37 protein-coding genes and 2 tRNA genes (1 of these 39 running past the window's edge) are annotated in these 45,976 nt (G+C 62.0%); 20 read left to right on the forward strand and 19 right to left on the reverse strand.

The genetic code is table 11. The features are described 5' to 3' along the window. A protein-coding gene (locus BJP08_RS02155) for a YhgE/Pip domain-containing protein (protein WP_071568040.1) crosses the window boundary here: on the forward strand, positions 1-357 show its end. It extends 1,737 nt beyond the left edge of the window; 357 of the gene's 2,094 nt are visible here — the last part of the coding sequence; the start codon falls outside the window, past its left edge; its stop codon occupies positions 355-357. Positions 358-680: 323 nt separating this feature from the next. Continuing rightward, the gene (locus BJP08_RS02160) at positions 681-1,100 is read left to right on the forward strand and encodes a hypothetical protein (RefSeq protein WP_071568041.1); all 420 of its coding nucleotides are present in this window, start codon (positions 681-683) and stop codon (positions 1,098-1,100) included. Between the two features lie 100 nt (positions 1,101-1,200). Here the strand turns inward: BJP08_RS02160 and BJP08_RS02165 are convergent, their stop codons facing one another. The 6 genes from BJP08_RS02165 to gyrA form a co-directional block, all read right to left on the reverse strand. After that, on the reverse strand, positions 1,201-5,691 hold the full coding sequence (locus tag BJP08_RS02165; RefSeq protein ID WP_071568042.1) for a hypothetical protein: 4,491 nt from the start codon (positions 5,689-5,691) through the stop codon (positions 1,201-1,203). A 384-nt stretch (positions 5,692-6,075) separates the two neighbouring features. After that, entirely contained in the window at positions 6,076-10,455 is a 4,380-nt protein-coding gene (locus BJP08_RS02170) for a hypothetical protein (protein WP_071568043.1), read from the reverse strand. 364 nt (positions 10,456-10,819) lie between these two features. Beyond that, positions 10,820-10,892, reverse strand: a tRNA-Ala gene (locus tag BJP08_RS02175). A gap of 11 nt (positions 10,893-10,903) precedes the next feature. Next, positions 10,904-10,977, reverse strand: a tRNA-Ile gene (locus BJP08_RS02180). Between the two features lie 75 nt (positions 10,978-11,052). After that, positions 11,053-11,397, reverse strand: a complete 345-nt coding sequence (locus BJP08_RS02185) for a DUF3566 domain-containing protein (RefSeq protein WP_071568044.1) — start codon at positions 11,395-11,397, stop codon at positions 11,053-11,055. Positions 11,398-11,400: 3 nt separating this feature from the next. Next, positions 11,401-13,965, reverse strand: coding sequence for a DNA gyrase subunit A (gene gyrA / locus BJP08_RS02190; protein WP_071568045.1), 2,565 nt, complete (start codon positions 13,963-13,965; stop codon positions 11,401-11,403). A gap of 96 nt (positions 13,966-14,061) precedes the next feature. Here gyrA and BJP08_RS02195 point away from each other — a divergent pair, with 96 nt between their 5' ends. The 5 genes from BJP08_RS02195 (at position 14,062) to BJP08_RS02215 (ending at position 18,307) form a co-directional block, all read left to right on the forward strand. Continuing rightward, positions 14,062-14,277 carry a CopG family transcriptional regulator gene (locus BJP08_RS02195; protein ID WP_071568046.1) on the forward strand — a complete coding sequence of 72 codons (216 nt, stop codon included), beginning with the start codon at positions 14,062-14,064 and terminating at the stop codon, positions 14,275-14,277. Beyond that, complete coding sequence (locus BJP08_RS02200) at positions 14,270-14,539, forward strand: TetR family transcriptional regulator (protein ID WP_071568047.1); 270 nt, start codon at positions 14,270-14,272, stop codon at positions 14,537-14,539. Before BJP08_RS02195 ends, BJP08_RS02200 begins: the two co-directional genes overlap by 8 nt. 67 nt (positions 14,540-14,606) lie before the next feature. Further along, complete coding sequence (locus BJP08_RS02205) at positions 14,607-17,288, forward strand: YPDG domain-containing protein (protein WP_071568048.1); 2,682 nt, start codon at positions 14,607-14,609, stop codon at positions 17,286-17,288. Between the two features lie 33 nt (positions 17,289-17,321). Then, positions 17,322-17,699: a hypothetical protein gene (locus BJP08_RS02210; protein WP_071568049.1), complete on the forward strand. Its 378-nt coding sequence runs from the start codon at positions 17,322-17,324 to the stop codon at positions 17,697-17,699. Between the two features lie 158 nt (positions 17,700-17,857). Further along, the gene (locus BJP08_RS02215) at positions 17,858-18,307 is read left to right on the forward strand and encodes a hypothetical protein (RefSeq protein ID WP_070478304.1); all 450 of its coding nucleotides are present in this window, start codon (positions 17,858-17,860) and stop codon (positions 18,305-18,307) included. Here BJP08_RS02215 and gyrB read toward each other — a convergent pair. The 5 genes from gyrB to dnaA all read right to left on the reverse strand — a co-directional run bounded on the left by gyrB (position 18,304) and on the right by dnaA (position 25,674). Beyond that, on the reverse strand, positions 18,304-20,349 hold the full coding sequence (gene gyrB, locus BJP08_RS02220; protein WP_071568050.1) for a DNA topoisomerase (ATP-hydrolyzing) subunit B: 2,046 nt from the start codon (positions 20,347-20,349) through the stop codon (positions 18,304-18,306). The genes BJP08_RS02215 and gyrB overlap by 4 nt on opposite strands. 77 nt (positions 20,350-20,426) lie before the next feature. Then, on the reverse strand, positions 20,427-21,026 hold the full coding sequence (locus tag BJP08_RS02225) for a DciA family protein (protein ID WP_071568051.1): 600 nt from the start codon (positions 21,024-21,026) through the stop codon (positions 20,427-20,429). Continuing rightward, a complete protein-coding gene (gene recF, locus BJP08_RS02230) occupies positions 21,013-22,191 on the reverse strand; it encodes a DNA replication/repair protein RecF (protein ID WP_071568052.1) in 1,179 nt (392 codons plus the stop codon). Before recF ends, BJP08_RS02225 begins: the two co-directional genes overlap by 14 nt. A gap of 9 nt (positions 22,192-22,200) precedes the next feature. Further along, positions 22,201-23,406, reverse strand: a complete 1,206-nt coding sequence (gene dnaN, locus BJP08_RS02235; protein WP_177221701.1) for a DNA polymerase III subunit beta — start codon at positions 23,404-23,406, stop codon at positions 22,201-22,203. Between the two features lie 729 nt (positions 23,407-24,135). Next, positions 24,136-25,674: a chromosomal replication initiator protein DnaA gene (gene dnaA, locus BJP08_RS02240; protein ID WP_071568053.1), complete on the reverse strand. Its 1,539-nt coding sequence runs from the start codon at positions 25,672-25,674 to the stop codon at positions 24,136-24,138. Between the two features lie 882 nt (positions 25,675-26,556). Between dnaA and rpmH the strand changes: the two genes are divergently transcribed. The 7 genes from rpmH (at position 26,557) to BJP08_RS02275 (ending at position 31,082) form a co-directional block, all read left to right on the forward strand. Then, positions 26,557-26,694: a 50S ribosomal protein L34 gene (rpmH, locus tag BJP08_RS02245; RefSeq protein WP_070478313.1), complete on the forward strand. Its 138-nt coding sequence runs from the start codon at positions 26,557-26,559 to the stop codon at positions 26,692-26,694. A gap of 22 nt (positions 26,695-26,716) precedes the next feature. Next, a complete protein-coding gene (rnpA, locus tag BJP08_RS02250; RefSeq protein WP_071568054.1) occupies positions 26,717-27,088 on the forward strand; it encodes a ribonuclease P protein component in 372 nt (123 codons plus the stop codon). Next, entirely contained in the window at positions 27,067-27,369 is a 303-nt protein-coding gene (yidD, locus tag BJP08_RS02255) for a membrane protein insertion efficiency factor YidD (RefSeq protein WP_071568055.1), read from the forward strand. Before rnpA ends, yidD begins: the two co-directional genes overlap by 22 nt. A 23-nt stretch (positions 27,370-27,392) precedes the next feature. Next, positions 27,393-28,373 carry a membrane protein insertase YidC gene (gene yidC, locus BJP08_RS02260; protein WP_071568056.1) on the forward strand — a complete coding sequence of 327 codons (981 nt, stop codon included), beginning with the start codon at positions 27,393-27,395 and terminating at the stop codon, positions 28,371-28,373. 101 nt (positions 28,374-28,474) lie between these two features. After that, a complete protein-coding gene (rsmG, locus tag BJP08_RS02265) occupies positions 28,475-29,092 on the forward strand; it encodes a 16S rRNA (guanine(527)-N(7))-methyltransferase RsmG (protein ID WP_071568057.1) in 618 nt (205 codons plus the stop codon). Positions 29,093-29,112: 20 nt separating this feature from the next. Continuing rightward, positions 29,113-29,994 carry a ParA family protein gene (locus BJP08_RS02270; RefSeq protein ID WP_071568058.1) on the forward strand — a complete coding sequence of 294 codons (882 nt, stop codon included), beginning with the start codon at positions 29,113-29,115 and terminating at the stop codon, positions 29,992-29,994. A 2-nt stretch (positions 29,995-29,996) separates the two neighbouring features. Further along, positions 29,997-31,082, forward strand: a complete 1,086-nt coding sequence (locus BJP08_RS02275) for a ParB/RepB/Spo0J family partition protein (RefSeq protein WP_071568059.1) — start codon at positions 29,997-29,999, stop codon at positions 31,080-31,082. Here the strand turns inward: BJP08_RS02275 and BJP08_RS02280 are convergent, their stop codons facing one another. The 7 genes from BJP08_RS02280 to BJP08_RS02310 form a co-directional block, all read right to left on the reverse strand. Continuing rightward, complete coding sequence (locus BJP08_RS02280) at positions 31,083-32,264, reverse strand: N-acetylmuramoyl-L-alanine amidase (RefSeq protein ID WP_304441026.1); 1,182 nt, start codon at positions 32,262-32,264, stop codon at positions 31,083-31,085. A 51-nt stretch (positions 32,265-32,315) separates the two neighbouring features. Further along, complete coding sequence (trxA, locus tag BJP08_RS02285; protein ID WP_071568061.1) at positions 32,316-32,639, reverse strand: thioredoxin; 324 nt, start codon at positions 32,637-32,639, stop codon at positions 32,316-32,318. A 30-nt stretch (positions 32,640-32,669) separates the two neighbouring features. Further along, positions 32,670-33,608, reverse strand: a complete 939-nt coding sequence (gene trxB / locus BJP08_RS02290; protein WP_071568062.1) for a thioredoxin-disulfide reductase — start codon at positions 33,606-33,608, stop codon at positions 32,670-32,672. 190 nt (positions 33,609-33,798) lie between these two features. Then, entirely contained in the window at positions 33,799-34,350 is a 552-nt protein-coding gene (locus BJP08_RS02295) for a sigma-70 family RNA polymerase sigma factor (RefSeq protein ID WP_071568063.1), read from the reverse strand. Positions 34,351-34,433: 83 nt separating this feature from the next. Beyond that, positions 34,434-37,742 carry a murein biosynthesis integral membrane protein MurJ gene (locus BJP08_RS02300; RefSeq protein ID WP_071568064.1) on the reverse strand — a complete coding sequence of 1,103 codons (3,309 nt, stop codon included), beginning with the start codon at positions 37,740-37,742 and terminating at the stop codon, positions 34,434-34,436. A gap of 1 nt (position 37,743) precedes the next feature. Further along, the gene (locus BJP08_RS02305; protein WP_143109985.1) at positions 37,744-40,209 is read right to left on the reverse strand and encodes a DUF6049 family protein; all 2,466 of its coding nucleotides are present in this window, start codon (positions 40,207-40,209) and stop codon (positions 37,744-37,746) included. Further along, positions 40,206-40,958, reverse strand: a complete 753-nt coding sequence (locus BJP08_RS02310; protein WP_083428358.1) for an NUDIX hydrolase — start codon at positions 40,956-40,958, stop codon at positions 40,206-40,208. The genes BJP08_RS02305 and BJP08_RS02310 overlap by 4 nt, the downstream gene beginning before the upstream one ends. Positions 40,959-41,101: 143 nt before the next feature. Here BJP08_RS02310 and BJP08_RS02315 point away from each other — a divergent pair, with 143 nt between their 5' ends. Genes BJP08_RS02315 through BJP08_RS02335 form a run of 5 tightly spaced genes read left to right on the forward strand, consistent with a single transcriptional unit; the run spans position 41,102 to position 44,597 of the window. Further along, positions 41,102-42,529: a CCA tRNA nucleotidyltransferase gene (locus BJP08_RS02315; RefSeq protein WP_071568080.1), complete on the forward strand. Its 1,428-nt coding sequence runs from the start codon at positions 41,102-41,104 to the stop codon at positions 42,527-42,529. Further along, positions 42,522-43,130, forward strand: coding sequence for a YqgE/AlgH family protein (locus BJP08_RS02320; protein ID WP_071568065.1), 609 nt, complete (start codon positions 42,522-42,524; stop codon positions 43,128-43,130). The genes BJP08_RS02315 and BJP08_RS02320 overlap by 8 nt, the downstream gene beginning before the upstream one ends. After that, a complete protein-coding gene (locus BJP08_RS02325; protein ID WP_071568066.1) occupies positions 43,131-43,844 on the forward strand; it encodes an AzlC family ABC transporter permease in 714 nt (237 codons plus the stop codon). Next, complete coding sequence (locus tag BJP08_RS02330) at positions 43,841-44,173, forward strand: branched-chain amino acid transporter permease (protein WP_071568067.1); 333 nt, start codon at positions 43,841-43,843, stop codon at positions 44,171-44,173. Before BJP08_RS02325 ends, BJP08_RS02330 begins: the two co-directional genes overlap by 4 nt. A 46-nt stretch (positions 44,174-44,219) precedes the next feature. After that, positions 44,220-44,597 (forward strand): hypothetical protein, encoded by a 378-nt coding sequence (locus BJP08_RS02335; RefSeq protein WP_071568068.1) that lies wholly within the window; start codon positions 44,220-44,222, stop codon positions 44,595-44,597. Between the two features lie 329 nt (positions 44,598-44,926). Here the strand turns inward: BJP08_RS02335 and BJP08_RS02340 are convergent, their stop codons facing one another. Next, on the reverse strand, positions 44,927-45,148 hold the full coding sequence (locus BJP08_RS02340; protein ID WP_071568069.1) for a hypothetical protein: 222 nt from the start codon (positions 45,146-45,148) through the stop codon (positions 44,927-44,929). A gap of 160 nt (positions 45,149-45,308) precedes the next feature. On the opposite strand from BJP08_RS02340, the gene BJP08_RS11370 reads away from it, so the two are divergent. After that, positions 45,309-45,494 (forward strand): hypothetical protein, encoded by a 186-nt coding sequence (locus BJP08_RS11370; RefSeq protein ID WP_143109986.1) that lies wholly within the window; start codon positions 45,309-45,311, stop codon positions 45,492-45,494. Positions 45,495-45,976: the final 482 nt, after the last annotated feature.

The raw sequence follows: 45,976 nt of genomic DNA on the forward strand, positions 1-45,976 counted from the left end.
GGCTCCTGGGTGTTCATGTCCCTCATCCTTGCCATCAACATGGTCTTCGGCCCCGCCACCGGCAGGCTGGTCACCATGGCCCTCATGTCCCTGCAACTCGTAGCGTCAAACGGCCTCTACCCACCCGAAGTGCAGCCAGGGTTCATCCAATGGGTCCACGCCTGGGACCCGATGCGGTTTACCGTGGACATGATCCGCGTCGCCTTCTTCGGCACCCACGCCGAAGACCCGCGCTTGCTGCGCGCCATCATTGTGCTGTCCCTCCTGACTGTGGCCGCATGGTTCATCAGCGCGTGGGGCATGTGGAAGCGCCGCATCCTCAACGACAAGGACATCCACCCAGAGCTCGCGCTGTAAGGGTTTGTGGTTGCTGGGTGTTGGCGTGGCACCAGATTCCTGCTTTTCGGCGGGCGGTTTTTGCGTTTCCCCAGGTCGCGGGTTTGTGCGGAGGAATTTGGTGTCTGGGAAAAGGGGTGAGTGACAAAGGACGCAACCCACTTTTCACGACCTGGGCTTTTGCGGGGGTTTGCCGACAGGATTGCGTCCTTTGTCACTGCGCCCCCAACCCGACTGGAAGTCCTGCGCTCCCCCTCTGCACGTGATTTCTTCGACTGGTAGACTCGCCACATTGTTGATGCGTCAACACGCATTGCGATCTACCAATAACGAAGGAGCACACTATGTCTACATCCGCGAAGCTTGCATCCGTAGCCCTGCGTCTACCGACGGGGCTTTTCATTTTGAACTCCGCTCTGGGCAAGTTCGGCCTCAACCGCGAGGCCGCCGAGGGCCTCCAGAGCATGGCAGCGACAGGCATCCCTGCACTGAGCAAGTTGGATCCGGAGCAGTTCGGCAAAGGGCTCGCTGTCTCTGAGGCTGCGGTGGCTGGCACGCTGCTCGCCCCCTTGGTCAGCAATCGCCTCGCCGGCGCAGCCCTCAGCACATTTGGTGCCGGCCTGCTGACGATGTACTTCAACAACGACGCCATGACTGAGGACGACGGCATCCGCCCCTCCCACGATGGCCTTTCCTTGGCGAAGGACTCCTGGCTGGTTTCGATGGGTGCTGCGTTGATGGCGTTGCCGAAGAAGCGCAAGTAGCCGATACGCTTTACTGCAAGAGAAAACCCGGCCCGCGCACCGTGTGGTGTGCGGGCCGGGTTTTGTTATGCCCTGGCCTCAGCCTGAGGCGGAGTCAACGTTAGTTGTTCCCCGCTGGCTTGTCCTCGGAAGGCTTTGCTTCCTCGGAGGTCTGGTTGTCCTTCTTGGAGGAACCGTCAATCAGGGTCTTGTTGCCGGTTGCCTTGCCCAGCTGGTAGGAGGACGTTGCTTCGTCCACACCACAGCTACGCAGGACGACGTCCATGATGATCAGGCCGGCGGTGATGGCACCGAGGGCGCCACCTGCAAGACCCAGCATCTGCGGGTTCGCTACCTGGAGTGCACCCTGCAGACCAGCGGCGGTCTCTGCGCGGTCGCGGTCGTAGATACCCAGGCCACGCTGGATATCGTCATTCGCGCGCTTAATCGCGGCGTTGAGCTGAGCGTTCAGGTTCTCGAGGCCCGGAACGCGGACCTGCGACAGGATGCCCAGCGGGACCAGCAGCAGCAGTGGCGATGCCATGCCGACCAGGCCAGCGATGCACTTCGGGTCCTTGAAGTTCGCGTTGGAGGAACCAGACTGCTCAACCTGGACGTTCACCTCGATCTTGGATAAGGCCTTTTCGTACGGGTCGCCCGGCAGCAGTGGAACGACCGTGATGTTTCCGATCTTGGCAGGAGTGATGATCCACTTGCCGTTCTCAAACTTCACGTCGGCCTGACCGCCCTTGATGTCGAACTTCAGCTTGCTGAGGTCGATATCGTTGTTGGCGTTCGGGTCCTTCTCGATGATGATCTGACCGTTCTTGCCTCGCGTGATCTTGAACAGCTTGTTCGGATCAGCGATGTTCGCGCCCTGAGAGGTGCTCCAGCCCTGCGGCAGGACGGAAACGACGTATTTCGTCACCAGGTCGCCGTCGCCGTTGTACTCCTCGATAACGAGCTGCTTGTTGCCAGCTTCCGGCTTCGGCGTGAACTTGAACTTACCGTTCTCCTCCTTGGTGGTGACCAAGTCGGCGCCCTGTGCTACCACGAACTTGTTGCCCGCCTGAGCCGGAGTGATCTCAGACTCCTGGCCCACAAGTGCACCAGTGTTGATCTGCTTGTACTTGCGTTCCTTACCCGGAGTGATGTTCAGGGTGTAGCGAGCGACAATGTTGCCCTCAGAGTCGATTTCCTGAACAATGCCGGACTTGCCAGCGGTTCCGGCCTTCGGCTTCGCTACCCATTCGGAAAGCTTGTTGCCGTTAGCGTCAACCGAGCCGCTGTCGACGGTCTTGGTTTCGAAGTTCTCTGCACCACTTGCCCACACCATGGTGTTCGGCTTGATGCCGAGCACGCGGAACTCAGAGGTCTCTGGGAGTTCCATCGTACGTGCGCCTTCGCCGTTACCAGCGCCGACGGTGAAGACGTAGTTCGCGTAGACGCCACGATCGTCTGCAACCTGGAAGGTGAACACCTTACCAACTGCGTCCTTGCGTGGCTTCACGATGAAGGCGTTGTCCTGCTCCGATACCTCGAAGAACTGATGCATCTGCTCGGTGATATCGGTGACGTTGCCCTTGCCCTCAGCAGTCTTGCCGGTCGAATCAACCGGTGCGACCTTGCCTTCGAACACCTTGAAGATCTTGTCGCCGTCGTGGCGGGCAAGCTTCGCGACTCCATCGGTAGTGATCGGACGCTCAATGGTCCGGTTCGTGTCACGCCCAGGGGTCAAGGTGAAGGTGTAGCGCTCGAAGAGGTAGCCGTCCTTGGTGCGGTTCTCCACAACGACCTTGCCGTTCGCGTTACGCAGCGGCTTCAGCGCCATGGTGGAGCCGTCTTCAGGCTTGGATTCCAGCAGTTCCCCACCTTCGACAAGCTTCAGGTTGGTGCCCTGAATCATCATGTCATTGTCAGTGGTGATGTCGTGGTTAAGTTCCTTGACTTCACCTGGCTTGACGTTGACAACCCACTCCGTGATGACGAGCTCAACGTACGGCTTGTTCTCGTTATTCGGGTCGTGCTTGATCTTGTCCCCAACGAGTTCAGGGTTCAAGAGTTCCGCGTCGCCGTGGTCCTTCGGCTGGTTGTTTTCGTCGATGCCGTACCAGCGGATCGTTTCCTGTACGCGAACCGTGCCTTCGGCTCCAGGCTTAAAGCGGAAACGCATGTCGGTGACGTCGCCGTTTTCGTTCTTCTTCGGCTCACCGTCATGGATGATCAGGTCTTCGCCTTTGACGATGTGAAGGTTGTTGTTCCGCTCGTCGCCGGTGCGGATCGTCATCAGAGAGCGATCGATGGTGTCGCGGTTACGGATTTCCTTGTCGAGGGAGTTGCGATCACGTGCAGGGTTGATCTGGATGTTCCAGACACCGCGCAGCTCGCCCTTCTCATCGTGTACCTGCACGACAACCTTGCTGACGTCGCCTGCCTTTGCGGCAGCATCGGTCGGCTTGATAACCCACTTGCCGTTCTCTTCGACGATCGTGGCGTAGTCGGTGCCGTTGCCGAGAATCTTCGCGGTGAGCTTGTCCTGCTTCTCGATCTCAACCTGGCCGTCGTGGTTGATAATGACGTCGCGGATGTCCGGGCCAGCGTTCGGATCCTTCTTCACGACGAAGGTGAACTCGTACTTACGGCCATCCTTGTCGAAGAAGACGTAGGTCGCCTCGCCTTCGACACCCTCGTTCGGAACGATGCGCCAGTTGTCGCCGTCCTCGACGATCTCCTTGATCACATTGTTCTTGTCTTCGACCTTCTCGTACTTCGTGCCACCACGACGCTCAACATAGCCGACGGAGGTGTCAGCGATCTCGCGGGTGACCTTGTACGTGGACTTGAAATTCTCGATGGTGATGATGTTTTCCTTCTCAACACCATCCTTCGACGTGATCTTCACATGGACTTGGCCGTGGGAGTTCTTATCCTTCGGCGTGACAACAATGTTTCCGGCGTTGTCGTCCTGAACAAGAGCGATGTCGCCGCCCTTGGTGACCTCGACCTTGTCGCCTTCCTGGATCTTGATCTTGACGCGATCGGATCCACCCTGGTTGATGTTGTAGAAGTAGTTGTTGACGATCTTGTTCAGGTGCTCAATCTCACCAGTGCGATCATTGATCTGCAGCTGGTAGATGAACTCGTTGCCGTTCTCATCGGTCACGACGATCTCAACAACACCGGATCCCTTGAAGCCTTCCTTCGGCGTGATGATCAGGTTGTTGTTCTTGTCGCGGTCAACAATGACAAGATCCTCGCCGCGCGTAATGCGCCAGGAGTAGCCCTGCTTCTTCAGGTCGCCCATGTCGAGGATCTTCTTCTCGTCCTTGTGGCGAATGTCGATCGTGTTGTGGATCTCGTGAACTTCCTTGGTGATCTGGGTCTCGTATTCCCGGATGATCTCCTTGACGTTCACATTCGTGGAAGTCGTCGTGGTGGTCGACTGGGCAGTCGTCGTCTCCGTGACGTCGGTCGGGGTGACCTCAACCGTTGTTGAAACCGTAGTGTATGCAGTCGAAGTCGTCGGAGTGGTGTGCTCCTTGATCGTGGTCACGACTGGCGTCTCAGTCACGGTCGACGTAGACGTCACCTTGTTGCCGGGGACCGTCTCTGTCGTGACGTACGGTTCTGGCTTGGTCGTGCGCGTCGTGGTAACCGGGGTGCCGTTCCTACGAACCGTGGTTTGGTACGTTGAAGCCTCAGGCGTCACGGTCTTGGTGGTGAGGCTCGGCGGAAGCGTCGTTGTCGTTTCGACGGTACGTGGCGGGATCTTCTTCCAGGACGTCACCGTGGTACCTGGAATCGTCGTGACGGTGGTGATGGTGCTCTTCGGCACGGTCACCGTGGTCTCGACAGTCTTCGGCGGCTGAGGCTTTGGTGTCTTCGGCTTCTCCAGGCCCGGCTGGGACGGGATAATCAGTCGCTGCGTGGTGTACTGCTGGGTGTAGCTCAGGTTGAAGCCGTAGTTGTTCGGCACCAAGACAACCAGGTACTGTTCGTCGCTCACCGACTGACGGATCCTAGCCATCGCGGCATCATCGACTACGAGGTAGAAGGTCGCGTGGTTCTTGCTGTCCATGTAGCGACCGATCTTGAAACCGGTCAGCTGAGTAAACTGACGCTGACGCTCCGGCTTCATAAAGATGCCTTCACGGACCAGCTTCAAAGAATCAGGATTGTTGGAAAGAAGCGCCTGCATCAGCGTCATCTTGTCCCTAGCGCCGCTCAGGTTGCCGCTGCGCTGATCCTTCATGATGGCTTGCATCAGGTTGATGGCGCCCTTTTCAACGTCCTTGTTGATGGATCCACCGTGGCCATATTGACCCGACTCACCCGTCAGCTTGCGGTAGCTGTAGCCGGACGGGTTATCCCAAGGGTTCGCAATGCCCCAGTCGATGCACCAACCCGGGCCGTACTGGGTCTGAAGCAGGTCAGACTTCGTCATGTCCGACTTAGAGAGCTTAGCCCACTCCCGCTGTTCCTGCTTGACCTGCGCGAGCTCCTCTGGCGAGAGTTCTTTGTATGCACTAGTAACCGCGATGTCTGCGCTCGCGTTCGGCGCAAGAACATGGGCAGTGCTAACGGCCATGACACCCGAAATCAGGCCGGCCATGATTCGCTTCTTAAGATGTGCGTTTTGCAACGGCTCAATCCTTAAAAATCGTAGGAGATATTCGAAGCAGCCTGAAGACCATCTGAACACGGATCCACAAACTGACAGACATTTATTCAATCACAAAAACCGCCCCGAACGTAGTCCACTACGCCCCCACCACCACAAAAACACCACCACAACCCACAAAAACACACCCCACACACCCCAAAAACCCCCTGACCAGCACCTTCACAAAACCTGCCAAAGTATGCAACAAAAACGTGATCTATCACACCCAAAACACCACCGCCACCAAACAGGGGGAACACATGTCAACCCGTTCACCTCGCTGAATGGCAAAAGGCCCCTTCCACAAGAGGAAGGGGCCTTCAACGCCAGCGATTAGTTCTCAGGCGCTGCCGGAGTTGTCGTCTCGGTGGCAGGAACTGGGGTCACAGTCCTCACCACGTCGCCCTTCTTGGAAGAGCCGTAGACCAACGTGTCGTTCCCCGTCGCCTTACCAATCTGGTAGGACGAGGTCTTATCGCCCTGGCCACAGGAGCGGAGCACGGCGTCGACAATCAGGAGGCCAGCGGTAATCGTGCCCAGGGCACCGCCGGCAAGGCCGAGGAGCTCAGGGTTCACCGCGCTGAACGCGCCCTGGAGACCCGCGGCGCGCTCTGCGCGGTCACGGTCGTAGATGCCCATGCCGCGCTGGATGCGGTCATTAGCCTCGCGCACAGCGGCGTTCAGCTTGCCATGGATACCTTCCAGGCCCGGGATGCGGACCTGGGAAAGGATGCCCAGCGGGATCAAAAGGAGCAGCGGCGACGCGATACCGACGAGGGACGCGATGCACTTACCGTCAGAGGAGGTAGCAACCTTGTCCTTGATGACAACATTGACCTGAACCTCATCCTGCTTCTGGCCGTTAATCCACGGCGTGAAGTAGATGTGGGTCGTGTTAGGCGTGATGCCACCTTCACCCGGCTTGATCGTGATGGAACCGTCAGGGTTCTTCTCGATCATCTTTGGATCAACCGGCTTGCAGTTGTTCGGGCCCTCGCACACCTTGATGTCGCTGATCTTGCCACCATCAGGGATGACGATGCGCCAGGAGCCGTCTGGGTTCGGGCTGACATCGGAGTTGCCAGGCTTGACGATGATGTTGCCCTCAGACGTAGCTGGGACGTCGATATCCAGAATGCGGACTGGGTTGCCCTCGTGGTCCACTTCCTCAATCTGGACGCGGCCAGACTTGCCAGGGCGCGGCTTCAGCGTGAAAGTGCCAGGCGTCGTCGGGATGTCCTCGATGATGTCCTCACCGCGGAGCACGCGGAACTTGTTTTCGCCCTTGCCCGGAATGATCTTGTCGGTGAGCTTCGGCTGGTAGACACGACGCTCCTCGACGAAGTTCAGCGCACCGTGATCCTCGATGATGGTGATGTTGTGCTTCTTCACAACATTGCCATTGCTGTCCTTCTCGACGACGACGACCTTGCCACCCTTCGAGCCTTCCTTCATGCGAAGGATGTAACGACCCTCGGTGTCCTGGACGATCTCGACGTTATTCTGACCTTCAACAATCTCGTACTTGTGATTGTTGACGATGGTGACGTCGAAGGTGCCCTTTTCCGTGATCGTGTACGAACGCTCAAAGTTGTCGTTCGAGCCGGATCCGCCCTTGCCCTTCGTGATGTTCAGGATGAACTTCTGGTAGACAGAGCCGCTCTCATCGGTGACCTCGACAACGACCTTGCCTTCAGCGCCGTCGTTCGGCGTGACGACCCACTCGTTGCCGTTGTTGGAGAGGTCGGCAAGGTCGCCGCCCTCGACAATCTTGACGGTGTCGCCTGGGTTCACGTTCGTGGTGAACTTGTCATCCGAGGTGATCTCGAAGGAGGTCGTGTTTGCCTCGTTTGGCGTGACGTTGTAAACGAAACGCTTGATCGGCAGGTCACGAGAGTTCTGAATCTCGATGACGACCTTGCCCGACACACCCTTCTTCAGCGTGAGGTCCTGGCCACCCTGTGGGTTGACCTTGCCATTGAGGAGCTCTGCGCCAGCCACGACGACAAACTTCTGGTTATCCTTCACGGAAGGAAGCGTCATCTTCGAACCAGCAGGGAGATCCTGCTTGACTTCATCGACCTTGGACTCGGTCACCGTGATGATGTGCTCGATCAGTTCGTGGCCGCCCTGGGTCTTCTCCACGACGCGGATCTCGCCGACGAAGTTCGGGTTCGGCATGAGGTAGAACTTGTTCGGATCGTTCTCATCCTTGACCCAGCTGAAGTTGTCCGTGCCTTCTGGGAAGGTGAACTCGTTGCTGGCTAGACCCTTCGTGAGGATCAGGGTACGACGGTTAGACACCGTAGTCGGGACGGTCTGCTTCGCAGGCTTGGCCTCGGCCGGGGTGACCACGATGGTGAAGACGCCGACCAGCTGGCCATTGGAGTCCTTCACGTGCGCAACGATCAGGCCGTCATCGGTTGGCTTCAGGTTCCACTTGCCGTCGCCCTCGAGCTGTTCCGGTGGGACAAGCTCCTTGCCGCGGACGATCTCGATCTTGTCGCCCGGCTGGCCCTCAATGTCGGCCCCTTCGCCGACGGAGATGATCTTCGTCTGGGAATCAACAAGAACGTTGCGGCCGTCGCGCACGTCGAGGGTGAAGACGAAGGTCTCGCCCTTATCGTTCTTGGCCCGGACGACGACCTTGCCAGTCTTGCCGGCCTTCGGGGTGAGTACCCACTGGTCGCCCTTCTTCTCAAGGGACTCAATGATGTCATCGCCCTGCAGTACCTCGGGCTCGCCAACGATGTTGTCAACCTCGATCTTGTACGAGGAGACGTTACCGATTACGCGGGTCTGGTTGTACTTGTTCGGGTTCGTGTCAACGTTGAACTCGTAGTTCTCTTCGTTGCCAGTTGGTTGACCATTCTTATCAACCTCGAAGACCTTGACCTTCACCTTGCCGGTGATGACGCCATCATTGACGTTCACGTTCAGGGTGTCGCCATCCTCGGTGGTCTTTACCAGATCCTTGCCCTCGGTGACCTCGTACTTCCAGCCCTTCGGCAGCTTGATGGACTGGTCGAGGCCAGTGACGGCAACGTTGAAGAAGTGGTTGTTCACGCGAACGGTCTTCTCAGTGGTCTTCTGGGAATCCTTGTTCACCACGTGGATGGTGTACTCGTAGCGGTTGCCGTCGCCGTCGGTAATGACGATGCGGACGTCGCCCTCACCCTGCTTCTTCGGGGTGACAACGAGACGGTTGCCTTCCTTGGTTACCTCGACCAGGCCCTGGGAGTCGTCGACAAACTCGATCTTCCAGTTGCCCGACTTGTTAGGCTCGATGACCTTGGACTCGCTCTTGTTGGAGAAGTCGTAGACGTAGTTGTACTTGTAGAAGTGACGCTCGACCGTGGTGGTCTTGCGGCTCTCCGAAACGCGGGTGACGGTGGTGTCAACAACCTTGGTCACCGTCGACGGATCGGCTTGAACCGTCTTGGTCTCGGTCTTCGGATCCAGCGTCTTCGTCGCGGTGACGTAGGTTGGCTCGGTCACGGTAACCGTCGGACGCACCTTGTTCGTCTCAGTAATCGTCGGACGCACCGTCGAGGTTTCAGTGACGGTGACAGGGGTCTTCTTCTCGACGACGATAACGTCGCGCGGAGCCGTCACGGTCTCAGTGACGATGGTGGCTTCGCCGTCCTCAAACACAGGAACGGTGACGACTGGCCGTGGTGCAGTCTCAGTGACCGTCACTGGATCTGGGACCTCGGTCTTCTCCGTCTTGTAGATCTCCTGGAACTCGCGGGTTACCGTGACCTCCGGACGCTCCGTGATGGTCTCATAATCGAGGCCCTCATGCTTGTACACGGTCTTAGTGACGGTCGGCTGACCGGTTTCGGTCACGGTCGAGGTGCTACCCGGGCCCTCGGTGACAGTGACGGTGGTAGTCACAGTGCCGCCACCATTGCCGCCGCCTGGGCGTGGGTAGAAGCCGTCCAAACCAGGCTGTGTCGGAGGAATCAGACGCTGGAAGGTCGCCTCACGACCATCCTGGTAGATGTTGTAATCCTTCGGCAGCAGGATGGTGACGTACTCGCCAGGACGGACGTTGCTGGAGACGCGGCTGAACGCAGCCTGGTCCTTGACCAGCGCGAAGTTCGGCTGGAAGCTGTCGTTGCCGCCGAAGACGGCGCTGACACGGAAACCGGTCCACTGGGTGAACTCCTGGTTAGTGACGCGAACGCCGTTCTGCGCCTGGCCGTTCAGGATGTAGGAACGCTGGCCATCCAGCACGCTCTTGTTGTTCGACAGCAGCGCCTGCAGGGCGACGTTCTTCTTCTTGACGTCGCCGAGGTTACCCTCGTACCAGGATTTCAGCATCGACTTCGTCAACGAGATCGATGCAGTCTCGATGTCAGCGTTAATACCAAGGCTGCCGTTGAAGCCGTTAAAGCCGTACAGGCCGGACATGCCGTCCAGCTTGCGCAGCTCATAACCCTGGGTTTGCAGGTTTGGCTGTGGTTTCTCAAGATCAATGCACCAGCCCGGGCCGAGCGGGGTGACCTGCATCCAGGTCTCCAGCATTTTCTTGTACTCACCCTGGTTGGTGAGCATGCTGATCTTTTCGGTGTTAAAGCGCAGCGCCTCAGCGTACTTATCGTTCGGCAGCGAGGAGTACGTACCGGTAATGCGCGGGTCCGCGCTTGCGTCCGGGGCGACGACAACTGCGCCACCAGTAATCATTGCGCCCGAAATCAGGCCCGCCATGATTCGCTTCTTAAGATGTGCGTTTTGCAACGGCTCAATCCTTAAAAATCGTAGGAGATATTCGAAGCAGCCTGAAGACCATCTGAACACGGATCCACAAACTGACAGACATTTATTCAATCACAAAAACCGCCCCGAACGTAGTCCACTACGCCCCCACCACCACAAAAACACCACCACAACCCACAAAAACACACCCCACACACCCCAAAAACCCCCTGACCAGCACCTTCACAAAACCTGCCAAAGTATGCAACAAAAACGTGATCTATCACACGCAAAACACCACCGCCACCAAACAGGGGGAACACATGTCAACACACGAAAAACCCTGGCCTCCGAACCGGAGACCAGGGTGAACCTGTGGAGCATAGGAGAATCGAACTCCTGACATCCTGCTTGCAAAGCAGGTGCTCTACCAACTGAGCTAATGCCCCTTTTGTTCCTGTGGGCCTAGCAAGAATCGAACTTGCGACCTCATCGTTATCAGCGATGCGCTCTAACCGACTGAGCTATAGGCCCTGGGAACGAGAAGTAAGATTACCTACCACTATAACCTTTGACAAATCGCCAGTACAGGCGGTGTTTTTAACACGGCTATCGCGCCCTGTTCGACATCACCAGGGTGACGCCGCCGACCAGGTCCGCGATCGCGTTGTAGAGCAACGCCGTCAGCGGGGCCATCACCGCGATGAACACCACACCGATGAGCCCGAAGAGGCCGGCTGCGGACATGACCAGGGTGGCGTCGATAACTTGGTCGCCGCCGACGCCGCTGACCAGCGAGTTCACCGAGTCGATGACTCCCGTCTGCGCGAGGCCGTAGTAGACGATGGCCGCGCCCAACATCCACGCGACGAAGCCGACGAGGGCGAGGACCGTCGCCACCTTAAATACGGAGGCGACACCCACGCGCCGCACCACTATCTTGCGGGCGGCCATGGTTTACTCCCCATCCTTCGGCGAGGCGGAGATGGACGAGGAGGTCTGCTCCTTGGCTTCCTCAATCGTCTTCTCACCCTTGGCAACCGCGGTTGCCTCCTCTTCGCCCTGCTCCTCGACGTTCTTGTCGATGGCCAGCAGCTCGACGTCATCCGCCAGGTCGACGAGGCGGACGCCCATCGTGGCGCGGGAGGACGGACGGATCTGGTTGACCTCGGTGCGGATCACGCCGCCTGCGGAGGTGATGGCGAAGATCTGGTCTTCCTCATCGACAGCCAGGGCGCCAATCAGTTTGCCGCGCTTTGGAGTGTACTTGAAGGTCATCACGCCCATGCCGCCGCGACCCTGGGTGTTGTACTCCTCAATCGGGGTACGCTTGCCGTAACCGCCAGCGGTGGCGACGAGCAGGAACTCGCCGTCCTGGGCCACGGTCATCGCGAGCAGCTTGTCATCGCCGCGGAAGCGCATGCCCTTCACGCCGGCAGTCGCGCGGCCCATTGGGCGCAGCTGGTCGTCGTCGGCGGTGAAGCGGATGGACTGGCCCTGCTCAGAGACGAGCAGCAGGTCGTCCTCCTCGCCGGCAAGCGCGGCACCGATCAGGGCATCGCCCTCGTTGAGGTTGATCGCGATAAGGCCCGCGGAACGCGCCGACTCGTAGTCGGTCAGGCGGGACTTCTTCACGCGACCATCGCGGGTGGCCAGGACCAGGTACGGGGCGTCCTCGTAGGACTGGATCTGGATGACCTGCGCGATGCGCTCCTCCGGCTGGAACTCCAGCAGGTTCGCCACGTGCTGGCCGCGGGCCGTGCGGCCCGCCTCCGGCAGTTCGTAGGCCTTGAGGCGGTACACGCGGCCGAAGTTGGTGAAGAACAGGATCCAGTCGTGGGTGGAGCAGATGAAGAAGTGCTTCACCACGTCGTCCTGCTTCAGTTCCGCGCCGCGGACACCCTTGCCGCCGCGCTTCTGCGCCTTGTAGGCGTCCACCTTCGTGCGCTTCGCGTAGCCGGTGGAGGTGATGGTGACCACGACGTTTTCACGCGCGATGAGGTCTTCCTCGGTCACATCGCCGGTCGCGGCAACAATCTGGGTGCGGCGCTCGTCGCCATACTTTTCAACGATCTCACGCAACTCGTTGCCAACGATCTCCCGCTGGCGCTCCGGGCGGGCCAAGATGTCCTTGTAGTCGGCAATCTTGCGCTCGATCTCGGCCAAATCGTCGATGATCTTCTGGCGCTCCAGCGCTGCCAGGCGGCGCAGCTGCATTGCCAGGATTTCGTTGGCCTGGATCTCGTCGACGTCGAGAAGCTTGATCAGGCCCTGGCGAGCGTCGTCCACCGTTGGCGAGCGACGGATCAGGGCGATGACCTCGTCCAACGCATCGAGGGCCTTGACCAAGCCGCGCAGGATGTGGGCGCGCTTCTCGGCCTCATCCAAGCGGAACTTGGTGCGGCGAACGATGACGTCGATCTGGTGCTTGACGTAGTAGCGCAGCATCTGGTCGAGGCGCAGCGTGCGCGGCACGCCGTCGACGATGGAGAGCATGTTCGCGGAGAAGTTCGTCTCCAGCTGCGAATGCTTGTACAGGTTATTGAGCACCACTCGAGGAACCGCATCGCGCTTCAGCGAGACCACGATACGCATGCCGACGCGGTCGGAGGACTCGTCCTCGATCTTGGAGATGCCCACCATCTTGCCCGCGGTGACCTGCTCCGCGATGTTGTGGATGAAGTTGTCAGGGTTGACCTGGTACGGCAGCTCCGTAATCGTGATGACCTGGCGGTTGCCGATCTCCTCGATCTCGGTCACACCACGCATGCGGATGGAACCGCGGCCGGTGGTGTAGGCGTCCTTGATGCCCTGGTCGCCGACGATGAGGCCGGCCGTCGGAAAGTCCGGGCCCTTCACTCGCTCCATGACCGCGTCGAGCACCGCCTGCTCATCCGCGTCATAGTTGTCGAGCATCCAGTAGATGGCCTCCGCCAACTCGTTCAAGTTGTGCGGCGGAATGTTGGTGGCCATACCGACGGCGATACCGTTCGAGCCGTTCATCAGCAGGTTCGGTACACGCGACGGCAGCACGTCCGGCTCGCGGGTCTTGCCGTCGTAGTTCGGGGAGAACTCCACGGCGTCCTCGCGGATGTCGCGGACCATCTCCATCGCCAGCGGCGTCATCTTGCACTCGGTGTAACGCATAGCCGCGGGGCCGTCGTTACCAGGGGAACCGAAGTTACCCTGGCCGTCCACCAGCGGGTAGCGCATCGCCCAAGGCTGAGCCATGCGCACCAGCGTGTCGTAAATGGCGCTGTCGCCGTGCGGGTGGAAGTTACCCATCGTGTCAGCGACAGGCTTGGCACTCTTCACGTACGAACGCTCGGGGCGGTACCCGTGGTCGTACATCGCGTAAATGATGCGGCGGTGCACCGGCTTCATACCATCGCGGACATCCGGGAGCGCACGGCCGACGATCACGCTCATCGCGTAATCGATGTAGCTCGTCTGCATCTCCTCGTTGATGTCAATGGGCTGGATGGCGTCGGATCCGCCGCCACCTAGAGTGTCATCACTCATTGCTCACCTTTCGTCAAACATTGGTTCCTACCGATTCTAGCGCCTCGTGCGACGAATCACCCCTGCGCCGTGGTATCACTCTGATACCATCGCGGCATGGCCATGACCCTACGACTCTCCACAGACGAAGACACAGCCCTCATCATGCTCGCCTCCGCCTGGGGCTGCTCCAAACAGGAGGCCACCCGCCGCGCCATCGTCACCGCCGCCTCCCGCCTTCTTGACGACGCCACCATTACCAACCTCGCCCGCACCACCCTGCAGGAATACGCCCACACCGAACGCCGCATCCGACAGGCCCGCGATGCGTAGCTTGAGCAGCGAGCAGCTGCTCGCCATCGCCGACGAATGTGCGCATTTATATAAGGTGCGAATACGCTCCTTCGCCGCGCTGTGCGCCTGCGCCGCCGTCCCCGGCGCCCACCTCCACGGCGTGCCCGTCTACGACACCCCGCACGCCGCCGCCCGCGGACTCGCCGACACCATCCGTTCCTTGCGCCCCCTCACCGGAGCCAACGACGCCTTCGCCGACGTCGCCGGCACCACCTATTTGCGGTGGGTCGAGGAAGCGTAATCGTTGATCATCTCCTAGAATGGCGACTATTTACACGGACCATTGGAGAACACGAGGTGGAGGAACAATGAACGCTACAAAGTACACCGCAGTACTGGCAACCACCGCAGCACTGATCGGCGCCGGCCTGGCCGCACCGCAACTGCGCGCGGAAGAGACGGCTGCTACAACGTCTGATTCGGCGTCTGCGGCGTCTCAGCCTCAGGAAGCGCGCGAATGGCGCGACGTCGACATCACCGCCGGCGGCACCGTCACCGTCGAACCCAGCGTCCCCCTCCCCGAGGGCGCCAAAGCCTTCGGCCCGTCCAGCATCGACGGCTACGAGCTCTCCACCGACGCCAAAACCGGCGCCGTCACCATCAAAGCCGCACCGAAACTGCGCCCCGGCCAGGGCCTGCGCTACCGCGTCGTGGTTCTCTTCGCCGACAAAACGACGGCCTCCTACGACTCCGAAGTGACCGTCGTCCCCGGTGGCAACAACAACGCCAACACCTCCACCATCGAGTACAAGGACTCGCTCGTCCAGCCGAAGGAGAGCATCACCGTCTCCCCCACGGGCTCGTTCCCGCAGGGCACGAAGTTCTACCTCAACAGCAACAAGATTGAGAAGTGGGACGTAAGCGTCGACGAGTCCACCGGCGCCGTCACCGTCAAGGCAGGCGACATCGGCTACGGTTCCTGGCTCTCCATCCCAGTTCGCGCCGAGTTCCCCGACGGCTCGTCCGACGTCAAGCACGCCAAAGTCACCGTCGCCGACAAGCACGGCAACACCACACCGTCCTCCGACCGCCTCGCCGCGAAGCACACCCCGGCCTACCCAGCAACGCAGATCGCAGGCAACGAAACCGCCACCGTCAAGCAAACCGCCGACCTGCCCGAGGGCACCACATTCAAGATCATCGGCGAATCCAAACAGTGGGACCTATCTATCGACGCCATCACCGGCACCATCACCGCGACACCAAAGCAACCGCTCGCTACCGGCGCGGTAGTGAACGTGCCCGTCATCGTCACCTACTCCGACGACTCCCAAGACTTCGTACAGGCCAAGGTCGAGGTGACCAAGGACCCCGTGTGGCAGTCCAGCAAGGCCACCGTCGATTACCCGGTGACCACCTCCCCCGCCGACGAAACCGCCACCGTCACCCCTGCACTCAAGGACGTGCCTGCAGGCACCAAGTTCGCAATGGTCTCGACGCCACCGACCGGCTGGGAGATCGGCATCAACCCTTCGACCGGTGTGGTCACCGTCAACGCCCCAGAAGGCACCCGCGCGGGCACCCAGATCAGCGTGCCTATCCGCATCGACTTCCCCGACGGCTCCCGCTCCGTTAGCAGCGCGGTCGTCCTCTTCGAAGCACCAACCAACCCCGAAGCGGAGAAGTTCACAGTCACCTACAAGGATGTCACCATCAAGGCCGGCGAGAACCGTGTGGTGAAACCAACCGACGCCGTGCCGATCGGCGCATTCGTCAACGGCCCGAAGGACCAGAGCATCAACGGCGTGAAGGTCAACACTGACAAGGACGGCGCTGTCTCCATCGAAGCACCGGGCCACGCCCGGAATATGCAATTCGAAGTTCCCATCGAGATCTACTTCCGCGACGGCTCCAAGCAGCGCACGGAGTTTTCCGTCACGGTGAAGGCAAAAGAGACGAGCACACCGAAGACGTCGGAGACCGAGCCTTCGGCCAAGCCGACCACTTCCGCAGCAGAGCCGTCCGCCCCGCGGACAAGTGAAGAGCCGACGGCCGAGCCAACCACGACCAAGCCGAGCACCTCCGCAGCAGAACCGTCCGCGCCGCGGACAAGCGAAGAACCGAGCACCACCAAGCCAACCACGTCCGCCACGAAACCGTCCGCCCCGCGGACAAGCGAACAGCCCACGACAAGCGAGCAGAAGCCATCGAAGCCACAGGCTGAGACGGTCAAGATCGAGTACGCGCGCACGCCGGTGCACGCTGGTGAGTCTGTGACGCTGAAGCCGACGGGCGAGTTCCCTGCGGGCACGAAGTTCAACGGGCCGAGCGGATCGCAGCAAGGATGGTCGGCCACCACGAACTCCGCGACTGGTGAGATTCGCGTCTCCGCCCCGACAAATGCGACGGCTGGTACCACGGTGGAGTTCCCTGTCACCGTGACGTTCCCGGACAGCTCGAAGCAGCTCCACCAGGTGGTTGTATACGTCGAGCGCACCACCACTGCACCGTCCACCAGCGAGCAGCCGACGAGCACAGCACCGACGAGCACGGCGCCAACGAACACGATGACGCCAGCACAGCCGAAGGAATCACAAGCGGACAAGACCGACGTCGACTTTGAAAACCAGAAGGTGAACGCTGGCGGCACGATCGTTCAGCGCCCGAGCGGCAGCGTTCCGGCGGGCACGAAGTTCAACGGCCCGAACGGCACCTACGACGGCTGGAAGTTCGCCACCGACTCGCGCACCGGTGAGGTCACCATCACACCTCCGACTGACGCGAAGCCTGGTGCCTCCATCGACTACTCCGTCACCGCGACGTTCCCGGACTGGTCGACGAAGGAGTACAAGCTGAACGCCAGGGTTGAGGGCGGAGTGGACGACGATAAGGGTGGTGACAGCTCCAGCAGCTCCTCCTCGAAGACGGAGGGCTCCAGCACGGGTAAGACCGTCGGCATTGTGGTTGGGGTGCTCGCGCTGCTCGGCCTGCTGGCTGGCGCGGCGAACTACCTACTGCCGTATGTGGACATCGACGCGCTGCTTCGCTAACACCGTTCGCGCGGGGACGATATTGTAAGCACTATGAAGAAAATGAGTGCTCTCGTCCTCGTCGGCGGGGTCGCGGCGTCGCTGATCGTCGCGCCGCAAGCCACCACCGCCCCAGCCGGGTCCTCCAAACCGACGCCGGTGATCACGCCGACCGTCACCCCACCAAAGCAGCCACCGCTCGGCAGCGCATACACGGGCTCGGCGCCGGTCTCGCTGACCATCGCTGCGCTGCTCACCCTGCTGGTTGGCCAAGTAATTGTCGACGCCGTCCCCCCACTGCGCGCAGCCGTCGATGACCTCGCGCGCCAGGCAGGACTCTCGGGCGTGATGGGATCCTCGCAGGGTAACCGTATTTTCGATTTCTCCAAGATCGACCTCAACGAGCTGCAGAAGATGCTGCCCAAGGTCTAAACCCCACCCCAAATATGTAACCACTGTGACTCATGATAAGTTTGTTCCTGTTGTGGTTACAGTGTCCTGTGTGACTGCTGTGGCGGAAGAGCCGCAACGCTCAACGTAACAATGCGACCTGCCGGGGGGCAGGTCGCATTTGTCATACAATCAACGGCATGGAAACACCACAAGGACTCAACGCACTGCTGCACAATGGGCGCCGCCCAGGAATCGTCGACGCGCTCGCCGGAGTGGTCGACCAGACCGTCGCAGACCAAAGCGGACTCACCGGCATGGCGCTGCGCTCCGCAATCGCGGGCGTAAAGAAAGTCGACGCCCGGATCCTGCACAAAGGCATCAACACCGTACTCCCCCAGCTGCTCGAGCAGCTCAACCCCCGCTGGGAAGACTACAAAAACAGCGACCACGCCGCCTTCGGCGAATACCTCGCACAACACGAAGACGACGTGGTCACAGAACTCGTCTCACTCGGCGACAACCTCCGCGACTCCATGCCAGCCGGCGTACAGAAGATCTACGCCACCTTCCGCAGCAAGGCCGCCAAAATTGTGGGGCCTGCGCTGCCGCGGATCGGAGAGGTCGTCGAAAAGCAGATGGAAGGCTAGACGTCCAGGAAGCGGACGTCCTTCGCCTTGCGGGTGATGAAGGAGCGGCGAGCCGCCACATCATCGCCCATCAGGATGCTGAACAGCTCATCCGCGCGCTGGGCGTCCTCCACATCAACGCGACGCAGAATACGGTGATCCCGGTCAAGCGTGGTCTCCCACAGCTCGCTCGGGTTCATCTCACCCAGACCCTTGTAACGCTGGATGCCGTCATCCGTGTTGATCTTACGGCCGGCCTCCAGGCCCTCCGCGAGCAACTGGTCACGCTCCGCGTCGGAGAAGGCGTAGCCAGGCTCGCCCTTCGCCCACTTCAGCTTGTAGAGCGGCGGGTTCGCCAGGTAGACGTGGCCCTCCTCAATGAGCTCCGGCATGAAACGGAACAGCAGGGTAAGCAGCAGCGTTGCGATGTGCTGGCCGTCGACGTCAGCATCCGCCATCAGCACAATCTTGTGGTAGCGCAGCTTCGAAATATCGAACTCTTCGTGAATACCAGTACCCAGCGCGGTAATAATCGCCTGGACCTCCGCGTTCTTCAACACGCGGTCCATGCGGGCCTTCTCCACGTTCAGGATCTTGCCGCGCAGCGGGAGGATCGCCTGGTACATCGAGTCGCGGCCCTGCTTCGCCGAACCACCTGCTGAGTCACCCTCAACAATGAACAGCTCGGACAGCTTCGGGTCCTTCGAACGGCAGTCCGCCAACTTACCCGGCAGACCACCCAGGTCCGTCGCCGACTTACGACGCACCAAATCACGCGCCTTGCGCGCCGCCTGACGCGCCTGCGACGACGACACAGCCTTCGAAATGATGGCCTTCGCCTCCGCCGGGTTCGCATCAAACCAATCCGACAGATTCTCGTTCACGGCGCGCTGCACGAAGCCCTTCACCTCGGTATTGCCGAGCTTCGTCTTCGTCTGGCCCTCAAACTGCGGGTCCGCCACGCGGACAGACACCACGGCCGCGAGACCCTCACGGCAGTCATCACCAGTGAGGTTCGGCTCCTTGTCCTTCAGCAGCTTATGGTCACGCGCGTAGCGGTTCATCAGCGTGGTCAACGCCGCACGGAAACCCTCCTCGTGCGTACCGCCCTCATGCGTATTAATGGTGTTCGCGAACGTGTGCACAGACTCCTTGAAGGAGCTGTTCCACTGCATCGCCACCTCAGCCTCAAGGCCGTCACCCTTCTGGTCAAAGCCCACGATCGTCGGGTGGATCGCCGTCTTCGACTTATTCAGGTAGTTGACGTAATCAATCAGGCCATCCGGGTAGTGGTACGTTACCTTCTTCTCGCGCTTCTTCTTCGGGGCAGCGGGTGCGTCACCTTCGGTGGCGGCGTCGTCAAACGAATCCGAGCCAACCGCTGCGGCCGTGTCGCCCTCCTCCGCGATCGCCTCGAGCTCAAGCTCCTCCTCGGAGACGCGCTCATCCTTCAGCGTGATGGTCAGGCCCTTGTTCAGGAACGCCATCTCCTGCAGACGACGCGCGATCGTGTCCCACTTAAACTCCGTGGTCTCAAAAATCTCCGGGTCCGGCCAGAAACGAATCGCCGTACCCGTGCCGCGAGCATTGCCGCCCTCCTCCAGAGGCTCCGGCTGCGCGTCCACAAACCGCTGGTACCAGTGCTTGCCATCGCGCTTAATGTCCGCCTCCACGCGCGTGGACAGCGCGTTCACCACGGAAATACCCACACCGTGCAAGCCACCCGACACCGCGTACGACTCCGAGTCGAACTTACCGCCCGCGTGCAGCTGCGTCATCACGACCTGCACCGTCGGCGCACCAGACGGGTGCATCTCCACCGGAATACCACGACCATTATCGACGACCTCTACGCCGCCATCCGCGAGCAGAGTCACATCGACGCGATCGGCATAGCCCGCCATCGCCTCATCGACCGAGTTATCCACGACCTCCCACACCAAGTGGTGCAGGCCACGCTCACCGGTCGACCCAATGTACATACCTGGGCGCTTCCGGACGGCCTCAAGGCCCTCGAGGATAGTAATCGACGACGCGTCATAATGAGGTTGTTGATCAGCCACTGGAAAAGACGCTCCTCCTGAAAAATGTCATTAACCCGTCCCATCTTACACGTAAAACAGGACACCAAACCCCACGACTACCCGTACGTGTCCCTCGGACCCCGCCCCTTCACGTGCAGCGGACCATAGCGCCAACTCTTCACCCGCGGCCCATAAATGTGCAGCTTCCGGATCACATCCGGGCCCACCTTCTCCGCGATCGCGCGCAGCACCGTCGACTGCATGTACTTCAGCTGCGTCGCCCACGCCGTCGTCGTGCAGGTGATGAAGACCTCGCCGTCCTTAATCATCTCCACCTTCGTATGCTCCGCGATCGTAGCTCCGACCAGGCCCTCCCAATTGCCCATCACCCAGCCGTACGCCATGTTCTCCGTCCAATCGCGCTTCCGGATCTCCTTCCCCAACAGCGACGAAAACGACTTCACCTTGTAACTCCGCGGCAACGCCCGGCCATCCTTGCCCGTCGGCCGGCCCCGCTCCAGCCACGGCCTGCGCTCCTCCTGCTCAAAGTGCAACCCCGGCACCGTAATATCCTTCACCGGACGGCCCTTACCCTGGCTGCGGCGCGGCACCACACTCGCGCCCTGCTTCGACAAATCCGGCAACTTCCCACCACGCCGCTTCGCCGTGCGCCGCAACTGATCAAACGTGGTGCCCACCAGATCACGCTCGCTCAATGTGGGACACCCCCTCCTCCATCCGCACGTGATACCGCGCCGTCACCGCCCCATCAAGGTTGCCCGGCAAATCATCCCCGACCGCCGCCGTAATCAACACCTGCTCCGCCGACTCCGCCACATGCACCAACCGCTCCCGGCGCTTCGCATCCAACTCCGCAAACACATCATCCAAAATCAGCACCGGATCCGTGCCCTCACCAGCCAACAAGCAGTACTCCGCCAAGTGCAAACTCAGCGCAAACGACCACGTCTCCCCATGCGACGCATATCCCTTCGCCGGCTGCTGACCCAACATCAACACCAAATCATCCCGGTGCGGCCCCACCAACGTTGAGCCGCGCTCAATCTCCTCTTTTCGACGCCTCCCCAACTCCGACAACATCGCCGCCTCCAACACCTGCGGATCCCTCGACGCCTCCCCCGTCAACTCCAACACCGCCCGATCCAACGTCGACGTATACTCCACCGACGCCGCACGCGACTCCGGCGCCACCGACGCATACGACTCCGTGATGTGATCGGAGAGGGCGTCGACAAGCAAAAGCCTGCCCGCCAACACCTGCGCCCCATACCGCGCCAACTGCGCATCCCACGCATCCAACGTACTCAACGCACCCGCGCCCGCCGCATCCCCATAACCACGACGCAACGCCATATTCTGCGAACGCAACAACGCATTACGCTGACGCAACACCTTGTCATAATCCGCCTTCACCCCACCATGGCGCGGCGTACGCACCGCCGCCAACGCATCCAAAAACCGGCGGCGATCCCCCGGCTCCCCATTCACCAACCGCAAATCCTCCGGCGAAAACATCACCGTCCGCAACACACCCAGCAGCTCACGCGCCGACTTCAACCGCGTCCTATTAATCTGCGCCTGATTCGCCCCACTCGCCTTAATCAGCACATGGGTCGTCAGCGCACGCCCCTCATTCACCGTCGTCGCCGACACGCGCGCATCAGTCGCCCCCGAATAGATCAGCGGGCCATCCGTCGCCACCCGGTGACTCCCGAGCATCGACGTATAGCGCACCGCCTCCACAACGTTCGTCTTCCCATGCCCATTGCGGCCCGAAAACACCGTGACGCCCGGCTCCAAATCCACATGCAACTCCCGCCACGAACGGAAATCACGCAGGTCAAGCTCCGAAACGTACATCGTGGCAAACTAGCCCGGCAGGCGAACCGGCATCAACAAATACGTGAAATTCGTCTCCGGCGTCGGGAACAACCCATCATCACCCTTCTCCGGCAACGACTCCGGCTCCGGAATCATAATCGCCGGACGCGACGACTCCGTAAACCCAAACACCGCACGATCCGTCCCAATCACCGACAAACCATCACGCAAATAACCAGCGTTAAACGCAATCAGCAGCTCATCCTCCCCCACGAACTGCGCAGGAATCGACTCCGACGCCTCACCAGAATCAGCCCCCGACGCAAACAACGTCACCTGACCCTCCGAAAAATGCAACCTCAACTGCGCATTGCGATCCGCCACCAACGACACACGACGAATCGCCTCCAACAACGGAGCCACCTCCACCGACGCCATCGACGTATGCGCCTTCGGCAACAACGGCTGCACATTCGGGAAATCCGCATCCAACATCCGCGTCGTCGTCTCACGATTCCCCGCATGCAAACCAAACAAACCGTCCGCGCCCACATTATCGACGCCACCAACGGCAATCTGCACCGGCTCCTCCAACTGCGTATCCAACGTCCGAGCGTTATCCAACAACGTCTTCGCCGGCACCAACAGCTTCGCCGCAACCCCCTCACCAGCAGGCGACCACTCCAACGAACGCAACGCCAACCGGAAACGGTCCGTCGCCGTCAAATGCAACGTCGAACCCTCCACCTCAATGTGGATACCAGTCAGCATCGGCAACGTGTCATCCTTACCCGCCGCGGCAGCCACCTGCATCACCGCACCACTCAGATCCTCCGAGCTGATCGTGCCCGTCACCTCAGGCAACTGCGGCAACTGAGGATAATCGTCCAATGGCATCAGAGGCAGCTCGAAGTGGGCGGAGCCGCCGTCGAGAAGCAGCTTCGACTCATTCGTAGAAACCTCAACCGGCTGATTCGGCATATTCGACACAATGTCAGCCAACAACTTACCCGCCACCGCAACACGACCCGGCGTAGCAACCTCCGCCGCAATCCGCACCCGCGACGACACCTCATAATCGAAGCCCGCGAACTCCAAACCCTCATCCGACGCCGTAATCAACACCGCGCGAAGAATCGGCTGCGTGTTCTTCGTAGGCAACATCCGAGCAACCCACGCCACCGCGTCCGACAGGTCCTCCTTGTGCACGCGGAAAGAAACGTTGGAATTCAAGTTGTCATGGATGTCCGCCATAGTGACACGGGCTCCTTGCAGTACGTAGAGATTCTTGTAATTACGTTCTCACTTTAGGCGGGGACGCGCTTTTTGTCATTCGAGTTTTCACATGCTGCGTGGCTCGTTGGTTGTCCGTGAGTTGTTCGTTTGCCTTTCGTGAGCCGTTCTGCACAGGTCCCCTTTCTACTCTAGGAATTACAAGTAAAAACCTTGGGAACAACAATAAGTCCTGTGCAATCTGTGGAATTACAAGTATTTGCCGTGGTCGGCGCGCAAAAACAGGGTGTGCAATTGCCTGTGGATGAATTGTGGATAACTCACCCTGGTTGTGGATAGATTTTTTGTCATTTGGCCTGTGCACAAGTTGGAAAGGGTTGTCCACTGGGGATTCACAAGTTATCCACAAGGGCTGTGGTGTGTGATGCGGGTCTCTTTGTGGTGGGTGTCACTCATGTATTTTGCCCCTGAATGTGAATTGCATCGGTGTAATTACACAGATGTGGATAAGTCTGTGGATTGTTGGGGTGGTGAGGACTCGTGCTGGAGGCGTGAGTGACAAAAGACGCAATCGCTCATGGCATAGTCATTCAAAGTGACTGGCAGGAAAAGGGCTAGATTAAAAGAGGTGCGTCTTTTGTCACTACGACCCTTCGACGGGACACCAAATCCCAGGGTCTGGGAAAGCCGCTCGGCAAAGGCCCAGGTCGCATGGGGTTGGCGCCGGAATTCGGTGCGGCAGCCTGTCAGTTAGCGCAGGGTGCGGGCGCGGGCCTTGATGATCTGGGTGAGCTCCTGGATTTCGTCGTAGGTGACGCGGTTCTCGGTCATCTCTTTGCGGATCTTGCGGTCCGCATACATCACGGTGGTGTGGTCCTTGCCGCCGAACTCGTCGCCGATCTTGGGCAGGGAGAGTTCGGTCAGTTCGCGGCACAGGTACATCGCGATCTGGCGGGCGTGCGCCACCTGGCGGGTTTTACCTGCGCCGATGAGCTGGTCCATCGTGACGTTGAAGTATTCGGCAGCGTACTCCTTGATGGTGGAGGCGTTGATGTTGATGTCGCCTTCGTCGGGGAGGATGTCGCGAAGTGCGACTTGGGCGACGTCGAGGGTGATGGGCTCGTCGATAAGGGAAGAGTAGGCCGAGACCCTGATGAGGGCGCCCTCGAGCTCGCGGATCGACGACTCGAATTGTGAGGCGATGAGCTCGAGCACCTGGTGGTCGACCTGCGTGCCGTCGGCGGCTGCCTTCTTCATCAAGATGGCGATGCGGGTCTCCAGGTCTGGTGGCTGGACGTCGGTGATGAGGCCGCCTTCGAAACGGGTGCGGAGGCGGTCTTCGAGGGTGGTGAGCTGCTTCGGCGGGCGGTCAGACGACAGGATGATCTGCTTATTCGCCTGGTGCAGCGCGTTGAAGGTGTGGAAGAACTCCTCCTGTGTGCCTTCCTTGCCCTCGAGGAACTGGATGTCGTCGACCATCAGAATGTCGAGGTTGCGGTAGCGCCGCTTGAAGCTTTCCTGGCGGTCGTCGCGTACGGAGTTGATGTAGTCGTTCGTGAACTCCTCGGAGGAGACGTACTTGATGCGGAGGTTCGGCTGCAGGACCTGCGCGTAGTTGCCGGCGGCGTGCAGCAAGTGCGTCTTGCCGAGGCCGGACCCGCCCCAGATGAACAGCGGGTTGTAGGCCTTCGCGGGGTTCTCGGCGACGGCGACGGCGGCGCCGTTGGCGAAACGGTTCGAGGAGCCGATGACGAAGTTCTCGAAGGTGTACTTCGGGTTCAGGCTAGTTTCGCGTTCGGGGTCGTGGGCAGGCTTTTCGCGGGGGATTCGCTTAGGGACGGTCGGGTGCGCCGCCGCCTGGTGGTGTTGCTGTTGGCGGGCGTGCATCTCGGCGAGTTCGTCGAGGCCCATTGGGATTTGCTCGCCGGGGGTCATGTGGGCGGGGTCGACGGCCTCGGGGGCTGGCGCGACAGGCGCGGCCGGCGCTGCTGGGGCTGGTGGGGCTTCTGGAGCCTGGATCGAGACGGCGAGCGTGCAGTGTTTGCCCAAGTGGGACGCCAGCAGCGCCGTGATGTGCGGTGCCAGAGACTGCTCGACCACGGTTTTCGCGGCGGCGTGGGGTGCTGAGAGGATCGCGTAGCCGTCGACAAGCATGACGGGGCGGACGAGCTGAAGGTATGCGCGTTCTTGCGGGGTGAGCGTCGGGACTTGTGAGCTGGGCTGCGCGGACAGCGCCAGCAGGTCAGCGACGATGGTGCGCCATAGCGTTTCGATGTCTTGCTCTGCCAACGTCCCGCTCTCCTCCTAGTCCGACATGTCATTTAGTGATGTTCATCACATCTGTGGAATTTCACGTACATTCCACCGCTGTTTCACAGATTTTGTAATTCCAAAACCTGCCTCTCACCAGTATCTTCCACAGGCCTGTCCACACCTGTGGATAACTTCGGTGAGTAAGTTGTCCACAGTCTTTCCCCTCCCCTGTGGATAACTTTTTGCGGAACATTCACGGGGTATGACCTGCGGTAATTACAAATTCCGCCGAAAAGTCTCAACCTGTTGTTCACAGTTATCCACAGCGATGTGGAGAAAGAACGTGTGTAATTGTGGTGCTTTATCATTGTTACCCGGTGTGAGCTTGCAATGTCTAACAGCCCGCACGCTACAGCCCTGTGGATAACTCGTTTCGGCGGTGTAATTCACAGCGAATCTCGAACATTGCCTACGGGTGTTTGGAAGTAATCGCGCGTCAGGCCGGTGATAGCGCGGCCCCCAGTGTTCGAAAATGTGCAACCACCTGCGCGAAAGTACACCCTTGTAATTACGGGGGTAATCGAATGGGCCTGCGCCCCACCCGGCGCAAAGAGGCGGTGTGTCGATTTGAACAACCAGCGGTTTTTCGCGTAGTCTGGCGTAGTCTGTCACACCACGGGCGCGAAGCACCATGCCCACGGTGTGCTTGAGAGCACCATCTACGCAGTGCACCGGGCCGCCCACCCAGGGCGAGTCAGCGAAGGTGATGCATGCAGGTCAACGCGCACAACGCGCAGTGGCCGAGCAATCTCAACCTGCACATTACAATTCCGGGACGGCTACTACCCCGGGAGGGAATGCGTCGCACATCGCGGCGGGTTCCCGCTGGCCGTCGTGACCTCTTTAAAGGAGTCCACCGTGTCTAAGCGGACTTTCCAGCCAAACAACCGCCGTCGTTCACGTAAGCACGGCTTCCGTGCCCGCATGCGCACCCGCGCCGGCCGCGCAATCGTTTCCGCGCGCCGCAAGAAGGGCCGCGCAAGCCTGACGGCATAAACGCCCGAAGCGCAGCGACATCGTGTTACCCCGCCCGCACAAACTCGCCTCATCTGCCGACTTCCGGCAGACCATGAGGAAGGGAGTGCGCGCGGGGTCTCGCACTTTAATCGTCCACGTCCGCTCGCGGGCCGAGGACACCATTGCACTCAGTGGAGGGCCGCGCTTCGGACTGATCGTGTCGAAGCAGGTCGGCAACGCGGTGACCAGGCACGCAGTGTCGCGGAAGTTGCGGCATGTGCTGCGAGGGGGCGTCGAGAAGCTGGAGCGGCACCACGACGTCGTGGTGAGGGCCCTGCCCGCCTCAGCCACCGCCACGAGCGCGCAACTCGAGCACGACTACAACGCCGCGCTGCGCAAAGCCCTGGACAAATGGCGTACTACAACTTCCTAGGCCAACGCATCCCCGCACCACCAAACGCGGCCGCGCGGGCACTCGTGAAAGCCGTACGCTGCTACCAAAAGTACCTCTCACCCCTTAAGATGGGTGCGACGTGTCGTTTCATGCCAGTGTGCAGCGCCTACGCACTCGAAGCGGTCGCGCGACACGGTGCCATCAAAGGCACCCTGCTCAGCGTGGCCCGCGTCTGCAAGTGTGGGCCCTGGCACCCCGGCGGGTTCGACCCAGTACCCGGAAGCGGTACGGACGCGTCCACAGGAACGACCACCAAGTAACCAACGAGGAGAAACACCCCAAAGTGCTGAATTTCATCTACTGGCCGATTTCTTGGGTGCTGTGGTTCTGGCACAAAGTATTCGGCTTCATCCTCTCGCCAGACTCGGCGTTGTCATGGATCCTGTCCATCGTCTTCCTCACCTTCACCCTGCGAACCCTGCTGGTCAAGCCCATGGTCAACCAAATGCGGTCCATGCGCAAAATGCAGGAAATGCAGCCGAAGATGCAGGAAATCCGCCAAAAGTACAAGAACGACCAGCAGAAAATGGCGGAAGAGACGCAGAAACTGTACAAGGAGATGGGCACCAACCCACTCGCCTCGTGCATCGTCCCGCTGGCACAGATGCCCGTATTCATCGGCCTGTTCCACGTGCTGCGCTCCTTCAACCGCACCGGCACCGGCCCTAACCAGCTGGGCCTGAGCGTTGAAGAGAACCGCAACCTGGCCAACTACGCGTTCTCCCCAGAAGACGTCCGCTCCTTCCTGGACGCCGACTTCTTCGGTGTGCCGCTCTCCGCGTACATGTCCATGCCAGAAGACGCCTTCGCAGCGTTCACCGGCCTGGACTTCACGCGCGCCAACATCATCATGGTGTGCCTGCCGCTCGTGCTCATCTCCGCGACGTTCACCCACCTTAACGCCCGGATGTCCATGAATCGCCAGGCCGCACGCCGCGCCGCCGGCAAGGTCAACACCCCATCCGGTGACAACGCCGCCATGATGCAACAGCAGATGCAGATGATGAACAAGATGATGCTCTGGGTCTTCCCGGTCATGATCATCGCGTCCGGCTTCCTGTGGCACATCGGCCTGCTGTTCTACATGCTGGCCAACAACGTGTGGACCTTCTTCCAGACCCGCATCGTCTTCGCCAAGATGGACGCTGAGGAAGAGGCCGAGGAGCGCGCCAAGGCAGAAGCCAAGCGCGCCTCCGCGCCCGTTGTCGGTGCACGCAAGGTGGACAAGCGCAGCAAGAAGCAGCGCAAGCAGCAAGGCAAGTAACTTGGCCCCTAGGCAGCCTTCAGCCCCCAGCAAGTGTTTGCTGGGGGCGTTACTTTTACTAGAGTCGATGCCAGACCAAAAATTCAAAGGAGTACACAGCCGTGTCAGCACTACCCACAGCCGCCGCCACCATCTTCGGCGATCGCCTGCCGCTCGCCGAGGCCTACCACGAATCGCTCGCCACCACCGCCGCCGAGCGCGGCTTCATCGGCCCCAAAGAAGTCAGTCGCCTGTGGGAACGGCACATCCTCAACTGTGCGGTGGTCTCCGAAGCACTTGACGACGCCACCACCGTCGCAGACATCGGCTCCGGCGCAGGGCTGCCCGGCATCCCACTGGCCATCGCGCGCCCCGACGTCTCGTTCACCCTCATCGAGCCGCTGCTGAAGCGCTCCACGTACCTCGCCGAGGTGCAACGCGAGCTGGGTTTGGACAACGTCACCGTCGTCCGCGGTCGCGCTGAAGAGCAGCCCGGCGGGCAATTCGACGTGGTCACCTCCCGCGCCGTCGCACCTCTGGGCAAGCTGGCCGGCTGGAGTCTTCCACTGGTACGTCACGGGGGCTCGATGTTGGCACTGAAAGGCGCTAGTGTTGCAGAAGAACTCGAACGCGACGCGCGGGCGATAGCGAAAGCCGGGGGGATCACGCCGAACATTTTCCAGGTTGGCGCCGACGTCCTCGACCAGCCGACCACCCTCATCCGAATCGTGCGGAAATAGCGGAAAGGAACACCACCAGCATGGACAACGCCACGCTGCAACGCCCCGCGCACACCCGCGTGTTCACCGTTGCGAACCAGAAGGGCGGCGTCGGCAAGACGACGACATCGGTGAACATGGCGTCGGCACTGAGCCGCCAAGGCATGCGCGTCCTCGTCATCGACATTGACCCGCAGGGCAACGCCTCCACCGCGCTCGGCGCCGAACACACCTCCGGCACCACCTCCAGCTACGAAGTGCTCATCGGCGAAGCCACCCCGGAGGAAGCGCTCCAGCCGCACGCCAACAACGAGAACCTCTACTGTATCCCCGCCACCATCGACCTCGCCGGCGCCGAGATCGAGCTGGTGTCCATGGTGCGCCGCGAATACCGTCTGCACGACGCCATCCGGCGCGGCTTCCTCGAAGAACACAACTTCGACTACGTCTTCATCGACTGCCCGCCATCGCTCGGGCTGCTCACCATCAACGCCATGACCGCCGTCGACGAAGTCATGATCCCCATCCAGTGCGAGTACTACGCGCTTGAGGGCGTCGGCCAGCTGCTCGGCAACATCGGCATGATCCGCGAGCACCTCAACCACAACCTGCACATCTCCGCGATCGTGCTCACCATGTACGACGCCCGCACGCGCCTCGCGGCGGACGTCGCCGGCGAAGTGCGCAACCAGTTCGGCGAAGTGGTGTTGCGCAACGTCATCCCGCGCTCCGTGAAGGTCTCCGAGGCGCCCGGCTACGGCCAAACCGTCATCGACTACGACCCACTCTCCAGCGGAGCGCTGGCCTACTACGACGCCGCCCGCGAACTGGCAACACGCGGCGACTACCAACCACACGCCACCACGGGGCCCATCGGCGTCAGCCCCCAGGTGGCCCAACAACTTGACGAGGGCGAGGAATAACCATGGCACAAGAGCGTAAAGGCGGCCTCGGCCGCGGACTAGCAGCACTCATCCCGCAGGCACCAGCCGCAACCGACAAAACCGGCAAGACCGGCGGCATCGGCGGCAAGGCCTCCGACGTCATCTTCGGGGCCGGAGCCCCTGCCGACGCCGCAGAGACTGCTGGCGGTGGCGGCGGCGATAAACTTCCGCCGCGCGGAAAGCGACCCAAGGTCGCGGGTGCGCCCACCGTCGGCGCCACCACCCCTGAAAACGTCATCCAACCCGTGCCAGTCGGCGCACGCTACCAAGAAATCGCGGTCGGGCAAATCATCCCGAACCCGAAACAGCCACGCCAAGTCTTCGACGAAGACGAGCTGAACGAACTCGTCCACTCCATTCGCGAGTTCGGGCTGCTGCAACCCATTGTCGTCCGCGACACCCCAGAAGGCTTCGAGCTCATCATGGGCGAGCGCCGCTGGCGCGCCGCCTCCAAAGCCGGCCTGAAACACATCCCGGCCATCGTCCGCGAAACCTCCGACCAGGACATGCTTCGCGACGCCCTGTTGGAAAACATCCACCGCGTCCAACTCAACCCACTCGAAGAAGCCGCCGCCTACCAGCAGCTCCTCGAAGAGTTCGGCGTCACCCAGGAGCAACTCGCCGACAAGCTCGGCCGCTCCCGCCCCGTGATCACCAACGCGATCCGCCTCCTGCGCCTGCCCGTGCCGGTGCAGCGCCGCGTCGCCGCAGGCGTGCTGTCCGCAGGCCACGCCCGCGCCCTCCTCGGCCTCAAACTCGGCAGCGACGCCCTGACCTCCAACGGCCAAAACCTCCTCGCCGAACGCATCGTCGCCGAAGGCTTAAGCGTCCGCGCCACCGAAGAGGCCGTCACCCTCATGAATAACGAAGGCGGCGTCCCACAAAAGAAACGCCGCGAACCCATCCCCCAGCCCGAATACCTGACCCGGGCCGCCGACCAACTCGCCGACGAATGGGACACCAAAGTCTCCGTCACCATGGGCAAACGGAAAGGAAAAATCGTCGTCGAATTCGGCGACCGTCAGGACTTCGAACGCATCATGGGCCTCATCCAGGGCACAGACTGATTACAGGTGCTCCTGGCGGAGCAAATCCTGGAAGGAGTACGTGCCTGTCGGCTGGTCGTCAGAATCCAGCAAGTACAGGCGCTTCACCGCCACCACAATCGCCTCCGCGATCGCGTCACGCTGCTGCGGATCCGTCACGACCTCAACATCGTGCGGGTTCGTGACATACCCAGCCACGATCTCCACCGACGGCATCCGCGTCATCCGCAGCATCTCCCACGTCCGGGCATGATTCCAGCAATTCCGTAGCGACGTCCTCGCCGCAATCTCACGCTGAATATAGCCCGACAGTGTCTCCCCCGTCATCGACGACGTCCCGTTCTCCGAACCGAAGTAGAACGTCGCCACACCATTCGCCTTCTCATTGGCATAACGGTCCAGCTGCAGGGAAATCACCAAGTCGGCGTCGAAGCCGTTCGCCAAATCGGCGCGCTCCTTACACGACGGGTTATCACCACGCGGGCGGGAAATAATCGTCTCCACGCCAGCCGCAATCATGCGGCCCTCCACGCGCTGCGCCAAATCCCACAGGATCTCCTCCTCCGTGATCTGGCCGAAGGGGCCGTCGACAAGCGCGCCCTTATCCGCACCACCAAGATGCGGATCAATCACCACGCGCTTGCCCGCCAACTGCGGGCCAGCCGCGCGCACATGCTCACGCTCACGAATCGCGTGAGCCGAACCGCCCGTAATCCGGCGGCCCAACAGGCTCAACGCGTGCAACGTATCCGGACCACACACCCCATCGTCCTCAAGGCCCGAGTTCAGCTGGTAATTCACCACGGCCTCGTGCGTATGCGGACCAAACCGCCCATCCACACGATCCGAATAAAACCCCAGCTCATGCAGCTGCGTCTGCAACTGCCCCACGTCGTCGCCCACCAGCTCCTGATTCGGCTGATACTGCAACACACGAGCCCCCAACGTATACGACGCCTCACGCAGCTCACGCAACGTCAAATCATCAATCGTGCCAGTCGGCATAATTCCCCGCGACTGCTGAAACGCCTTCACCGACTCCGCCAAAGGGGCGTCGAAAAGCATCTCATCGGGAGTGAACTGCCGAGAGTTGAAGTCCTCAATGTCACCATCGAAGTCCTCCAACATGCCCAAACGCGCAAGCGTCGCACGCGCCTCGGCCACCCGAGCACTCGAATCACCTACGCGGAGAATGTCACCCACTGGGCACCTTTCTACAAAACCAACAATGCAGACCATCCTACGACGGACAGCCTACAGATACGACTCAACCTTCTGGACGATCTGCGCCTTCGGAAGCGCCCCCACAAACTCATCCACCTTCTGGCCATCCTTGAAGATCAACACAGTCGGAATCGACATGACCTGGAACATCATCCCCAGCTCACGCTCCTCATCCACATTCACCTTCGCGACCTTCACCTTGCCATCCAGCTCAGACGCAATCTCATCCAACACCGGCGACAACTTCCGGCACGGAGCACACCACTCAGCCCAAAAATCCACCAACACCGGCGTCGAAGCCTCAACGACCTCAGCCTTAAACGTATTCTTCGTCACATCAACAGGTGCACTCATTGTTCCTCCTTGAATACAGTTCTCTCTATTCTAAAGCGCCGCAAGGAAATGCTGCGCATCCAACGCCGCCCGGCACCCCGAACCAGCCGCCGTAATCGCCTGACGATAGTGGTTATCCACCAAATCGCCACACGCAAACACGCCCGGCACGCTCGTGCGAGTCGAAGGGGCGTCGACAAGGACGTAACCACCTTCATCCGTGGCCACCTGGCCCTCCAGGAACGCCGAACGCGGATCGTGCCCAATCGCCACGAACAACGCCGTCGCATCCAGCACCGACTCCTCGCCCGACTGCACATTCCGCACCTTCAGGCCCCCGACCTTGCCATCCTTCTCGACGACCTCTTCGACCACCGAATGCGTAATAAACTCAATCTTCTCATTCGCCCGAGCGCGCTCCAACATAATCTGCGACGCGCGGAAATTCTCCGAACGGTGAATAATCGACACCTTCGACCCAAACTTGGTCAAAAACGTCGCCTCCTCCATCGCCGAATCCCCACCGCCCACAACAGCAATGTGCTGATCCTTAAAGAAGAACCCGTCACAGGTTGCACACGTGGACACACCGCGACCCGTCAGCTCAGCCTCACCCGGAATACCCAGGTGGCGCGGCGCCGCACCCGTGGCCAGAATCACCGAGCGGGCCTGATAGACGTCATCCCCCACGAACACCTTCTTCACGTCACCAGAGAGATCAACCTTGTCCACCAGCTCCGACTCCAGACGCGCGCCGAACTTCTCCGCCTGATCGCGCATCTGCATCATCAAATCGGGGCCCATCACCCCATCCTTGAAGCCCGGGAAGTTCTCCACCTCAGTGGTGTTCATCAGCTCGCCGCCGTACTCGTACCCCTCAAACACCAGCGGGTTCAGCTCCGCGCGCGCCGCGTACAGTGCTGCCGTGTACCCCGCCGGGCCCGAGCCGACGACAATAACGTCATGAATTTGTTCTGCTTCGTTGGCCATGGAAACTCCTCGTAGATTTGCTCTGTCTGGTGTGTAAACGTCGCCAGTCTACTGTTTGTTCCAGCCGTGTGCGGGACGCACGAGTGACAAAAGACGCACCCCTTGTTGCCTAGCCCTTTTCTGACCTGCTGGTTTGCAAGGCGTCGATTTCGGAGTTGCGTCCTTTGTCACTCGCGCGGCTGGCGAGGGGCTAGCAGACCTCTTCCATGTGCTCGAGCATCATGGCCCGAGCGCGGGCCCTGCGGGACTTCATGGTGCCGGGCTGGACGCCGCACGTGTCGGCGGCGGACTGGAGCGACATGCCCATGATGTCAATGAGGTAGACGGCTTTCCGGTGCGCCTCCGGCACGACGCGCAGGGCGTCCTTGACGGCGATGAGGCGATCCAGGTTGGCGGTTGGGTCGTGCGCCAGGCGGGGGTCCTTGTCTTGGGGGACGACGTCGTCATCGTCGAGGGACACGGTGTACTCGGCGCGACGTCGGCGTTGGTGGTCCAGGCTGGCGTTGGCAACCAGGCGGTACAGCCAGGTGGACACCTTCGACTCGAAGCGGAAACCGTGCAGGTGGCGCGACGCCTTCAGGAGGGCGTCTTGGACGATGTCTTGGGCGTCCTGCTCGTTGCACGAGTAGCGAAGGGCGACGCCGAACATGTTGTGTTGGTGGCGTCGGACGATGAGGTCGAAGGCGTGGATGTCGCCGGCGATGTACTCGTGGACGAGTTGGTGGTCTGTTTTTCTGCGCATGATGCACCCTCCCATTGCTGATGCATCCAGTGTGATGCATCAGCTTGCGGAGAGGAAGCGCTTTTTGTCCACCATGGTGGACATCACCGGAGGTTGGTGCGGCCGATGAGGGTGATGTCGCGAAGAGTGATGTCCTGGCCGGAAACGGTGAGGATCAGGCCGGTGAGTTCCGGTGAGCCCTCCACGTCGATGCCGTTTTCGCCACTGAGGAACGTGCCCTCCTGCAGCAGTGGCAGTTCGGCGGGGCTGCCGTTCCACGAGGCACCCGTGGGCAGCCCGTAGAGGCGGAACGTGTCGCCGTTGGACGGGGTGTCGACGATCACGTGCTCCAGGGTGAACCCGGTGCGGGCGGTGGCGCCCTTGCCGGGTCGGAGTTCGACGCTCACTTCGTCCGAGCCGGTCCAGGTGGTGGAGCGGTCGGCGTCGACAAGCTCGGGGGCGGATGCGCCCTCGATGGTCGCGCGCATCGGGGTGAGCAGCACGGGCAGACCTTTGACTTCCTCCTCGACTTCCTCCGCCCCAGACTGTACGGAGTCGACGGTGACGGGCGCGTTGGTGTCATCGCCGGAGAGGAAGCCGACGAGGTAGGCCGTGAGCGCCGCGATGACGATGACCGCGCCGACCGCGAGCGACAGCAGCACCGCCAGCGTGATCGGGCGGTAGCGGCGGGAGCCGAAGCCGCCACGCAGGTCCTTCGGCTCCTCCGGCTGCTCCTCCACCGGTTCGACGGGGTCGATTGCTTCGGCGGGTGCGTCCTCTGCTTCGTCGCGGGTGAGTTTGCGCTCGAGTTCGCGGAAGTCGTGGGACTCGATGGCGTCGGCGTCGACGAGGGCGCGGGTGGTGCTGGCGACGTCGGCGAGGTCATCGGAGTCGACGTTGGTGGTCAGCAGCTGCAGCGCGGAGGCGAAAGCGTCCGCGTCGTCGGCGGCGGAGGCGTCCGGCAGGACGGCCGGGAACGCGAGGCGGACGTGGCCCTCGCGGTCGATACGGAGGCGCTGGCGGTTATCCAACCCGAGCGGCACACCGGCCTCGTGCGCCGCGGCGATCGCGCCCGCCAACGGGGCAAGCGCGTTCGCCACCGCGTCCGTGTGCAACGTCTGGCCGGACTCGGCAACGGCGCGGACCGAGGAGCCCTCCACCCAGTCGGCGACCACCAGGGCGCCGGTGCGGTAGGACAGGATCTCGATGTTCTCCGGCAGCGCCGGGTGGCGCAGCATCGCGAGCTTCCGCGTGCGGCGCGACACACCGGCGGCGTCGATCGCGGCCTGGCGCGGCGTCGCCGGCGCCATCGGGGCCATGCCCGTCGTATCGACGAACGTCAACGCCACGGAGCGGCCCGTCGAGACCTCGCGGGCCTGCCAGAACCTGGCACCCGTCGTGGAGCCGTGATCCCGGATGAGACGGAAACGGCCATCCGACACCGACGCACCCGGCACCAAACGCGGGCCGCGCACGACACCGGCCGACATCGGCGGCGGCACCGGCGACGCATTGAACGTATCGGCGGCGAGGAACTGCTGCGACACATCCCGCAGGTCCACCTCCCCGACTTCGATCGCCGCGTCCTCGTCCGGGCGGATGAAGCGGCCCACACCCGGGATGCGTGCCAGCGCGCGGCCCAGGTTCTGCACCTCCGGCAGACCGGAGCGCGACAGGACCAGGCCCGTCGCCACCACGAACAGCACGCCGAGGACCATCACCTCAAGCAGGAAGCCCAGCGACGGCAGGCCGATGAGGCCGCCGAGGAAGGATGGGGCGTCGATACCCGCGACATCGCGCACGAGCCAGCGGGCCAGGAACATCACCGCAATACCGACCAGCGCCGAGGCCGCCGCCCACAGCGACGTGTGCAGCACCGAACGCGCCTCGAGCGTGCCCAACTTACGACGCAACAGCAGCGCGCCGATCGCCGCGCCGGCGACGAAACCGAAGCCGTTCGCCGCACCCAACAGCACCACCACGGACTGCGTCGAGTCCGCAACCAGTGGTGCAAGGTACGACAACACCACCTTCGTGATCGTGATGCCGGCGATGATGAACGTCGGCGTCCACGCTTCCTCCCGCGCGTAAAATACGCGCAGGTGCAACATCACCAGGGCGTACGGGATCAGGGTGAACGCGGAGAAGCTCACCGTCAGGCCAAGCGTGCGGGCCGTGCCGCCGTCGAAGTTGCCGTACGCGAACAGCGCGTGCCCGATGTCCGGGCCGAGCGCCGTCATAAAGACAATGATCGGGATCAGGGCGATGAACGTCAGCTTCGTGCCCAGCGTCAGGTCGCGGACGACGGCGGCGTCGTCACCGTCGGCGGCGTTGCGGGACAGGCGCGGCATGATCGCCGTCAGCAAGGTGACGCCAATGATGCCGTACGGCACCTGCAGCAGCATCCAGTGCTGTTGGTAAATGATCGGGGCGGCGTCGCTCGCCATCGACGCGATACGCGTGGTCACGATGTAGCCGACCTGACTGATGCCCACATAGGTCACGATCGCTAGGGCCATCCCACCGAACGCCTTGAGGCGGTCGTCGATACCCCACAGCGGCCGCAGATTGATGCCGAGCTTGCGCAGCGCAGGCAGCATAATCAGGCACTGCACCGCCACACCCAACGTCGTGCCGACGCCCAGCAGCAGCACATGCGGATTCGCTATCGACGCCGGCGCCGCGGGGTTCAAGCTGCCCGGCAACATCATGTAGCCCAGCAGCACCGCAATCGACACGATGTTGTTCGCCACCGGCGCCCACGCGCCTGGCCGGAAATGCTCCTTCGTATTCAGCACCGCCATAAACAGCGAGAACATGCCGTAGAAGAAAATCTGCGGCAGCACTAGATACGCAAAGGATGTCGACTGGGCGACGTTGACCTGCCCCTCATCATCCAGGAAGAGGCGCGTCAGCAGCGGCGCGGCAGCCACCGCGATGATGGTCACCACCGTCAGGAGCATCAGCGTCAGCGTGAACAGCTGCCGGATAAAGCGCTCCCCGCGGTCGGGGTCCTCCTTCTCCGCGCGCACCAACACCGGCACCACCAGGGCCGTCAGCACCGACCCCAGCACGATCTCCGTAATGATGTTCGGCAGCGTATTCGCCGTATTAAACGCTGACGCCACCGCCGGGCCCAACGCGGCACCAATCAGCACCGTGCGGATGAAGCCCGTGATGCGCGAAATCAGCGTCGCGATCGCCATCGACCCCGTCGCCCGCACCACAGAAGTGCTCTTCGGGGCTGGCTCCGGCACCGCCGCGGACGGGTCCGCCGTCAGCGTCGAACGGTCCGGTGCCTCGGCCTCGGCGGCGTCGATAAGCTCTGGGTTCTCTCGCGGGGTGGGCACCGGCGCAGGCGGCGCAGGGGGCACGATTCGGCTACGCGTACCAGCCCGAGGTTGCTCAACCACGTCAGTCTCCAATCAAAGGTGGGTGTTCATTGTCCAAACGTTGCTCTGTCGATGGCGCGCGGGGCGCTGCCCGCGCCCTGCGTCGGCGGCCCACGGAATACATCAGCATCAGGGCCACCAGCACGCCAAGCCCGGCGACGAGTGCCCAGCCCTCCACGGCGGCACCCGCCGTACGCACCGAAATGCTCACCGGCTGCGAGATCGGGCTGCCGTCGGTACCCGCCAGGTACAGCTGCAGGTCAATACTGCGCTGGTCCTCCGGGTAGTCCGCCGTCATCTGCACCGTCTGCGAGCCGCGTGCCGGGATCCGCATCGTCGTCGGCACGTGCAGCGTGATCGGGCCGCTCGCCGCCTGGAACCGGATCGAGGTCTCCACGGGCAGTGGCATCCCGTTCTGCGCCACAATCAGCAGCGGACTCGACGGGGAGGTCCGCGTGTACACGTTGCCCGGCGGAATCAGCGTTATCGACGCCCGCAACGCCTGCAGCGTATCGCGGCTGCCACGCAGCCGCCCGGCTGTGGTCCGTACGGTGGCGTCGTACCGCGACAGCGACTGGCGCTCCTGCATACTTAGGGCGGCCAGCACGTCGCGGCGCAGCGGCAGCGTGAACCCGTAGCGGGTCAGCGCCACCTGAGGGTCATTCGCCAGCAGCTGCGTGAGGTCGTCCGTGAACTCGGCCTGCTGGGAGGCCGTCAGGACCTCCGCGTCCGACATCACCGTCGGGTCCGGAAACAGCGTGCCGACGCGCGTCGCCACCGGCACGTCGTCCGGGGCGGGCGTGTTCAGGAAGTCACCAAAGCTCATCGGCGCCACCTCGCCTTCCCGGACCAGCTCCGCGACCGTTCCCAGCAGCAGCGCCGCCGAGTCCGCGTCCCAACCCGCCGGCGGGTTCACGAACACCGGCTCCTCCGGCGTCGCCTCCTGCGCCGCCAGCCGCAGCGCGGACGCCGCGTTGATCGCGCGCGCCCGCTGGGAGTCCATCTCGTAGCGGAACCGGAGCGCATCGTTCGAGTAGCCGACGGTCGCCGGCGCGGAGCCGACCGTCGCTAAGACCGAGGCAAGTGAGTCCTGGAACTGCACCGCCATCACCCCCGGCGCCACCCACGCGGCATTGCCGGGGCCCGGGTGGTCGACGCTGCTGCGCGCCGCCAGCACCTTGACCGGGTGCGCGGGTGCCGCCGGGAACACGCCCGCGGCGTCCGGCAGCTCGTTGCGGTCGAGCGCCGCCTGCCCGTCCCCACTTGTCGACGCCTGCTCCGCCCGAGCCGCCTCCCACTCCCCCTGCAGCCCGTGCTCCGGGATGGCGGAATCGATGTGGTTGGCCCAGCCGAAGGCGGGCGCCGCGTCCGGAGTGATGTAGCCGGCTCCCGGGATGACGGCGTTGAGCGTGCCCGCCGTGCCGAGCTCCCGTTCGAGCACGAACGGTCCGCGCTCCAAGGCCTCCCGCATCAGCCACGGGTCACCGGTGCGCGCCAGGGCGTTGACGTCTACGTTCTGCCACGGCAGCGCCACCGTGCAGCCCTTCGCGGCGACGCTGCGCAGCTGGGTCAGCCACGCCTTCGCGTCCGCGGAGCCTGTGCCCGGCTCGCCCTGGGCGGTGGTGTCCTCGGTGTTCCAGCTGTCGCGGAGCCGCTTGGGCTCCACGGCGACGGGCGGGCGCGTGGTGGTGACGCGGTAGCCTTCCGCCATCCGCGCGACCGTGTCCACTAGCGCTGGGTCGAGCCCTACGCACGTTGCGAAGCCGACGCCCGGCTCCTCCACCGCGTCCTCGTACTGGCTGAGCAGCCGCTCGAGCCGCCCGCCCGGCGCAAGTTGGTGCGCTAACGTCTCCGACTTCAGCAGCAGCGGGGCGCGCTCCGGGGCCTCGCCGGTCTCGCCGGGCACGATGTCTATCGGCGCGGTGATCGGGTACAGCGCGGTTATCGCCGGTGCCGGGTCCTCGGACGGCTTGCCGCGGACGGAGATATGGAAGCGCTCAGTGTCCAGCGTCGTCGCGTTCTGTTTTAGTTCGAAGAGTAGTGGGTACGTCCCCGCGCCCGGCAGCTCGACGTCCAGCTCGATCTCTGTAGACTCCCCCGCGCCAAGCTCCTTATCGACGTCCACTCCGCGCCCCACCACGCCATACTGGCTCACCGCGGCGACGGCCGCCGCCCGCTGGTCCAGCACGGAACCAGTTGCCGGCCCGCGCCTGGGGACCACGCGCAGGTTCGCCAGCGGTGCGTCCGTGTCGTTTCGGATGCGAAGTTTCACGTGAAACATTTCGCCGGCGTTCAGGGCCGGAGGGGCGTCGATAAGCGTGACGGAGGCACGAGTGCCTTCTCCCTGGCGAACCGCCGGGTTCACCCACTGCGACGCCACCGACTGATCCCCCGGCGACGTCGGTGCTGGTAGCGCGCCCGCCGTGACCGGCAGCAGGCCCAGCGCCGCCACCGCAACCGCCGCCGCTGCCATACGCACACCGCTCATCGTGGCGTCAACCTTCCGGCCGCGGCCTCCTTGCGCGCCAGATCCGGCATCCTATTCACCGCGATCCGCGCGAGCTTGCGCTCATCCGCGTACGCCAGCCGCTCAATGAGCTGGTTCATCGGCACCCACGCGACTTCCGTGACCTCCGGGTCTTCGTCGTTAAACACTCCATCGACGTAGCGCAACAAGTTATGGTGCACCGTCTTATGAATGCGGACGCCCTCAGAAATGAACCAATAATCAATCACGCCAAGCGTATTGAAGGCCTCACCGGTAATCCCGGTCTCCTCCCACACCTCACGCTCCGCGGTACGCCACTGGTCCTCGCCTTCCTCCACGTGACCCTTCGGCATCGACCACAGTAGACGGCCCCGGCGATCCAGCCGCCCAATCAACGCGACGTAAATCTTGGACAGGTCCACCTTGTCATGCTGGTCCACAGCCTCAGCCATGCCCGACACCACCAGGCCGCCCGCACTCGTCTCATTGCGGGTCTCCAGCGACGAATCAACCGGCCGCTGCTGCCTCTTCCGTGCCGACGCCCCCCTGCCCCGCCGATTCGACCCACGACGACGCTGCTGCTGCGACCCCCGCTTTTTCGCGTGCGAACCACGCCGACGGCCACGCCGCCGCTTCGGGGAGTCACCCCCCGCCTTCGAGTTAGCGCCGTCCCCGCGCCCCTTCCCGCCAGAATTCGAAGACTTCCGCTCCGACGGAGGAACCGGCTTCGGCCGAGTGTTCTCAGTCATTCAATTCATGGTATCCGCACTGGCCACGTTTGTGGTACTTAACAGCACCAGGGAAGCAAAGTATCGTGTGAGAGGTGACAAAGACTCAAGAAACACACCGGTGCCCGTTCGATCTCCCCGACCCCTCCGACCCGAACGCCGTCGTGGCGTTGCAGGTTCGGGCCGAAGAGGGCGTCGAGAAGCTGAGTGGCTTGCTGACGCCGCTCGCCCAGCGCTTCGTGGAGCGCGGCGAGCACCTCTACCTTGTCGGCGGGCCCGTGCGCGACGCGATGCTGGGAAAACTCGGGCACGACCTCGACTTCACGACGTCCGCCCTGCCCCCCACCGTGCAGGAAATCCTCGACGAGTGGGGCGAAACGACCTGGGACACCGGCATCGAATTTGGCACCGTCGCCGCCGTGCGCGAGGGCCAGCAGGTCGAGATCACCACGTTCCGCTCCGACCTCTACGACGGCGTGACCCGCAACCCCGAGGTCACCTTCGGCGACACCCTCGAGGGCGACCTCGTGCGCCGCGACTTCGCCTGCAACGCGATGGCCATCGAGCTCGACGTGGTCGACGGCGCACTCCGCCCAATCTTCCACGACCCCGTGAACGGCGTGTCTGACCTGCTGCAACGCCGACTGGACACCCCGCAGGCCCCCGAGGTTTCCTTCCGCGACGACCCGCTGCGGATGCTTCGCGCGGCCCGCTTCGTCTCGCAGCTCGGCTTCGAGGTCGCCCCGCGCGTCTTCGACGCGATGCGCGACATGGCAGGTGAGATTGAGCGCATCACCGTCGAACGCATCCAGGCCGAGCTGGACAAGCTGATGTGTGGCATCGCCCCCTGGGACGGCATCGACCTGCTGGTCCGTACCGGCCTCGCCGAATTCGTGCTGCCGGAGGTGCCCGCGCTGCAGCTCGAGCAGGACGAGCACATGCAGCACAAGGACGTCTACGCGCACTCGCTGACGGTGCTGCGCCAGGCCACCGAGCTCGAGGACGACGGCCCCGACCTCAAGCTGCGGCTCGCCGCCCTGCTTCACGACGTCGGCAAGCCCGCCACCCGCGCCGTCAAAGAAGGCGGTGGCGTGAGCTTCCACCACCACGAGGTCGTGGGCGCGAAGCTGGTGCGCAAGCGCCTCCGTGCGCTGAAGTACCCGAAGCACGTCATCAGTGATGTCGGCCAGCTGGTCTTCCTGCACATGCGTTTCTACGGTTTCGGCGACGGCAAGTGGACGGATTCGGCGGTGCGTCGGTACGTCACCGATGCGGGCGACCTCCTCGAGCGCCTGAACAAGCTCGTCCGCGCCGATTGCACCACGCGAAACCCGCGCAAGGCCCGCCGCCTGCAGCGCGCGTACGAGAACCTCGAGGAGCGGATTGCGACCCTTGCGGAACAAGAAGACCTTGCGCGCATCCGCCCTGACCTGGATGGCAACGAGATCATGCGCATCCTGGACCTGAAGCCCGGCCCAGAGGTCGGCGAGGCCTGGAAGTACATGAAGGAACTACGCCTGGAGCGCGGCGAACTTGACCACGACGAGGCCGTCGCCGCTCTGAAGAGTTGGTGGGGGGAACGCAATGCCTGAGTACTTTTACGGTGACCGCCTGTTCACGTCACTCGATCGCGCCGAGCCCGACAGTGGCATGCTGCTCGTCGCCGCCCCGGGGATGCTGGCGCCTTCGTTTACGCGCTCCGTTGTCCTTATTATTGAGCACGGCGAGCAGGGCACGCTCGGCGTCATCTTGAACCGGCGTTCCGACGCCGCCGTTGTGAACGTGCTGCCCGAGTGGGAGTCGCTCGCCAGCGAGCCGCCGGTGATTTATTACGGCGGACCCGTCAGCCCGAACGCTGCCGTCGGCCTGGGAGTGACGCACAACGATGTGGACATCGCCGAGCACCCTACTCTGACGCGCCTCGCGAACAAGCTTGTGCATGTGAACATGCACGAACCGGCTTCCTCTTTCTCTGATTTACTGGAGGGCTTCCGTCTCTTCGCCGGGTTCTCGTCGTGGGACGCCGGGCAGCTCGACGAGGAGATCGAGCGTGGCGACTGGTACGTCGCCCCCGCCCTGCCGTCCGACGTGATCACGCCCGCGAGCGTGGATCTGTGGTCCGACGTCCTGCGCCGCCAGCCCATGCCGCTCCCCCTCTTCGCCACCTTCCCCTCGAATGTCGAGGACAACTAGATGAATGTTTCACGTGAAACATTGCGAGAACTCGGCCTCGGAGTGCGCGACATGTGGCTTGTCGGGCTCGGCGTTGTGCCCCTCGGGTTAGCGTTTGGCCTGCTCATGGTGCAGTCTGGGTTCGCATGGTGGTGGACACCGGTCTTCTCGATGCTTATCTACGCCGGCTCCACCGAATTCCTCGCGATCCCGATGGTGCTCGGCGGCGTTGGCCCCGCCTCCGCCGCTATGACGGGTTTCATGGTGAACTTCCGCCACCTCTTCTACGGCCTCACGTACCCACGCAATGCCATCCGTTCCACGTTCGGGCGCCTCTACGCGATGTATTCACTGACCGACGAAGCCTACGCCGTCGTCAGTGCCCGCCAGCAGACAACGCGCTATACCGGCCCGCGAATCCTCGCCATCCACGTGATGTGCCAGGCGCTCTGGGTCATGTCCGGGATCGTCGGCGCCCTCGCCGGCGAACGCCTCCCCGGCACGATCGAGGGCATGGATTTCGCCCTGACCGCACTATTCATCGTCCTCGCCTACGAGGCCTTCCAGGCCTCTCGAGACATGAGCGCCGTGCTGATTGCCGCCGGGATCGCCCTGTTTGCTGCTTTCGTTGTCCCTGGCCAGATGCTGATTGTGGCGCTGATCGCGTACTTCCTTGTCCTGCTGGTCCGATTTTGGGCACCGGGCGTCGATAAGCGATTGGAGTGGAAGCGATGAACGGACTCCCCACCGGCGTTGACCTGCCCATGGTGTGGGCCGTCATCCTGCCGATCGCCGTGGTCACCGTGCTGCTGCGCGCGCTGCCGTTCGCCTTCCGCGGCTGGCTGGACGGCAGCCCACTTCTCGACTTCCTCCGCCTCTACATGCCCGTCGGCGTCATGGTTGTGCTCGTGCTGTACACCTTCACCAGCTCCGACCAGCCGGTGTGGGCCGGGGTGTTTGTCGGCCTTGTGACGCTCGGCCTCCACGCCTGGCGACGCTCCCCCGCCCTTTCAATCTTGGTCGGCACCGGATTGTACGTCGCCATGGTCAATGTCGTCTTGTAGCCAAAAATATTGCTGAATAAAAAGCTGTCTGATGCGTTGGCCCTAGTTGTCAAATCCCTGGCAATATCAATCTCTGTATTCAGGAGATTTTTTCGCTACTGCTGCCGTCGCAGCCGCCACTGCCCTTTCGCTCGCTGTTGTCCCGGCACAGGCCGGAGAAACGTCGAGCGGCGACGAGGTCACTTCGTCGGTCGGTATCTTGACTCTTCTGCAGCTCGGCAAGATCGGCGCCGCCGAGAATGAAACCGACGCCAAGGAGGCGATCGCCGAGACTGAGTTTGGTCCCGCTGCTCTGCAGAGTTCTTTCGACAATGACCGTGAAAAGGATTGGCCTATCGGCCGCACCTTCGACATCATCTGGGGTTCCCTGCTCGGTGTTGCGACTCTCGGTGGTCTTGCGTTCCTCGCACTGAACGCAAAGTAGATTTCAAGATTTTGCGGTCGGGTCGGATTTCGGGTCGGGCGTTTTGTCGTTTCGGGAGGCGGGTTTATTAACGTCACATACGTTAGACGAGTCCATAGTCTTGGTAGGGGCAAAGCTTCAATTTCCCACGCTTGCTTGCCCCGTCCGACGCATTTTCGCAGGATGTTGTGCCAGTATTTATTGTCACTCAACAGTGTGGGGCAGAGATGATCCACGAGCGCCTTGACGGGCCCCGTTATTAATTGGGTATTAATAAGCTGGCTATTAAGGCTAGTAAAAACCCAGCCCCATATGGAAGGCTGGGTCAGAATGTGGCGTCGAAAAGTGAATTAGAACAGCAGCGCTGGAAGCTGCACGCTCGGAATGACGCCCGAGGCAGCAGCAACGACACCGAGAAGAGCAACGAGAGCAGCCGGAACGCCGATCAAGAGGCCGAGGATGCCTGCCTTGTAATCCTTGTCGGAAGGCTGAGCCTCCGCTGCGAATGCAGGGCCAGCGACAAGGGACAGTGACAGGGTTGTAGCGGCTGCTACGGAGGTAAAACGCTTCATGGGTAGCTCCTTAATGAGATCGGGTCACGACAGGGACTCGCCAAAGTTTTGGCATGTGTGCAACTAACATCGATTGGAACGTTCTGTGCGTTATTTCGGAAATCAGTCGATTCCCGGGGGTTGCGGGGCACTCCCCTGCCCTGAGTATGGGCCTGGTTCGATGAGTGGCAAGCGATGGTTGCGTTGTGAGACCGCCGAACGCGACCTGCGCGGCAGTGCCCGCCGGGCGGACACTATCGACATCGACGCCACAACCTACAGCCAAACAAGTACGGTGTCCACGGCGCGGACACCAACCAGTGATCTGCACCGCCGATGGCGAGATTCCGCGGCGCGGACAGAGTAGGTACCTCCCTGTAACCCGGTTCGCGTCTGCCAGCCTGTCCGCCGCGCGGACACCAACGAAGCTTTAGCTGTCTCCAGTAGCATTCCGCGCCGCGGACAGAGGGAGTTCAGCTCAACACCCCAACGATTGCTGCAACATGTCCGCGGCGCGGACACAATGCACACTCGCGACCCAAGGTGGGCGTCGACAAACGACCCCCACACTGTCCGCCGCGCGGACACCCGACCCACACATTTTACGCAAACCCCTTGACACCACCACTCGAACACGTATACTAAACGAAACAAGCGAAACATCAGGGGGAGCCATGCACACCACCATCGACGCCGACACCATCGTCAACACCATCGTTGAAAGCGCACGCCTATTCGCATACTCACACGCGGAAATACTTACCGCGATCGCCGAATTCGACACCCACAACCTCGCCGAGCACTACGGCTGTGCTTCTACCGGGGCATGGCTTGCCAGAGTGCTAAAAA

The organism is Corynebacterium sp. NML140438 (assembly GCF_001875725.1).
GTDB lineage: Bacteria > Actinomycetota > Actinomycetes > Mycobacteriales > Mycobacteriaceae > Corynebacterium.

Coding starts and splice junctions, on each gene's coding strand:
- recF (WP_071568052.1), bottom strand. CDS start 22,191: ATGTACGTTTCGGAGCTTGACCTGCGTGATTTCCGTTCGTGGCGGGAG.
- BJP08_RS02195 (WP_071568046.1), top strand. CDS start 14,062: ATGGCCATGACCCTACGACTCTCCACAGACGAAGACACAGCCCTCATC.
- BJP08_RS02325 (WP_071568066.1), top strand. CDS start 43,131: ATGAATGTTTCACGTGAAACATTGCGAGAACTCGGCCTCGGAGTGCGC.
- BJP08_RS11370 (WP_143109986.1), top strand. CDS start 45,309: ATGAGTGGCAAGCGATGGTTGCGTTGTGAGACCGCCGAACGCGACCTG.
- BJP08_RS02160 (WP_071568041.1), top strand. CDS start 681: ATGTCTACATCCGCGAAGCTTGCATCCGTAGCCCTGCGTCTACCGACG.
- BJP08_RS02275 (WP_071568059.1), top strand. CDS start 29,997: ATGGCACAAGAGCGTAAAGGCGGCCTCGGCCGCGGACTAGCAGCACTC.
- dnaN (WP_177221701.1), bottom strand. CDS start 23,406: ATGGCGGACATCCATGACAACTTGAATTCCAACGTTTCTTTCCGCGTG.
- BJP08_RS02215 (WP_070478304.1), top strand. CDS start 17,858: ATGGAAACACCACAAGGACTCAACGCACTGCTGCACAATGGGCGCCGC.
- yidD (WP_071568055.1), top strand. CDS start 27,067: ATGGCGTACTACAACTTCCTAGGCCAACGCATCCCCGCACCACCAAAC.
- trxA (WP_071568061.1), bottom strand. CDS start 32,639: ATGAGTGCACCTGTTGATGTGACGAAGAATACGTTTAAGGCTGAGGTC.
- BJP08_RS02205 (WP_071568048.1), top strand. CDS start 14,607: ATGAACGCTACAAAGTACACCGCAGTACTGGCAACCACCGCAGCACTG.
- BJP08_RS02340 (WP_071568069.1), bottom strand. CDS start 45,148: ATGAAGCGTTTTACCTCCGTAGCAGCCGCTACAACCCTGTCACTGTCC.
- BJP08_RS02200 (WP_071568047.1), top strand. CDS start 14,270: ATGCGTAGCTTGAGCAGCGAGCAGCTGCTCGCCATCGCCGACGAATGT.
- BJP08_RS02270 (WP_071568058.1), top strand. CDS start 29,113: ATGGACAACGCCACGCTGCAACGCCCCGCGCACACCCGCGTGTTCACC.
- BJP08_RS02295 (WP_071568063.1), bottom strand. CDS start 34,350: ATGCGCAGAAAAACAGACCACCAACTCGTCCACGAGTACATCGCCGGC.
- BJP08_RS02310 (WP_083428358.1), bottom strand. CDS start 40,958: ATGACTGAGAACACTCGGCCGAAGCCGGTTCCTCCGTCGGAGCGGAAG.
- BJP08_RS02170 (WP_071568043.1), bottom strand. CDS start 10,455: ATGGCGGGCCTGATTTCGGGCGCAATGATTACTGGTGGCGCAGTTGTC.
- BJP08_RS02305 (WP_143109985.1), bottom strand. CDS start 40,209: ATGAGCGGTGTGCGTATGGCAGCGGCGGCGGTTGCGGTGGCGGCGCTG.
- BJP08_RS02185 (WP_071568044.1), bottom strand. CDS start 11,397: ATGGCCGCCCGCAAGATAGTGGTGCGGCGCGTGGGTGTCGCCTCCGTA.
- trxB (WP_071568062.1), bottom strand. CDS start 33,608: ATGGCCAACGAAGCAGAACAAATTCATGACGTTATTGTCGTCGGCTCG.
- BJP08_RS02210 (WP_071568049.1), top strand. CDS start 17,322: ATGAAGAAAATGAGTGCTCTCGTCCTCGTCGGCGGGGTCGCGGCGTCG.
- BJP08_RS02320 (WP_071568065.1), top strand. CDS start 42,522: ATGCCTGAGTACTTTTACGGTGACCGCCTGTTCACGTCACTCGATCGC.
- BJP08_RS02165 (WP_071568042.1), bottom strand. CDS start 5,691: ATGGCCGGCCTGATTTCGGGTGTCATGGCCGTTAGCACTGCCCATGTT.
- gyrA (WP_071568045.1), bottom strand. CDS start 13,965: ATGAGTGATGACACTCTAGGTGGCGGCGGATCCGACGCCATCCAGCCC.
- BJP08_RS02330 (WP_071568067.1), top strand. CDS start 43,841: ATGAACGGACTCCCCACCGGCGTTGACCTGCCCATGGTGTGGGCCGTC.